Origin of the sequence: Meridianimaribacter flavus, assembly GCF_004366715.1 — a bacterium.
Lineage (GTDB): Bacteria > Bacteroidota > Bacteroidia > Flavobacteriales > Flavobacteriaceae > Gaetbulibacter_B > Gaetbulibacter_B jejuensis.
Genome location: NZ_SOQZ01000001.1, coordinates 461,371 through 519,041 on the forward strand (window position 1 = coordinate 461,371; position 57,671 = coordinate 519,041).

The window sequence follows — 57,671 nt, forward strand, 5'->3', positions numbered from 1 at the left end:
GATTAAATTTAAAATCACCAAAATCGTTATAGACGGTTTTTATTTTATCACATCTCCCTTTTGTGCTATAAGCTCCATATTTTTTAGCATTCTCGATAGCCTCTTCTGGTGATTTTCCAAATACAATGTATCGTTGGTACATTCTTGTAAGCCCTACAATTTCATCTAACTTATCTTTTTCGTTATTATAGAGCCAATCATAAAATTGGTCGCTCAAACGTCCTTTCATCACTTCATCACGATTAGGCATAAGGATAGGATTGGATACAAAGCTAACTTGTTTATGGGTGTTGCAATCAAAATTTTGAAGCATTGTGTTGGTAGACATGGTGAATATAGCATACCATTGTGTGTCCTGTGCTTTGGTAGTAATAGATAAAAATGCAAATAGTGTAAAAAGTAATATTTTGTTTTTCATTTTTTTTAATTTAATAAGATTAATAAAAGAATCAAGATTTAATTTTTAAATAGAGTAACAGCCCCTGCCTTTTCCCAAGAATAGCGTTCACCATTTTTTTCGGCAGCAAATTTAATCATGGGCGAATCCAAATGTATTTTAACTATAGGATTATCATTTTTTGTCACCCAATTTTTAGTGTAGTTTTCCATTGGATTAACAGCATCTGATAAACTTTCTTTGGATTCGCCAGGGCCAAGCATTCTTGAGAAAGTTTCACCAGGTTTTGAAACAATTTCACCATTACTAAGTGTATACGTTTTATTTGCTATACCAACATCATAAACAGGCATTTGTGTGTGATTGGTTATTCTCCATTTTATGCGCCCATTGTATCCAGTTGATAATATTCCATATTCTAACGTAAAAAAAGTTCCAGTTTTATTAGTTACTTCAGCATACTTGGTAAATGTCCAGTTTGATTGCGCTCTATTACTGGTTATAGTAAAGTAAGGATTGATTATAAAGGACATGGTTAACATTAAAATTAATTTGCTCATAACTTATATTTTTAATTTTTTATATAATAGTCAATTTCTTTTTTATGATTTCTAAGTATTTCTTCAATTTCATAATCAGAAAGATAAACATCTCCATCATATTTATAAATTTCACCCTTGCCTTTACAGGAGCTGCAATTAGCTCTTACTTTTTCATCCCTTTTTCCAGTCCCTTTACAATATTTACAAGTATATCTATTGTTTAAATATATTACATAACCTTTCCCATCGCAATAACATTTTACTTTTCCATTTACCCAAATTGTTCCAGCCAAACAATCATCATTATCACAATTAATTAGTTTAAAATGCTTAACCGCTTCTGCAATTTTAGATTCTTCTTCTTCTTTCCTCTTTTTTTCTTTTATTTGGTTGGCAACATTACTGTCTATTGGATCAATTAATTTTGTTAATTCCTTTGTCTCATCATATGTCAATTCCTCAACAGTTTTAGAAAACCCTTTAGGTTGTTCCTTTCTATCTAAAATATTAAAATAGCGATTCATTTCTATTTGAGCCTCTTTATATTTTCCTGCCTTGTATGCAGCCATTACATGCAAATATTGGAGTTGATAATTTGACCCACCAAGAAGTTCTTTAGATTCGTTAATAGCTTTGATAGCGTCGTCATAATTGCGAGATTCATAATTTTCTTTAGCTGTGTAATATTTACCTTGAGCTCGAAAATTTAAAGATTGGGAGTTTGAATTGAGACTAGTTAAAATAAAAAAAGTGAATAAAATTTTTTTCATATTGTAAATAACTTTAGGGTTAATAGCACTATAATTCAACGATATTGTTAAATTAATTAACATTGCTTTAGTGTGCAATACTCAATTTGAGTATATTATGATTTAAAATTATTGTTTATTTTTAGTTGAAGGTAAGTAGTACTATGGAAGTAGAAATAAACAATTTGAACATTGACGTAGATAAAGTTGGTTATAATGATGGACTTAATTTTGGTCGGTTTATAGAAAATAAGGAAGTTGTGAACTATACTCTAAAATTATCTAAAAATCAGTTCTTAACTGTCATTGAAGCGGACTACAACCAAATACGAGATGAGATAAAAGTAGATGATGAAGCCATGAATGATACTTCTGAATTTTCAGAAGTTGGCTATTGTTCACTGGAAGACTTGTTTACAAAAAACGCTGCTTTTTCAGACATTGTTAAGACGTATTTAGGTAGGTTATTATTGGAAAAAGTGGTGATACCACAAGAAAACCCAAAGTATATTATAAATAGTATTGGTGGAGCAAAAGTTGAGGGTAATGCTTTAATTATTTACGGTAAAGCCTTTGTAACCTAATCTTTTTCTTTTTCCAACTCAGCAGCCGTTTTAGCACCATAATCTTCTATAAGATATGTGCGGAGTTCTTTAATAACGGTTAATCTGTAGTCTTTATGTCTACTTGGGTCTGCAATAATTTTATCCAAGTAATCTATTAGAGTTTCACTTTTGTCATCAACTAGTTCCACTGCGTTAACATCTATTGGGAATTCTTCAGGGTCTTCCAATAAAAATTGATCAAATACTTGTGGTTCCATATTGAAATCCACCACACGCTTTAAAAAATGGGTGGGATATGGTAATTCAGGTTTTGTTACAGATTTAGATTTACAAACAAAACAATTTGAATAAGTGTTCCAAAGTTCTAAAATCTGTTGTTTGTAATTGGGTGTTTTCCTAGTAATTCCAAGATGAGCTAAAAAAATATTTTCAATTTTTTCGCCTGCATCATCATAACCAAAATTAATATCTATTGAAAGACATATTTTATTTCCCAGCATTTCCACTTCTGTTTCGCCATAGCCTGTATCTTCTCCACAATCGGTTTGTGCGGTAAGGGTTACTGTAAAACCTACAAAAACAAGCAGTAAGGTGTGTTTTAGTTTTTTCATGAGTAATAGCATTATGTTATGGCTTTCAATTTAATTTATTTAGAACTAAAAAAACGAATTACTACAATGATTTACAAATAATTATGTTGAATAGCTCTTGTAATGTGTTAAATTATTAAGGTGACTATACTATTTAAATCTTCAATTTCTATTTTGTTGCCGCAAAGGTGTATTGAGGATAGATAAAAAAGGAAAACGAACAAAGAAACCTTAATATGAGGATTGAACTAGGTTTTTGAAATACAATTGATAGCATCATTTTCTTTATGTTTGAAGTAGAGGGAAACATCCTGACAACTATTGAGTATGTAGTCTTTGCGATAGCTAAGATTAAATGGATTGAAATTACACAAAACTGACAATATTTCTTAACTTAAATTTGGCTTATTTTTTGCTACATTAGTATTAAATTTACACTATTAAACTTTAAAAAGATGATTGGATATTATATATTAATTGGAGCGATTGCTCTGGTAAGTTGGTTAGTTAGTAATCAATTAAAACAAAAGTTTGCCAAATACTCTAAAGTAAGATTACGCAACGGAATGACAGGACGTGAGATTGCGGAAAAAATGTTGGCAGACAACGGTATTTATGACGTTGAGGTTATTTCGGTAGCTGGTCAACTAACAGACCATTATAACCCAAAAAACAAAACAGTAAACCTTAGTGAGCCAGTGTACAACCAAGCTAACGCAGCTGCAGCAGCTGTTGCAGCACACGAGTGTGGGCACGCAGTACAGCATGCACAAGCCTATAGCGCTTTAGGGATGCGTTCGGCATTAGTACCTATTGTAAGTGTAACTTCTGGGATGTCACAATGGTTAGTAATAGGAGGTTTAATACTTGGTGCAGCTGCTGGTGTAGGATTAGGATATTGGGTAGCTGTTGCAGGATTAGTATTTATGGGTTTTGCAACCTTATTTAGCTTTATTACGCTACCTGTAGAGTATGATGCTAGTAATAGAGCATTAGCTTGGTTAAAAGCAAAAAACATGGTAACTCCTGAAGAATATAAAGGCTCTGAAGATGCACTTAAGTGGGCAGCTAGAACTTATCTGGTAGCAGCAATTGGTGCTTTAGCTTCATTGCTATATTGGGCACTTCAAGTATTTGGCGGAAGAGATTAACACTCACAATAATTATAACAAAAGCCTTTCAAAACTATTGAAAGGCTTTTTTGTTGGGTATTAGTAGCTTTTAAGTTAGTCATTCGTCAATTTATACCAACTATATGCCGACTTTATACCGACTATATGTTGAGTCAAATTGCAGTTAAATACCTGTTATAGTAAATACAACTATTACTTATAAGGTTATAAATAAGGCAAGGAGTTACACTTTTATCTGTCTGTCAATTTGCTGTTGAAGCGATATAAAGGTTTCAGTTCGTGATACACCAGAAATAGATTGTATTTCTTTATTAAGAACTTGCATTAGGTGCTCATTGTCTTTACAAAGTATCTTCACAAAAATACTCCAGTTACCAGTTGTGTAATGGCATTCTAATACTTCAGGTATCTTTTGTAATTGTCGTACAGCTTCTGGGTTACTAACAGCTTTATCTAAGTATATACCTATAAAAGCCATAGTGGTATATCCTAAAACCTTAGGATTGATTACAAACTTTGAACCCGAAATTAACTTAGACTTTTCAAGTTTTCGTAACCTTTGATGAATAGCAGCTCCTGAAATACCTACTTGTCTTGCTATTTCAAGAATGGGTGTTCTTGCATCTTCCATTAAGGCACGAAGAATTTTTTTGTCTATACCATCAATATGGATATTTTGATTTACAACTTTCATTAGGTTTTAAATAGAAATTATAAAACATAAAAGTAGTAAATACATTTAGATTTGTAATGCTTTAGACTATAAGTTTAAAGGATTGTAACCAAGATAAGGCACATCGTATTCTTTAAACTTAATATCATACGCTTCCAACTCTTTTAAAATAGGCTCATACACTTCTTTGTTAATTGGTATTTGAACACCAGGAGTTGTAATTTTTTTATTTAAAATCGCCAAGGTAGCAATAGCCACAGGTAAGCCAACAGTTTTAGACATTGCTGTAAACGTCTGGTCTTCACCAATTGTTACCATTGTAGAGTCTATTTGGTGTTTTTTACCGTTAAGCTCGTAACCAAACTTGTGATACATTACAATCATGTCTTTATCCTCTTCGGCAAGTGTCCAACTATCCATTAATATCTTTTGAAGTATTTGTGCTGGCGTTGCTTTTTTAAGTTCAACCATTTTACTAGCACTAAAGATATCTAGTTCAATAAGTTTGTCCCAAACAATATCGTCTTGGTCAATCTTTAAAGCATGTCTAAATTTTAATTCAACCGAATCTGTTGGGCTGTAAGGTAAAAAGGCGTTTACAAAATCGCGATAGCTCATGTTTTCACTATCATCTATAGTGTAGCTGTCGTCAGTCATCCCTAAAAGTACAAACATGTTCCACGCACGAGAAAACCCTACACGACGCATTGTACCTCTGTAAAGTGTTTTAATATCATCTAGTCCATACACGCTTTGGTATTTTAAAGAATCTCTATTAGCATATGCTTCAAAACGTCCATAGCCTTCAACGTCCAAAAATTCTGTTCTTCTAAATAACCGGTTATAAGGAATGTATTTATACGTGCCTTCCTGAAGAAATTTTGCTGCACCACCTTGTCCAGCAACAACTACGTTTCTTGGGTTCCAAGTAAACTTGTAATTCCATAGGTTATTATCGCTTTCAGGAGCAACCAAACCACCAGTAAACGATTCAAACAAAATCATTTTACCGCCTTTTTCACGTATGCTATCAATTACTTTCATAGCACTCATGTGGTCAATTCCTGGGTCAACACCTATTTCGTTCATAAACACCAAGCCTTTATCTCTAGCAGCTTTGTCTAAACTTTGCATTTCATCGCTTACATAAGATGCAGTAACCATATTTTTACCAAATGAAATACAATCTTTAGCAACTTCTATATGGTATCTTGCTGGAAGCATAGATACTACAATGTCGGCATTTTGAATAGCTGTTTCTCTAGAGTGTTTGTCAAACACATCTAGCACAATAGCTTGAGCATTTTTGTGGTCGCCAATTAACTTTTTGGCACTAGAATAGTTGATGTCTCCAACAATTATAAGTAGGTTTTCAGATTCTGATTTTTCAAGTAAATATTTTATAAGATAGGATGCAGATTTTCCTGAACCAATAACTAAAATCTTTCGCATAATGGGATTTGTTGAGTAATTTTGTGTTCACGAAAGTAGTAAATCGAACGTGCAATAAAAACCCAAAGATTAAATTTATATGAACAAGTCTATATTAATTACCGCTTCCATATTAGGAATTTTAAGCATTGTACTTGGTGCATTTGCAGCACATGGTTTAAAGTCGCTTATTTCTGCCGAAATGATTGATACTTTTGAAACAGGAGTAAAATACCAAATGTATCATGCTATTCTATTATTGTTTGTAGGAAGTACTACTCTTGTAACCCAAAAGGCTAAGAAAACCATCTTTTATTTGGTGCTTGTAGGAGTGTTGTTTTTTTCAGGTTCAATTTATGGTTTGGCAACTAATGTATTGTCTTCGTTTGATTTTAAAAGCATAGGGTTTATTACACCAATAGGAGGATTACTACTTATACTTTCATGGGTTGTTTTGTTGATAAACTTTTTAAAACTTAAAAAGGATTAAAAAGCTATTTTAGTGAGAGTTTTAAAATATTGTTTTAGCTTTGCACAATTAAAACAACACAAAAAATTATGGTAAACCATACTCAAACTACGAAATCGATTTCGTTAGAGCAATATGGCATTAAAAATGCAAAAGTAAATTATCAGTTGTCTCCTGACGAGCTTCAGGATGCGGCAATTTCTAAAAAGCAAGGTGTAGAAACATCTAATGGAACTTTAGCTGTAAACACAGGTGAGTTTACAGGACGATCGCCTCAAGACCGTTTTATTGTAAAAGATGCCATTACCGAAGACAAGGTATGGTGGGGAAATATCAATATTCCTTTTGAGTCGGACAAATTCCAAAAACTGTACGATAAGGTTACTGATTACCTTTCAGAAAAAGAAGTTTTTGTTAGAGATAGCTATGCTTGTGCTGATGACAATTACAAGTTGAATATTCGTGTAATTAATGAATATCCATGGAGCAATATGTTTGCTTACAACATGTTTTTGCGTCCTACTGAAGCTGAACTAGAAAACTTCTCACCAGAGTGGACTATAGTTAATGCACCTGGTTTTATGGCAAACCCAGAGGTTGATGGTACACGTCAACACAACTTTGCTATTTTAGACTTCACAAGAAAAATAGCCTTAATAGGAGGAACAGGATATACAGGAGAGATTAAAAAAGGAATTTTCTCTGCGTTGAATTTTATACTTCCTGTATTTAAAAATACTTTACCAATGCACTGTAGTGCTAATGTTGGAAAAGATGGAGATACAGCAATTTTCTTTGGACTGTCAGGTACTGGAAAAACTACACTTTCTACCGATCCTGATAGAAGTTTAATAGGTGATGACGAACATGGTTGGACAAGTGAAAACACTGTGTTTAACTTTGAAGGTGGTTGCTATGCAAAAGTTATAAACCTTTCTCAAGAGCAAGAACCTGAAATTTTTAATGCTATTAAAAAAGGAGCTATACTAGAAAATGTGATAATAGATGATAAAGGAGAAGTTGATTTTGCCGACACATCAATTACTCAAAACACACGTGTTAGCTACCCAATCTATCATATTGAAAATATTAAAAAGCCATCAATAGGAGAAAACCCAAAAAATATATTCTTCCTTACTGCTGATGCTTTTGGAGTTTTGCCTCCAATTTCTAAATTAACACCAAGTCAGGCAGCATACCATTTCATTTCAGGATATACTGCAAAAGTAGCAGGCACTGAAGCTGGAGTTGTTGAACCTGTACCAAGTTTTTCAGCTTGTTTTGGAGCGCCTTTTATGCCTTTGCATCCTACTAAATATGCTGAAATGTTAAGCAAAAAGATGAAAGAGTCTGGAGTTAATGTTTGGTTAGTAAACACAGGTTGGACAGGTGGACCTTATGGTGTTGGTACAAGAATGAAGTTAAAATACACTCGTGCTATGATTAATGCTGTTTTAAATGGTGATTTAGGACTGTATAATTATGACGATTACCATATTCACTCAGTATTTGGAGTGGCGCAACCAAGAAGTTGTCCAGGAGTTCCAACAGAGGTATTGAGCCCAAGATCAACTTGGAACAATGATGAAGCATACTACACTACAGCATTTAAGTTATCTAACGCTTTTAGGGAAAACTTTAAAAAGTTTGAATCTTATGCAAGTGAAGAAATAAGAAGAGGTGGGCCACAGCGTTATGCCTTTTAATTAATCAAGGCTAATTCATAAAAAAAGCGATTCAATTTTGAATCGCTTTTTTTTATGTTATGTGTAAGAAATTTATTTTCCTTTATTAGCCTGAGTAATATACTTTTCTAACGCCATCGTCATTGAAGGTGTTTCAGGAGTTGGAGCTGCAATATCAACTCTTAATCCATGAGACTCAACAGCTTTAATAGTAGTGTTTCCAAAAACAGCTATACGTGTATTGTTTTGTTTGAACTCTGGGAAATTGTGGAATAAAGATTCAATACCAGAAGGACTAAAAAATACTAAAATGTCATAGTAAACATCAGCTAAATCAGATAAATCACTAATTACTGTTTTGTAAAAAACAGCTTCTTTCCATTTTACCTTTAACCCATTTAAAGTTTCAGGAACTTCAGGTTTTAATTTGTCGGTAGTAGGTAGTAAAAAGCTTTCGTCCTTATACTTTTTGATAAGTGGAGATAAATCTTGGAAGGTACGTTTACCAACATATATTTTACGCTTTCTATACACTACGTATTTTTGAAGGTAAAATGCAACCGCTTCAGACTGACAAAAATATTTCATCGTATCTGGAACTTTAAAACGCATTTCTTCAGCTACTCTAAAAAAGTGGTCCACAGAATTTCTACTAGTAAGTATAATTGCTGTGTACTGGCTTAAGTCTACTTTTTGTTGTCTAATCTCTTTAGCAGGAACACCTTCTACATGTATAAAAGGTCTAAAGTCAATCTTAACTTTCTGCTTTTCTTGAAGATCAAAGTAAGGCGAATTTTCTATTTTAGGCTCGGGCTGTGACACTAAAATTGTTTTCACTTTCATAGGCTCTAGTTATAGTTTTTAAGCGTTATAATCTGTAATTAACTTATACAAAATTAGATAAGGTCCAATTTCGAGTGCGCAAAGATACAAAATAAAATAGAATAAGTTATCAAATATCAACTTTTGATGTTTTTTAAATGAAGTTATAAATCCAATTAAATTAATCAATAAAACAAGACCAATAACTGTGTAAATTAAAGGTTTTGAAGGTGTTATGCTATATATGAGTAAAATGTTTATTGGTAAGAGTACAAAGCCACTATAATTTAAATAGCTGGTTTTCTGAAATAAATATGCATCAATCAATTCGTCTATTTCAAACAAACTTGCTAATAGTCGTTCTAAGAGCACTTTTATAAGTATGAGAGCTCCAATTGCAAAAAGAACTTTAACAAATAGTGTAAGATCAAATTCTGAAGGTAAAACAAGTTCAGAGTAAGCTATAAACGAAAATATTGATACTGAAATGAGTAGGTTTAAAAACATTAAAGTGTCAAACCCATCAATAAATTTTTGGTCTCTAGAGTAGATTTTTAAATACTTGGAGTTACCTATAACTAAGAGAAAATCTTTAAATCTGTTTTCAAACAAAAACTTTGACAGGGTTACCAATACCAAACCCAATACAATGAATATTGTAAACCATTCATTTGAAACTACCTCTCTTAACATGATGCTAAATTATAAAGAAATTTTCACCTGTTTAACTTTTATTTAAGCTCATTTCAATAAACTTTATACTTCAAAAAAACTTACTTTTGCTAAAATTTGGTAAAATGAAGGATGCAATTGTCATCATACCTACTTACAATGAAATAGAGAACATTGAAGCTATAGTGAGAGCTGTTTTTGCTCAAGACAAAGCATTTGATGTTTTAGTGGTTGACGATAATTCACCAGATTTAACTGCACTTAAGGTTAAAGAGCTTCAAAAGGAATTTGATACCCAGCTTTTTTTACTTCAAAGAAAGGAAAAGACAGGGTTAGGAACAGCTTATATTGCTGGATTTAAATGGTGTTTAGAAAGAGAATATGAATATATTTTTGAAATGGATGCCGATTTTTCTCATAATCCTGATGATTTGATGAGGTTGTATACTACTTGCGCAATACAAGGTGCTGATATGGCAATAGGCTCAAGGTATATTAATAATACTGTTAATGTGGTTGATTGGGATATGAAGCGATTATTGTTATCTTACTTTGCATCTAAATATGTAAAGTTTATAACTCGAATGAAAATTGCAGATACAACAGCTGGTTTTGTATGCTACAAAAGACAAGTGTTAGAGACTATTAATCTAGATACAATTAAGTTTGTGGGTTATGCGTTTCAAATAGAAATGAAGTTTAAGGCTTATTTAAAGCAATTTAAAATTGTTGAAGTTCCTGTCATTTTTACCGATAGAGCTAAAGGAAAATCAAAAATGAGTGGAGGTATTATTTCCGAAGCTATTTTTGGAGTGTTGAATATGAAATTTAAAAGTCTATTTGCTAAGTAACATGAAAGCAAAAACTATTCTTATTAAAAATGCCAAAGTTATAAACGAAGGCAAAGTTAAAGAAGGTGATATCCTTATTGAAGGCGAGTATATTAAAGAAGTTGCCGACTCAATAAGTGCTAAATCATCTGATGTTGTGGTAATTGATGTTGAAGGAAACTATGTGTTACCTGGTGTTATTGACGATCAAGTGCATTTTAGAGAACCAGGACTTACCCATAAAGCCGATATAGGCACAGAATCTAAAGCTGCTATAGCTGGAGGTATTACCTCTTTTATAGAAATGCCAAATACAGTACCGCAAACCACTACTATTGAAAAACTAGAAGAAAAGTTTGAGATAGCTTCCAAAACATCATACGCTAATTATTCGTTTATGTTTGGTGGAACCAATGATAACTTGGAAGAAATTTTAAAGGTTGACGAAAAAAACGTAGCAGCACTTAAATTGTTTTTAGGATCTTCAACAGGAAATATGCTAGTTGATAATCCTGAGGTGCTCGAAAAAATATTCAGTAGTACCAATTTGTTGATTGCTGTTCACTGTGAAGATGAGGCAACTATTAGAGCTAACATGGAAGAATTCACCAGCAAGTATGGTGAGGATATCCCAATTGAAAACCATCCTATCATTCGTAGTGAAGAAGCCTGTTATTTATCCTCTTCAAAAGCTATAGAACTTGCTAAAAAAACAGGAGCTAGGTTGCATGTATTCCATTTGTCAACTGCTAAGGAAACTAAACTGTTTTCAAACAAAATTCCTTTAAAAGATAAAAAAATTACTGCCGAAGTTTGTATACATCACTTATGGTTTAGTGATGAAGATTATAGCAAAAAAGGAACGCTAATTAAATGGAATCCTGCTGTAAAAACTGCACACGATAGAGACGAACTTTGGAAAGCATTGTTAGACAACAGAATTGATGTTGTTGCTACTGACCATGCACCTCATACTCTAGAGGAGAAAAAGAATGTATATACAAAAGCACCATCTGGCGGACCATTAGTACAGCATGCACTTGTGGCAATGATGGAGTCTTACCATAGAGGAAGAATTTCCTTAGAAAAAATGGTGGAAAAGATGTGTCATAATCCTGCGATATTATTTCAAATAGAAAAACGAGGTTTTATAAGAGAAGGGTATTTTGCCGATTTAGTTGTAGTAGATGCCAATAGCCCTTGGACAGTAAACAAAGACAATATATTATATAAATGCGGATGGTCGCCTTTTGAGGGAACTACCTTTAAGTCTAGAGTAACACATACATTTTTAAATGGTACTTTAGTGTATAATAATTTTAAATTCCTTAACGGAAATGCTGCCAAACGACTAACATTCGATAGATGAAAAAAATAGTAACACTTGTTTGTATCATAGCGTTGTTTTTAGGTTGCGATAAAACGCAAAAACCTAAAAAACCAAGTAATCTTATACCAAAAGATAAGATGGAGCAAGTGTTATATGATACTTATTTAATGAATGCTGCTAAAGGCATTAAAAAGCAACAACTTGAAAATTATGGTATTAATCCTGAAGGATATATATTTAAAAAGTATAGCATAGACAGTCTTCAATTTGCATTAAGTAATGAGTATTATGCATACGATTCTAAAGACTATGCTGAAATGATAGAATCTGTTAAAGAACGTCTTAGCAGAGAAAAAGAAACTTACGAAAAACTAAAAGAAGAGGAAGAAGAGGATAGAAATAAAAAAAGAGATTCAATAAAAAAATTATCTGATTCTATTAAAAGAGAAACCAAAAGATTAAAGGATAAAAACTTTGGCGCTCGAGATTAATCTTTTTTAATATCTTCTAAAAAGAGTTTGCTCGTCTTTTCTATAACTTCATCAATTGGTGTAAACTGAAAGTCTAACGCGTTTTTTATTTTAGAATTATCATATAAAGTTCTTTGTCTTGCCGATTTTGCAGTATGTTTTGACAACTGTCTTCGTTTGCCTGTAAGTTTATGTCGAAGCCAATCCAATCGCCAACCTAGTTCCAATAAAAAAGTATTGGCTTTTTTCTTTGTAGGTTCAACCTTTAAAGCGTTGGCAACTTTATAAATAAAGTTCTTAAATGTAAGATTATCTGAAACAAGAATAAAACCCTCATTTTTTAAGTTACTTTCCATAAGTTGTTGCATAACACTTGCAACATCCCAAACACCAACATAACCAGTGCTTCCGTTAGTGTAGTAAGGAACACCTTTGTAAATCAAACGAATTAAACTGCTACTGCCAGCACCTTTCCAAAAGCCTGGACCAACTATTATTCCAGGATTAACAATTACTGCATCAACACCTTCTTGAGTGCCTCTCCATACTTCAATTTCGGCACCATATTTAGTAATAGCATAAACGCTGTTGTCGTCTTCAGTATTCCAATGGGTGTTTTCTGTAATTAATTTCTCAGAATTTGTATGATGTCCTATAGCAGCAATAGAGCTTATATAACACAGCTTTTTTATATTATGAGAAACACAAAGGTTAACAATGTTAGCGGTACCTTCAATATTTATTTTTCGGAGTTGATGGTATTTATCCGGTTCAAATGATACAAATGCAGCACAATGGTAAACATGTGTTACCTTCTCAAAGGCATTGGTTAAAGCAGTAATATCTGTAAGGTTGGCTTCAATCCATTCAATGGAGTTAAAAAGAGATTCAGAATGTTCAGTATAATAAGAAAACACTTTTTTTACAGTATCTAGTTTGTGTTCACGTCTATAAATTGCACGAACCTTCTTATTATTACTCGCAAGATTATAAAGTAAATGCGAACCAACTAAACCTGTACCTCCTGTAACTAAAATCATAAAACTAAAGTAAAGAATTATTCATAAAGGGATAAGAATTCTACATTGATTTTTATCTTTGCGGAACTAAAAATAAATTGAATATGTCTAAATCATTGGTAGAAGAATTACGCTGGAGAGGTATGGTACACGATATTATGCCTGGAACCGAAGAACAACTTGATAAGGAAATGACAACTGCTTATATAGGTTTTGATCCAACTTCAGATTCTTTACACATTGGGAGTTTGGTTCCAATTATTTTACTGGTACATCTTGAGCGATTTGGTCATAAGCCTATTGCTTTGGTTGGTGGAGCTACAGGAATGATTGGAGATCCATCAGGTAAGAGTGATGAACGAAACTTATTAGACGAAGCAACACTTAATCATAATGTACAAGGTATAAAAAATGTACTGTCAAGGTTTTTAGATTTTAATTCTAAAGCAGCTAATGCGCCTTTATTAGTTAATAATTATGATTGGATGAAAGACTTTTCTTTTATCGATTTCGCAAGAGATGTAGGTAAACGTATAACCGTTAACTACATGATGGCAAAAGACTCTGTAAAAAAGCGTTTTTCTGGAGAAGAAGGTAGTGTTGGTATGTCGTTTACTGAGTTTACTTATCAATTAATTCAAGGTTACGATTTTTACCATTTATATAAAACTCATAATTGCTTATTACAAATGGGAGGAAGCGATCAATGGGGAAATATTACCACAGGAACTGAATTAGTAAGACGTATGAATGTTGGCGAAGAGGCTAAAGCTTACGCAATGACCTGTCCGTTGATTACAAAAGCTGATGGTTCTAAATTTGGAAAAAGTGAAGGTGGTAACGTTTGGTTAGACGCCGATAAAACTTCGGTTTACAAGTTTTACCAGTTTTGGGTGAATACCACTGATGAAGATGCTGAAAAGTATATTAAAATCTTTACGTTTTTAGATAAAGAAACAATTGAGAGTATAGTTGCTTCTCATAAAGAAGCACCTCACCAAAGACTACTTCAAAAACGATTAGCAGAAGAAGTAACAACCTTTGTGCATAGCAAAGAAGACTTTTTAACTGCTGAAAAAGCGTCAAACATCTTGTTTAGTAAAACTTTTAAAGATGATATTAAAACACTAGACGAAAAAACATTTTTAGATGTGTTTGAAGGTGTTCCGCAAGCGGAAGTGTCTAAAGCAGATTTTGAAGGAGGTTTTGATATGATTGCTGCATTATCAGCCAAAACAAGCTTTTTGAATTCTAATGGTGAAGCCATTAGAGCATTAAAAGAAAATTCAGTGTCAGTTAACAAAGAAAAAGTAACAAAAGACTATCAGTTAACTGATGAAGACCTAATAAATGGTAGCTATATCATTATCAATAAAGGAAAGAAAAACACTTACATTATAAAAGTTGTATAAAAAAAACGCCTGATGAAAATCAGGCGTTTACAATAACCAACCAACTAAAAAAAATAATCTTGCTTTCTCTTAGCTAGATAATAGTCGTAGTTGATATTATTTCCTTACAAAGCCATCAAATTGCAGCCTCTAATATCGCTGTTGTCAAACCTACCAATAATTTCAAAAGAATTATCGTTGTAAACTTTACCAAGATCTTGAGTTGCTATAAAAGAGCAGCTGTAAATATTTGCTAAATCAATAATGTTAATTCCTCCAGTAGTAGACGTACTTGTTATAGTTAAAGGGTCTTCAGTATCTCGTGTTAAAACTTTCATCCAGTTAGGACATTTAAAAATACCGTTTCCTTTGGAATATGCTTGACTTAGAAGTTCTGTCATACCATATTCGCTATGAATTTCAGAAACACCAAAACCTTGTTTTAAAATAGTATGAAGTTCATCGCGAATCAATTCTTTTCGTCTTCCTTTCATACCACCAGTTTCCATTACAATAGTGTTTTTAAGCTGAAATTGGAACTGTTCCACTAAATCCAATAATGCAAACGACACACCAATAAGTAGCACTTTTTTTCCTTCGGAATCTAAAGTAATTAACTTGTTTTTTAATTCGGCCAGATTATGAAGGTAAAACCCACTTTCTTTATGGTTAGATTGCGCTATTAAGTGCTCAACCATATAAATTAATGACGAGCCATCACGCTCTAAATAACTAGGTAAAAGCGCTAATACCACATAATCTTCAATAGGTCCGTAAAAGTGATTAAAACCAGTGTTAAAACTGTTTTCGTAAACATCTAAATCACTTACATGATGTTTGCTTGTTATTTGACCTGTTGTTCCTGAACTTTCAAAAACTTTTTCTATTGCATTAGTTGTACTTAAAATAGGGTGTGTTTTAAAAAATTGAATAGGTAAAAACGGAATGTCTTCAACTTTTTTTATGTCGCTTGGGTTTTTGTACAACAAATCGCAATATGAACGATATACAGTGTTATTTTCAAATTGAAATTTGAAAATATCTAAAGCAAGAGTATTAAAATCTGCTTGTGTAGAACTGTTGAAAATGGAACGTGTATCAATCATTTTGGCAAAAGTATGCAAAATAAAAAAGCGTCACCAAGTTGATGACGCTTTTTAAATAGTATAAGGTAAGTTTTACTTAATTACAATCTTTTGAGTAGTTGTAGTATTACCTTGAGAAATTTTCATGATGTAAACTCCAGCATTAAGTGTTGAAACATTTAAGCGGTTGTTAGCAATAGTTTCATTAATTACTTGTTTACCTAACATATCATAAACATTAACTGAAATAGCTTCAGAATGTGCAGAAACAATATTTACAAATCCAGTTGATGTTGGGTTAGGGAAAATTGAAAATTCTCTTTGCTCTGAATCAACAATTGATAAAGTAGGGCAATCTGAAGTAGGTCTAGCGCCTAAAACAGGACAGTTGTTGTAAGTAGTTAACTCTACATTTGATAAATCCCAGTTCGAGTATCCGTCAACACCATCATCATAATACTGAATACCAATAAAAACAGCAGTGCCAGTTAAAGCAGATAAGTCAATTTCAACATCGCCTTCATCACTTTCAGTGATAGTTTGTAATGATGACCAAGAAGTTGTATCAGGACATCCTGAGTAAGCAGCTGTGTAATTGATAGCTAAAGGAGTGTCTCCAAAATTTTCTTGAGCGTTAAATTTTAAAGCTAAGTCAGAAACAGATGTTAAATCTAATGGTCCAAATAATAACCAAGTGTTTACCACTTCTTCGCAGCCACCACCACAATAGCCATTCATGTTGTATGTACCACTACTTTCAGTCCAAACATCATTGTCAGAGTTAGTAGCTACAGTAAACATTTCAAATTTTTCAGCACCATTGCTTATGTCAAAACAAGATGTAATTGCTGGCTCGCAAGTAGGAGATACTGTAGTTTGTGTAAGAGTACAATTTTCGTTAGTTAATGTTATAGTAACATCAGTACCTTCATTAATACCTGTAACTGTAATTAAACCATCAGCTGAAATAGTGCTTACACTAGCTGAGCCAGCTGAAACAGCAACAGTAAAAGCATCTGTTTCTGTACCGTTTAAAAAGTCAAAAGTAGTAGAGTATGTATCAGTTCCTACAGTAATATTATCACATACAGGAGTTTTAGCTGAAAGTGAAGCTGAGCAAGCAGAAGAGTTAGCTGAAACAGAAATATTATCTAAGTAAATACCTTCATCAGCTGAAGTAAAACCATTAAAAGACAACACAATATCAAGTGTAGAGTTTCCGCTTAATGTTATAGTACTAGATGAAAATGTAGCAAACGTATTTTCTGTTACAGTACATCCACTAGTTCCTGTAGTTAAAGCAGGCAATATTCCTGAACCACAATCACCAATTCCATCAAAATCAGTATCTAAAGAAGCGGCTTGATTAAAAGTGCCTCCAGCATTTCGAACCCAAAGTAAATTTTGGGTTGAACCACCATCTAATGAATAAGTTATTGAAAAGGTATCAGAATCATCCCAGTCATTATAATGACGAGTTAGCATATCTATAGAAAAAGTAAAATCAGAATAACCAGTAACATCAATTTGATTTAAAGTTATAGTTGCAGGAGTAACATTTGTATCCTCAACAGCCCATATATATGATGAGTTACCTCCAATGTTAGGATTTACTCGATTAAATACATCGGTTCCACCTGAACCTTCTGTACTAGAAGCAGTATATCCAGTATCTAATGTTTCAAAATCTTGAGTGTAAATAACTGTCTGACCAAAAGAATAAGCAGACATTAAAAGAGGCAGTAATAAAAAGTAAATGTTTTTCATGAATTAAGTTTTAAAGTTCAACGAGCTCCAAAAGTAATACTAGCAACAAAAAAAGCCAACTTAAATGTTGGCTTTTAATGATTTGTTAATATAGATGTGTTTTATCTATTTAATAACTAATTTTTTGGTAACTGAAGCATCGTTTTGAGAAATATTCATAATATAAACCCCAGTGTTTAGTGTTGAAACATCTAAACGGTTGTTGCTTACTGTAGCTTTATTGATAACTTGTTTCCCTAAAACATCATAAACAGAAACTGAAATCGTTTCAGAGCTAGATGAAGTTATATTTACAAACCCAGTTGAAGTTGGGTTAGGGTAAACAGAGAAAGAAGCAATTGCATTAGGGTTATTGATTGAAAGTACTTCATCAGGACTTCTTGGATATACTTGTGGAGTACCAAAGTATTCTCCAGCTATTACTGTAATTGTAGTAGCAGTTGAAGGAATTGTCTCTCCTGCCATGTTATCATTTGGATAATTTGTTCTAAACGCTAAAGGTCCTCCAGAAACATCTGAAATGTCATAGTTTTGACCTGAATCAAATGTAGCAGTACCATTTCCATCAGCAAATGTTACATCAGCAATTGATACTAATTCAGACTCATACATATCAAAGTTGTTGATGATGTCATTAACCGTTACAGTTTGAGGAGTTATTGAATTACCTGTAGAACTAGCAGCACCAGGATCAACAGAAGGAACAAATTGCATAACATTAGCAAACTCTCCCAACTGACCTTGAAGACCTGTTATACCATCACCATTATTAAAAACGGTTGTAATTGTACCAGAGTTGTCGTCAATTAACATACCTCCAGTTGCATCTTCAATAAAAATTTGATTTCTACTGTTACCAGTTACAAATGTTACAACTACTTCGCCAGTAATTTGATAAACATTACCAATAGTACCTGCTCTTAAACTAGCTATATCAGCAACAGCTTGTAAAGATGTTACAGTAAAAGTAACTGAAGCAGTTACAGCAGGATCTAGAGGCACATGACTGTTGTCAACTAAAGTAAGCTCAACAGTGTGCTCACCGTCAGCTAATCCTGTTAAGCTAATAGGATCTGTGTCATATTTCATAACATTACTACCTCCATCAACAGTATAGTGTATGTGACCATCTCCAGTACCACCATTAGCAGGTAATTGATCTACAACAAAATTTTGTACACTTAATTCAATGTCAACATCACTAGATGCAATTGTAGCTCCATTAGATGGAGAGGTTACCGCAATACTAGGTGTAGTTGCAGCTACTACTTGTAAATTGTCAATATAAAATAAAGACGATTGTGTACCAGCAGTCCAGTTTGAAGCGATATCATAAAAACGGATACCCATATCAAAATCTTCATTAGTAGCAGGTGTGTATTCAAATGAAATAGTTTGCCACTGATTTAATAGAGTTTCGTCTGAATATACAGAAGGCGAAAACCCATCACCATTAAAAATACGAGCTCTAGCTTCATTATTTGTTGCATAGACGTCTAAGCTCATAGTATATGTTACTCCTCCTACTAATGCAATAGTTTGTCTTATGTCAGTATCTCCTTGAGTTTGAGTTAAAACATTAACACTTGCAGAACTTGTTCCGTCAGAAACAAAAGTTGAATTCGTGTTTTCTGTAAGATCAGTAGTGCTAAAATCTACAGTAGTGTATCCATCAGGAACACCAGCTGTCCAGTTTTCAAAGCTACCATTAACAGCTAAATTTTGGGCAAACCCAGAAAAAGCCATTAAAGTAATAAGGAATAAAAAGTAAATTTTTTTCATAAATCTTAATTTTAATAAGTTTAAATTTTGTTTCAAATATAGTGAGATTTTGGTGTTTAAAACGTTAAAGCCACTATATTGTATGCTAATTTACAATAATATAACATTATTTTTTAACTATCTTAGGGACAGTTTTACATTTTTACTCTAAAAACCTGATTTAAGACGCTATAATAGAATAGATTTTTTATTGTGTTTTGAGAGTTTATAGAGTAGGTTATAAAACAGTAAGGACTAAGTTATTTTAACGTTATGATTATATTATGTAATATAAATTTTTGTTATTAATTCTATCTTTACATCGTTAGTTTCTCAAAAAAAATGAAGAACTAAACAACAAAACACATGTGATAACTAAAACAATAAAAACTACACATGAAAAAAAAGGATATTAAAATACTTTTAGTTGACGACGAACCAGACATTTTGGAAATTGTTGGCTACAACCTTTCATCTGAAGGTTACCAAGTTATAACTGCCGAAAACGGTCATGAAGCTGTTAAAAAAGCAAAAAAAGAAAGGCCTCAATTAATCATTTTAGACGTTATGATGCCTGAGATGGATGGTATTGAAGCTTGTGAGCAAATAAGAAAAAACCCAGATTTAAGCGAAACGATTATTACATTTTTAACTGCAAGAGGTGAAGATTATTCACAGGTAGCAGGTTTTGATGCTGGAGCAGATGATTACATTACTAAACCCATAAAACCAAAAGTTTTAGTAAGCAAAGTAAAAGCTTTACTAAGACGGCTTAAAGAAGAAGACGCCTCTGAAAGTATATTAAAAATAGGTAGTTTGGTAATCAATCGCGAAGAGTATAAAATATCTTTAAAAGGTGAAGAATTGGTCTTGCCAAGAAAAGAATTTGAATTGTTATCTTTGCTAGCAACAAAACCAGGAAAAGTTTTTAAGCGCGAAGAAATCTTAGATAAAGTTTGGGGTAATGAAGTTGTAGTAGGAGGAAGAACTATTGATGTGCATATTAGAAAACTTCGCGAAAAAATAGGAGATAAAAGCTTTAAAACCGTTAAAGGAGTTGGTTATAAGTTTGTAGACTAGATGCAGAAAAAATTAAAAAAAACGTACAGGTTCGCTATTAGAACCTCAATGTACATCACAATTTTTTTAACGCTCTTCATGAGTGTTTTTTTATATACAACAAAGTCTTTTGACTGGTTGTTAATACTCTCTTTTGCACTAATTTGTTATAGCTTTTGCTTTATTGTGATTCAATATAGAGTTGAACGTTTTATTTACCGTCGTGTAAAAAAAATATACGACGACCTCACCTTGTTAGAGTCTACATCATTGCGTAAACAGCCTATTACTACAGATATGGCAACACTTACTAAAGAAATTGACAAGTATGCAAAAGATAAAAAACTAGAAATTGAAACTCTAAAAGTAAGAGAAGAATATCGAAAAGAGTTTTTAGGAAACGTTTCTCACGAGCTAAAAACACCATTATTTACTGTTCAAGGTTATTTGTTAACCTTAATTGATGGTGCTCAAAATGACCCGAAAATTAGAGAAAAATATCTTAATAGAGCCAATAAAGGCGTGGAACGTCTAATCTATATTGTAAGAGATTTAGATATGATTACTAAACTTGAGGTTGGTGATTTGAGTCTAAATGTTGAAAGGTTTGATATTGTTGAGTTGGTAGAAAGCGTTTTTGACCTTTTAGAAATGAAAGCTACCAAGAAAAAAATTACACTTACGTTTGATATGGATTATAATGAACCTGTTTTTGTTAACGCAGATAAAGAGCGTATACAACAGGTGCTTACAAACCTTATCGTAAATTCCATAAAATACGGAAGAGAAAAAGGAACTACCGAAGTTAGTATTGAAAACCTTATAAAAAATAAGGTTATCGTTAGAGTGACCGATAATGGTGAGGGTATTGCTAAACCTAATGTTCCAAGACTTTTTGAACGCTTTTTTAGAGTAGATAAAAGTGGTTCTAGAAAAGAAGGCGGTTCAGGCTTAGGCTTATCAATAGTGAAACATATTATTGAAGCTCACGATGAAAAAATATATGTAGAAAGCGAATTTGGTGTAGGTAGTGAGTTTTCATTTACCCTTGAAAAGGCTGAATAGTTTTTTGTAATTCAGTTCATAATCCAATTCAGCTAAACCTTTATAATCATCAATTTTTTCAAGCATTTCCATAGTAAAAGCATCTTGCGTTGCTGTAGGAACTAACTTTTGTTCATCTAGTTTTTTAGCTAGATATTCTTGCTCAAATTGTCCAGGAGTAGGAATAAAAAAGCCTTTTTTATTCAGTTTTGCTAAATCCATTATAGTAGTATAGCCAGAACGCGAAATCACAAAATCACTTTGGTTTAATGCAAGTTCAAGCTGTTCGCTAGTCATATAATTGTAAATAGTCATACTGCCTTTGTGAACTGTAGTTTGTTGGTCTTCAACCAGTCCTTTTACAAACAATACGTTGCCATTATAATTCTCAAGTAGAGTGAGTAGTTTTTCTTCTAAGAGTGTGCGTTGAGGTTCAGGTCCAGATAGTAATGCCATGATATCATATTCTTTTTCAACCTCCAGTTTTTTAAATCTGCTAATAGGACCAATATATTTTAAAGGGATTTCTAAGAAATTAACATGACCTAGTTTGCCACTTAAGTTTGGCTCATTAACATTGTCAGGAACCCAACATTCATTGAATTTTTTAATAAATTTTTGATGAATTTTTGTGCTAATCCAAGTTGTACTTCCACTTAAAACCTGTAATTGATGTGTAATAAATACAGAAGGCACTGTTTTAGAACAAACTCCTAATCTATTATCAGAAATGATTCCATCAATATCATAAGTTTCAATAATTTGCTTTGTGGCTTGTTTTTCTCTTTTAATGGCTTTTACCACTTTAGGCGAGTTGCTAATAATTTTTAGCTTAAACCATTTTCCTTTTTTCGCGTAGGTAATTCCGTAAGAAGGCAATTCAACAGCAATTAAATCTGGAAACTCTTTTTTTAAAAGTTCAAGGGCAATACCATCACTTGCAATAACAGGTGTATAGTTATTTTTTAATAAGGCATTAATGATTGGAATACACCTTGTAGCATGACCTAAACCCCAATTTAGAGGCGCAACTAATATTCGTTTTTTCAAAATCATAAAAAAAGCAAATGTAAACCTAATATGTTTCCTTAATTTTGCCTAAATATTAAATTAACTGTGGGAAGTAAAAATAAGCTAAAAAGATTTAAGGAAAACGAGACCTTTTCAAACGTAATTCAGCCAACAAGAGATGAATTAGTTAATCAAGATTTTAAATGGAAAGGGAATTGGAACAGTCATTTTTTTAAGAATGATAACCCTTTGGTTTTAGAGTTAGGTTGTGGTAAAGGTGAATATTCGGTTGGATTAGCTAAACTGTATCCAAATAAAAACTTTATTGGAATTGATATTAAAGGAGCTCGCTTTTGGAGAGGTGCTAAAACTGCTATTGAAGACAATATGACCAATGTTGGGTTTTTAAGAACTCAAATAGAATTAATTGATTTTGCTTTCGCTGAAAACGAAGTTGATGAAATTTGGATAACCTTTCCTGATCCTCAAATTAAATACAAGCGTACCAAACATCGTATGACCAATACTGAGTTTTTACAACGCTATAAAAAAGTGCTAAAACCAGATGGTGTAGTTAATTTAAAAACCGATAGCGAGTTTATGCATGGTTACACGCTTGGGTTATTACATGGTGAAGGACATGAAGTGTTGTATGCTAACCATAATGTGTATAAGCAAGAAGGCAGCCCTGAAGAAGTTACTGGTATTCAAACATTTTATGAAAGCCAATATTTAGAGCAGAACAAACCAATTACGTATATTAGATTTAAAATCAAGTAATTTTGAATATAACAGTTGTATTTTTCTTGGGACTGATTTTTGCGCTTGTTGGTGTAATTCCTCCAGGATTATTAAATATGACTGCAGCAAAAATTAGCTTAAAGGAAGGGCACTCTAGAGGTATTATTTTTTCAGTTGGAGCTTGTGTTGTAGTTTTTTTACAAACTTATATAGCTGCAATGTTTGCACGTTATCTAAGCAATCATCAAGATGTGGTTGATATCTTACAACGTGTTGCCTTTGTTATTTTTGTGCTAATCTCCATTTACTTTTTACTCATTGCTAAAACCAATTCTAAACCAGATTTAGAAGAAAATAGCAAGAGCAAACACAGTCGTTTTTTTCAAGGTATGTTCATGTCTGCATTAAATGTGTTCCCAATACCTTATCAAGCCTATATGACAGTAACTTTGGCGTCTTTTGATTTGTTAACTTTTGAAAGAACAAGTATTATTTCGTACGTGTCTGGAGCAGCTATGGGAACCTTTGTGATGCTGTATGTGTACATTTTCTTTTTTGATAAAATCAAGAATAAGCAGTTTACGTCTCAAAAAAATATGAACTACATTATAGGGTCAATTACTGGTTTAATTGCTGGAGTAACATTGATTAATATTTTAATGGAAGCATGAAACCAGAAACCTTAAGTTTTTTTGATAAAGTTTATGAGGTAGCCAAATTAATACCCTATGGAAGAGTTACAAGTTATGGTGCAATTGCAAAGTATTTAGGAGCTCCTCGCAGTTCAAGAATGGTTGGTTATGCCATGAACGGTTCTTCAGGAAAAGATGTGCCTGCACACAGAGTGGTAAATAGAAATGGTTTGCTTACAGGTAAGCATCATTTTGATGGTACAAATTTAATGCAGCAACTATTGGAAAGTGAAGGTGTAAAAGTTAAAGATAATCAAGTGCAAGATTTTAAAAAACTGTTTTGGGATCCTGCTGAATTACTCTAGTTACTTTTCCATTTTTATGAAAATAGTTTACCATAGAAATCAATAATGGTACTATAATAAAACTTCAAGCTCCGTGCTTCTGTCTTCCATCTTTATTAATTATATTTGCATTTTAGAACTAATCTAAATTATTGATTTTGAAGCTTAATAAACAAGATATATTAAAAGCCTTAGAAACCATTACAGTTCCTGGTGAAGGACAAAATATGGTTGAGAGTGGAGCAGTTACCAATGTTGTTACTTTTGGTGACGAAGTAGTTGTTGATGTTACCATTAAAAACCCAAGTTTACAGGCAAAAAAGAAGACCGAAGTTGAAATAATGAAGGCTATTCATAATGAAGTCTACGAAAAAGCCAAAGTAAAAGTAAATGTTAAGGTAAATGCACCAGCTGCACCAAAAAACGAAATAAAGGGAAAACCAATTCCTGGTATTCAAAATATAGTTGCTGTTGCTTCTGGAAAAGGAGGCGTAGGAAAATCTACAGTAACAGCAAATCTAGGAGCTACTTTAGCAAAAATGGGCTTTAAGGTTGGTATTTTAGATGCTGATATTTATGGGCCTTCAATTCCTATAATGTATGATGTAGAGTTTGAAAGACCTATTTCGGTTAATGTAGGAGGAAAGTCTAAAATGAAACCAGTAGAAAGCTATGGTGTTAAAATTTTATCTATAGGCTTTTTTACTAAACCAGACCAAGCAGTAATTTGGCGAGGACCAATGGCAGCAAAGGCATTAAACCAAATGATTTTTGATGCAGATTGGGGAGAATTAGATTTCTTATTAATCGATTTGCCTCCAGGAACAGGAGACATTCACCTAAGTATTATGCAATCGCTTCCTATAACAGGAGCAGTAGTAGTAAGTACGCCTCAGCAAGTAGCTTTAGCCGATGCTAAAAAAGGAGTAGCTATGTTTCAGCAAGAGTCTATCAATGTACCAGTACTTGGTATAATTGAGAATATGGCTTATTTTACTCCAGAGGAATTACCAGATAATAAATATTTTATCTTTGGAAAAGAAGGTGCTAAAAACCTTTCAGAAGATTTAGAAGTACCTTTCTTAGGCGAAATTCCTTTAATACAAAGTATAAGAGAAGCAGGAGATGTTGGTCGTCCTGCTGCGCTTCAAACAGCAACACCATTAGAAGCTGCTTTTGAAAAGTTAACTCAAAATGTTGTGCAAGAAGTAGTAAGACGTAACGATGCCTTACCACCAACCGAAGCAATTAAAATAACAACAATGGCTGGTTGTTCAGCAGTAAAGAAATAACAGAAGATGAGTTCAGAAGAATTAAAACGTAATATTGAAAAAGCGCTAGACGAAATTCGTCCTTTCTTACAAAGTGATGGAGGCGATATTTCATTACTTTCAATAGAAGATGATAAGTTAGTGAAAGTTCAGTTGCAAGGTGCTTGTGTTGGCTGTAGCGTTAATCAAATGACCTTAAAGTCTGGTGTGGAAATGACTATTAAAAAGTACGCGCCTCAAATAGAAAAGGTTATTAATATTGAAGCTTAATATTTATTAAGCTGAAGGCTCATCAAGGTTTTTCAAAATGCTGGAACTAGCCTGTTTTTTAATGACATTTATCATAAATCTTTATAAAAACAGTATATAATTTTGATGTAGTACATTAAACAATTTCTAAATTAAAGAGACACCCACTTTTGTGGGCTTTATTATGATTAAAACAGATATACTTATTATTGGTGCAGGACCAACAGGGTTGTTTACTGTTTTTGAAGCAGGATTATTAAAATTAAAATGCCATTTAATTGATGCATTACCACAACCTGGTGGACAATGCTCTGAAATTTATCCTAAAAAACCAATCTACGATATACCAGCTTATCCTGAAATTTTAGCAGGAGATCTTACAGAAAAACTCTTAGAACAAGGTAAACAGTTTGAACCTGGTTTTACTTTAGGAGAACGTGCTGATACTATAGAAAAGCTAGAAGATGGAACCTTTATAGTTACGACTAATAAAGGTACAAAACATCACGCTCCTGTAGTTGCTATTGCAGGCGGATTGGGAAGTTTTGAACCAAGAAAACCAAAAATCCATAACATTCATTTGTTTGAAGATAAAGGTGTAGAGTATATGATAAAGGATCCTGAAGTCTACAGAAACAAAAAAGTTGTTATTGCTGGAGGAGGAGATTCTGCATTAGATTGGAGCATTTTTTTAACTAATATTGCTAAAGAAGTAACACTTATTCATAGAAGAAATGAGTTTAGAGGTGCTTTAGATTCAGTTGAAAAAGTACAAGAACTTAAAAATAAAGGTAAAATAAATTTAATTACTCCTGCTGAGGTAGTTGGTATTCTTGGAGAAGATCACGTTTCTGGTGTGGTTGTTGAACAAGCACAACATATCAAAAAAGAATTTGAAATTGAGTGTGATCATTTTGTGCCTTTGTTTGGATTATCTCCCAAACTTGGACCAATTGCAAATTGGGGATTAGAGATTGAAAAAAATGCAATCAAAGTTAATAATGCTTTAGACTACCAAACTAACGTTCCTGGTATTTTTGCTATTGGAGATGTAAATACTTATCCAGGAAAATTAAAGTTGATATTGTGTGGTTTTCACGAGGCAACGTTAATGTGTCAAGCAGCTTATAAAATTATAAATCCTAACAAAAAATATGTTTTAAAATATACTACTGTTAGTGGTATTGATGGTTTTGACGGAACACGTAAAGAAGCACCTAAAGCTGTAGTAAAAGCAATTGAATAATGGAACAGGACATTAAAATAACAATAATTGATCGTGATGGTGAAGCTCACGAAATTGATGCTCCAACTGATATGGCTATGAACCTTATGGAAGTAGTTCGTAGTTATGAACTAGCTCCCGAAGGAACCATAGGAGTTTGTGGCGGAATGGCTATGTGTGCATCATGCCAATGCTATGTGTTATCTGATCATGAACTTCCTGAAATGCAAGACGACGAAGAAGCTATGCTTAGCGAAGCGTTTGATGTACAAGAAAACAGCAGATTGGGTTGTCAAATTGCTATTACACCAGAATTAGAAGGTCTAAAAGTTGAATTAGCTCCTGAGAGTTAATTTTAAGACGAAGTTTTATAATCTGCTAATTTTTGAGGACCTTCCAATAACACTCTTACAATTTTTAAAGTGCCATCATCTGTAGTGGCTATTTGCCATTTGATGAGTGAGATTTCTCCGTTTTCAATTTCAATACCTGTAATGCTTCTTGGGTGTACACAACTACCATCATTAAAAAAAGCAATATCACCAGGTTCAGGAAAACGAGGTCTATGAGTATGACCAACAACAGTAATTAAATTGTTGTTTTCTATAATCCACTTTTTGGTTCTACGTTCAACTTTTATAAGTTCTTTGTAGTTTTTTGCTGGACTTGTAGGGTCTGCAATTCCCATTACGTTTAGTGGTTTCCATAAAATACGAACCATAAACCGACTCCATCTCCAAAACAAATAGTTCCACCAATCGGCTTGATGACCATGGGTTAAAAATAGTTTTTGTCCAGTTTGGGAATGTTCTAAAACAATACCTTCATGATACTCTATGTTACAGAACAACTCAACATCTTCACCTATTTTAGGGTCAAAATAAGTGGAAAGGTGTTTTTCTACATATTTTGGATCTCTGTAAACCATGTCGTGATTTCCCCAAATCATATGCAAACGCTCTTGCTCATGAAATAACTTCATAAGCAAATACACATTTTTATGAGCATTTAAAATAGAATCAAAAGAGAGGTTTTCCCAGAGTTCATCACCATCACCAAGTTCGCAATAGCTAAAGCCTTCAGCATAATAATGTTTTAAGGCATGAAAGTAAATGTTTCGGTTGTTTGCAAAATCATCAGCAAAACTATTATCGCCTCTGTGGCAATCACTAAAAAGGATAAACTTGGACGTATCGTCAAAATAAACTTTTTTGGCGTTTTTGTAAGCTCTATCTAAGCGTTTCTTTGAAGACATTTACTGACATTTTCAACTAAAATAAGCAGAAATAAAATATTGAAACTAAAATCAGTCAATTTTTTCAATAGCAAAAGGAAGTATACGTTCTACAAATTTAGCATACGCTAATTCTGAAGGATGCAAACCATCAGAAGCTACTAATTCAGGTTGTTCTAAACCATTTCTTGTAATATCTGTTATGTATACAAATGTAATGTCTTGTGATTGACAGTAGCTTTCAGCAAAATCATTATACATATCAATTTCTTGAGAAATTGTGTCAGAATTTCCCGTGTTTTGACCAAAAGGTGTATAGGCATAATCAGGAATCGAAACCACTATTACTTTGTCCTTATTACCATTAGCGGCAGTTATAGCAGTTTGAACCAATTCAGGAAATTCAGTTTCATAAACTGAAAATGGAATGTTTTGATATTGATTATTTACACCAATTAATAAGGTTACTAGGTCGTAGTTAGAAGAAATCCCTTGGTTATCAATTGCGTTTTTAAGATTAGCAGTTGTCCATCCAGTTTGAGCTATAACATTAAGGTCAATTGTATAAAAGGTATCAGCACTAAGCTTGGTTTTAAGTTGCTCAGGAAATTTGCAGGTCGCACAAACACTCTGTCCTATAGTGTAACTGTCTCCTAATGACAATAGGCTTCTAATTTCATCAACAGGAATGTTTTCGTTATTAGTGTTATTCTGATTTGCAATAAAATTATCATTTGCACCACAGGAAAGCAGTGTAAGGAAAACTATAAAAATAAAGTATTGTATCTTTTTCATATCTAATCAATATACGTAAAATAGAATACAATGGTTTTAATAGCAAAAAAGCTTCTCTAAATAATAAAGAAGCTTTTTTTATATTTATTAGAAGTTAGTTGTTTTTACTTAAAGGCATTTAATCCTGTAACATCTAATCCTGTAATTAATAAATGGATGTCATGAGTTCCTTCGTAAGTTATTACACTTTCAAGGTTCATAGAGTGACGCATGATGCTGTATTCGCCAGTAATTCCCATTCCTCCTAGCATTTGTCTTGCTTCTCTAGCAATATTGATAGCCATATCTACATTGTTACGTTTTGCCATAGAAATTTGAGCAGAAGTAGCTTTGCCTTCATTTCTTAGTACTCCTAAACGCCATGTTAATAATTGTGCTTTAGTGATTTCGGTAATCATTTCAGCTAATTTTTTCTGCTGTAATTGAAATTGGCCAATAGGTTTACCAAATTGTTTACGTTCTTTGCTGTAACGTAAAGCTGTATCATAACAGTCCATAGCTGCACCAATTGCTCCCCAAGCAATACCATATCTTGCAGAATCTAAGCAGCCAAGTGGAGCTCCCAATCCTGATTTGTTAGGTAACAAGTTTTCTTTAGGTACTTTTACATTGTCAAAAATTAGCTCTCCAGTAGCTGATGCTCTCAATGACCATTTGTTGTGGGTTTCAGGAGTTGAAAATCCTTCCATACCACGTTCAACAATTAAACCATGGATTCGTCCTTCTTCATTTTTAGCCCAAACTACTGCCACTTGCGCAAAAGGCGCATTGCTTATCCACATTTTAGCACCATTTAAAAGATAGTGGTCTCCCATATCTTTAAAATTAGTAACCATTCCTCCTGGGTTACTACCATGGTCAGGTTCGGTTAAACCAAAACAACCCATCCATTCGCCACTTGCAAGCTTTGGTAAGTATTTTTTACGTTGTTCTTCGTTTCCATATTTCCAAATAGGATACATTACTAAAGACGATTGTACTGATGCAGTACTACGAACACCAGAGTCTCCTCTTTCAATTTCTTGCATAATTAAACCATAAGAAATTTGGTCTAATCCAGCACCTCCATATTCTTCAGGAATGTATGGTCCAAAAGCACCAATTTCAGCTAGTCCACCAATAATTTGGCTAGGAAATTCTGCTTTTTGAGCATAGTCTTCAATAATTGGAGACACATCGCGCTTTACCCAATCACGAGCAGCATCTCTTACTAATTTATGTTCGTCGGTTAAAAGCTCGTCTAAGTTGTAATAATCTGGAGCTTGGAATAAATCTGGCTTCATTTGTATGTTTTAGTTGTTCAGTAGTCGAGATTTAGTTTTTAATCTAGACTCGAAACAAAAATAACGAAAACGTTTTCAGTGCACAATTATAAATTACATTTTCAAGTAAAAATCTTTGGTTAAATCAATGTACTCTTTTGTATAATTATGTCTTTCGGTTTCAATGATTAGATTTGAAGATGTAACTGCTTCTTCTATGAATGAAAACTGAATTAAACTTCGCTTTATAGGAGTATTTTCAGTTCCTTTTACATGCAATATTCTATTTGGAAACAAAGAAAAATCAGATGCTAATTGTATGAAGTTTTGCTCTTCTTTGTAAGGAATTATCACTGAAAACAAACCGTTTTCAGATAGTAGTTTTGAGGCGCATTGCAATAAATGCTGAAAAGGCATTGCATCTTGAAATCTTGCTAAATCGCGTTCTGGGATATTGGTTTTGGAATCTTCTGAGTAAAAAGGAGGATTGGAGATAATTAAATCATATTGGTCGTCAATTTCATCAGTAAATTCATCTAATGAAGCGTGGTAACAGAACAATCGGTCTCCCCAAGGCGATTGCTCAAAATTCTCTACGCATTGTTCATAAGCATCACTATCAATCTCCAAGGCATCAATTAATTCGGCATTGGAGCGTTGTGCCAGCATTAAAGAGAGTACACCTGTGCCTGCACCAATATCTAAAACAGAAAATGGGTTATGGTCAAGGCTTGCCCAAGCACCAAGCAAAACACTGTCAGTGCCTATTTTCATGGCACAACGGTCTTGATTTACTGTGAATTGCTTAAACTGAAAAGGCTTATTCATTTAAATATAAGTCTATAAGCCCTTCAGGAGTTTCAACAAAAATGGTTTTATTCGCTTTGTCTACTTTAGAAATAAACTCATCATTCATAGGTATTAAAATTTCTGTGCCTTCTCTGTCAATTTCAAAAAGTGCTTGTGCTGTAGAGTCGTTTACTGATGTTACAGTACCAACAAAACCAAAATTGGCATCTTCAACCTTGAAACCAACAATTTCATGAAAATAAAACTTGTTGCCTTCTAGTTTTGGTAGGAATTCTAGAGGAAGGTAAACACCGCTTTTTATAAGGCTGTCGGCATCTTCTTCAGTGTCGACGTCTTCAAATTTTACACGCAACAAATCAGATTTATGTAATTGTGAGGTTTCAATAAAAAAAGGGACAAGGTTATTGCGTAAATCAATAAACAGCGCGTCTAAATTTTCATACAGCTCAGGTTCGTCAGTATCTAATTTGATAAGAAGTTCTCCTTTGAAGCTATATTTTTTAACAATTTTACCTAGATAAAAACAGTCTTTTTTTTGCATGTTGTCTGTTCGAACGCAGTCGAGAACTATAAAAAAGTGTCAGTTTAATTACATCTCGACTGCGCTCGATGTGACACTTAAGAATAAAAAAAACCCAGACGATTACTGTCTGGGTTCAAAGGTATAAAATAAAAATTTTTTACTCTTCTTCGTTGTTAGCAGTAGCTTCTACTTCAGCATCAGCCTCTTCAGTAGCTTCTTCAACAACAGGTGCAGCCGCAGCAATTCTTGCTTCGTTTACTGCTTTTTCAGCTTCAAGAGCTTTAGCTTTAGCGTCAGCATCAGCTTTTGCTAAACCATCAGCCTTAGTTTGTACTTTAGAAGCTTTTTCTTCTAACCAAGCATTGAATTTAGCTTCTGCTTGCTCTTCAGTTAAAGCACCTTTTCTAACACCACCTGCAAGATGATTTTTTAATAAAGCACCTTTATAAGATAAAATTGCTTTAGCAGTATCAGTTGGTTGTGCACCATTCTGTAACCAAGTTACTGCTCCATCAACATCTAATTCAATAGTTGCTGGATTAGTGTTTGGGTTGTAAGATCCTATTTTTTCTAGGTATCTACCATCTCTTTTTGATCTAGCATCAGCTGCTACGATCCAGTAATAAGGTTTTCCTTTTTTACCGTGTCTCTGTAATCTAATTTTTACTGGCATATAAATTAATTAGTGAGGTTCTCGACCTCGATTATTAATAAGTGCGCAAAGATACTACATTTTTTTTATTTACAACATTTTATTATAAATTAAGCTAATTTGAAATTTTATTATACTTTTGGAAATCATTAAACGTTATTTTAATTGCGCAAACAATCATTAAAATAAGAAACCTATTATAAAATGAAGAGATTAGCCTTAATTCTATTTACTTTTCTGTCAGTACTAAGTTGTGGCGACGAAATCGAGTTTAATTCACCTGCAGTACAAGGAAATAAAGATGGTGAATTATGGAGAGCAGTATATTATTCGGCTGATATTGATTTTGGAGGATTTATAATAGAAGGAGGTAATAATTTTGAAACTATACAGCTTATCACAACAAATGATACTGCTGGTACATACAATTTAGGTGATGGAAGTGGTAATGAGGCTACTTTTACTAATTCTCAAGGAGTGGTTTATTCTACAAACAACGAACCAGACCCTAGTGTTTCTATTTATCCTAATGAAGGGCAAATAATAGTGGAGCACGTAGATAATGATGCTGATCCTAAAACTATTTCAGGAAAGTTTTGGTTTTATGCTTTTACAGCTGATGGAATGAATACTGTTAATTTTAACGAAGGTCATTTTTATAAAGTGCCATTAGTTGGAGGTTTAGTAACAGTTGGTTCAGGATGTTTGCAAGCAACAGAAGCTACAGCTAATGCGGCTCAAACTTATATAGCTACAGATACTACTGCTCCAGAATATACAGATGTTTGTAATGCTTATAAAGATGCTTTAACAGCTCAAATTGATGCTTGTGGAGATACCACAGGAGCTTTGCAAGCTCTTATAGATTCGTTAGGTGATTGTACACCTTAATTAATCAATAAAATAATACAAAAAACGCAACCTATTAGGTTGCGTTTTTTGTTTACAACTGTTTATAACTTTCGGTCAAAAAACTAATAATTATTCTTAATTTTAACCTTCTTATTTTTCAAGATAAAACCATTTTATGTACTTAATTTTTGATACCGAAACAACCGGATTACCAAAGCGTTGGGATGCGCCTATTAGCGATATCGATAACTGGCCAAGAGCTATTCAAATTGCTTGGCAGTTGCATGATGCGCTTGGTAATTGTATTGAGCATCAAGATTATTTAATAAAGCCTGAAGGGTTTAATATACCTTATGATGCCGAGAAAATTCACGGTATTTCTACCGAATTAGCAGAGGAACAAGGTGTCTCTTTATCTGAAGTTCTTGAGAAATTTAATGAAGCATTAAATAAAACCAGGTTTATAGTTGGTCAAAATGTTGGCTTTGATGTCAACATTATGGGTGCCGAATTTTACAGAGGCGATGTTGCAAATAAATTGCAAGAATTACCAGTGCTTGATACTTGTACCGAGCATACAGCGCAACTTTGCCAAATTCCTGGTGGTCGTGGTGGAAAATTTAAGTTACCAACCTTAACCGAGTTGCACGAATTTCTATTCAACAAACCTTTTGCTGAAGCACATAACGCAACAGCCGATGTTGAAGCAACAACACGTTGCTTTTTTGAATTAATTCGTCGTGAAGAATACACGGTTGAGCAATTAGACGTTCAGCCTGATTATTTTCAGAAATTTTCTGAAGCTAATCCGCAGGAAATTCAACTTATCGGATTAAAGCACATCAATCTAAAACGCGAAAGTGCTAAAATTCGTGAGCGTCTTCAAAAACAACAAACAAGTACCATTTCAACCGAGGAAATAAAACAAAATATTTCCGATTTAGCAGAAGTTGATTTTGTACACCTTCATAATCACTCGCAATTCTCAATATTGCAGTCTACAATGAGTATTCCTGATTTAGTTTCGGCTGCTGCAACACACAATATGCCTGCAGTTGCTCTAACAGATCATGGGAATATGATGGGTGCCTTTCATTTTATAAATGCGGTAAACAATCAAAATAAAAATATTGAGGCTGCTATAAAAGCTGCCGAAGAAAAAGGAGAAACAACAGATAAGAAACTTATTAAACCCATTGTAGGTTGTGAGTTTTTTGTTTGTGAAGATCATACTGATAAGTCCAGAAAAGACAATGGTTACCAGATTGTGCTTTTGGCAAAAAATAAAAATGGGTATCATAATTTAGCAAAACTGTCTTCGCATGCCTTTGTAGATGGGTTTTATTATGTGCCTCGTATTGACAAAAAACTTATTGAACAATACAAAGAAGACATCATTGTTTTAACTGGAAACTTGTATGGGGAAGTTCCAAGCAAGGTGTTGAACATTGGTGAAAACCAAGCTGAAGAAGCCCTGATTTGGTGGAAAGAACAGTTTGGAGACGATTTGTATGTTGAGATTATGCGTCATAATCAAGAAGACGAAAATCGTGTAAATGATACATTGGTGAAGTTAGCAAGAAAACATGATGTTAAGCTGGTTGCAACTAACAATACCTATTATCAAAATCAAGAAGATGCCAATGCACATGATATTTTATTGTGTGTAAAAGATGGTGAAAAACAAGCCACACCAATAGGTCGTGGACGTGGTTATCGCTATGGTTTACCAAATCAAGAATATTACTTTAAGTCTTCTGATGAAATGAAGACACTCTTCAAGGATTTACCTGATGCAATTTCTAATACGCAAGATATTCTTGATAAAATTGAAGCTTTTCAGTTAGCTCGTGATGTACTGTTACCTGCGTTTGATATTCCTGATGAATTTAAGCATGAAGAAGATTTAGTTGATGGTGGAAAACGTGGGGAAAATGCCTATTTACGACATCTGGTTTACGAAGGCGCAAAAAAGCGTTATGGCGACCCACTATCTGAAGAAGTTACAGAGCGTCTTGACTTTGAGTTAAGCGTTATTGAAAACACAGGTTATCCTGGGTATTTCTTGATTGTAGAAGATTTCATTCGCGAAGCCAGAAATATGGATGTATCGGTTGGTCCAGGACGTGGTTCGGCTGCTGGATCGGTAGCCGCGTACTGTTTATGGATTACCAATATAGATCCAATGAAGTACGACTTACTTTTTGAGCGTTTCTTAAATCCTGATCGTATTAGTATGCCTGATATTGATATTGATTTTGATGACGAAGGCCGAAGTCGTGTTATGGATTACGTAATTAAAAAATATGGTGCTAATCAAGTGGCGCAAATTATTACGTACGGAACCATGGCTGCAAAATCTTCTATTCGTGATACAGCTCGTGTATTAGATTTGCCTTTATTTGATGCTGATAGAATTGCTAAATTAATCCCAAACATGTCTAAACTAAATAAGATATTTGGTTTAGATGAAAAAGCGTTAGCAGGTAAGTTTAGATCGGAAGAATTAGAGAAAGTTAATCAGCTTTTAAATATTTCTGAAGGCTCTGATTTGGAAGCAGAAACCGTAAACACTGCGCGTGCACTTGAAGGTTCTGTTAGAAATACAGGTATACATGCTTGTGGTGTGATTATTACACCAGACGATATTACCAAATTCGTTCCGGTGTCTGTAGCCAAAGATTCCGATTTGTATGTTACCCAGTTTGATAACTCGGTTGTAGAATCGGCAGGACTTCTTAAAATGGATTTCTTGGGATTAAAAACCTTAACCCTAATTAAGGATACTGTTAAGATTGTAAAAGCAAAACACGGTATAGAACTTGACCCTGAAAGTTTTCCGTTAGATGATGAAGAAACCTATGCGTTATTCCAACGTGGTGAAACGGTTGGCGTGTTTCAGTACGAATCTCCTGGGATGCAAAAACACCTTCGCGATTTAAAGCCAACGGTGTTTGAAGATTTAATTGCGATGAACGCTTTGTATCGTCCAGGTCCAATGGAATATATTCCAAGTTTCGTTCGCAGAAAGCATGGTGATGAAGAGATTGAATATGATTTACCTGCCATGGAAGAATACCTTAAGGAAACCTATGGTATTACTGTTTATCAAGAGCAGGTAATGTTGTTATCGCAAAAACTTGCAGATTTTACCAAAGGTGAAGCCGATATGCTTCGTAAAGCCATGGGTAAAAAGCAAATTGCGGTACTAGATAAAATGAAACCGAAATTTATTGAGCAAGCTAGTGCAAATGGTCATGATGCCAAAGTACTTGAAAAAGTTTGGAAAGACTGGGAAGCTTTTGCAAGTTATGCCTTCAATAAATCGCATTCAACATGTTATGCGTGGATTGCTTATCAAACGGCTTATTTAAAAGCACATTATCCTGCCGAATATATGGCTGCGGTACTTTCAAATAACATGAATGATATTAAATCGGTTACCTTTTTTATGGAAGAATGTAAGCGAATGAAATTGAATGTACTTGGACCAGATATAAACGAAAGTTATTATAAGTTTTCGGTAAACCAAGACAACGCGGTACGTTTTGGTATGGGAGCCATCAAAGGTGTTGGTCATGGAGCGGTAATGACTATTGTTGAAAACCGAAAAAAAGATGGTCATTATAAATCTATTTTTGATTTTGCTAAACGTATAGATTTGCGTGCTGCCAATAAAAAAGCTTTTGAAAACCTAGCGCTTGCTGGTGGTTTTGATTGTTTTAACTCAACGCATCGTGCGCAATATTTTCATGATGAAGGAGATGGTATTACCTTTTTAGAAAAAGCTATAAAATATGGTGCAAAGCATCAAGAAAATGAAAACTCTGCACAAGTAAGTTTGTTTGGAGAAGCAAGTGATGTGCAAATAGCTGAACCACAAGTGCCGCCTTGTGAAGAATGGGGAACCATGGAAAAATTGGCAAGAGAGAAAGAGGTTGTTGGTATTTATATTTCAGGGCATCCTTTAGATGATTTTAAAATAGAAATGAAAACTTTTAGTAATGCCAATTTATCATTGCTTAGAGATTTAGAACCTTATATAAACAGGGAACTATCTTTTGGAGGTGTGGTGACTGATGTTCAACATCGTGTGAGCAAGCAAGGTAAAGGTTGGGCAGCTTTTACGGTTGAAGATTATGACGATAGTTTTGAATTTAGAATATTTGGTGAAGAATATTTAAAGTTTAGGCATTTCTTGGTCAAGAATTCATTTGTGTTTGTAAAGATATTTATTCGCGAAGGTTGGGTCAATAAAACTACAGGTATTAAAGGCGAACCTAGAATACAGTTTAATAATTTTCAGTTACTGCATGATGTTATGGATGCTTATGCAAAAAAACTATCTATTCAGTTGCATATAAATGACTTGCAGGAACAACGTATAGCTATTTTAAAAGACTTATTTCACACGCATCCTGGAGATCAAATGCTTAATTTTGTGGTGTATGATAATGATGAGCAGATAAAATTAACGATGCCAAGTCGAAAACAGAAAATAAAAATATCTCAAGACTTATTAGATAAACTAGAAAGCAATGATGTATTCTATAAATTGAATTGATAGTAGCATTTACGCAAAGGATTGAACGGTGTGTTTGAGCTCCTCAAAGAGAGCGAGTGGTTAATATTTATATTCGCGAATTCCGAAGAAATAGAAATACATGAATAAAGTATGGTTTATGCGCCTAAGAAAAAGTAGCTAATAACCTGAAACAATGCGTATATAAACAAAACAAATTGTTATGCTGTAAGTTTTGGCAAAATTTTTGACTAATATTGCATATAAAATTGAAGTAAAACACATTTAAATAAAAGATTATGGCATTAGAAATAACAGATGCAACGTTTGAAGAAACTGTATTAAAAAGTGATAAACCAGTAATGGTAGATTTTTGGGCTGCTTGGTGTGGACCATGTAGAATGGTTGGACCAATCATTGATGAAATTAGCAACGAATATGAAGGTAAAGCTGTTGTAGGTAAGGTAGATGTTGATGCTAACCAAGAGTTTGCTGCAAAATATGGAGTGCGTAATATACCAACTGTTTTAGTATTTCAAAATGGAGAGGTAGTAGGACGTCAAGTAGGTGTAGCTCAAAAAAGTGCATATACTGAAGCGATTGATTCGCTTTTATAAGATACTTTCTAAAAGAAAAGATAAAAGGTTTGCTATAACAGCAAACCTTTTTTTATTTTAGATGAAAATTAATATACACATGAGCAAAGTAATAAAAACCCAAGATTTAATAGATAATAAATTATTAGAAGACCGTAAAGTGTTTCTTTGGGGTCAAGTTGATGATAAGTCGGCAAAACATGTTATTGATAGATTACTGTATTTGGATGCATTAGAAACTAAAGACATTCAATTATACATAAATAGTCCTGGAGGTTATGTGACTTCTGGTTTTTCGATATACGATTGTATAAAATCTTTAAATAGCGATGTGTCGACAATTTGTACTGGTTTAGCAGCCTCTATGGGTTCTATATTATTATCTGTAGGAGCAAAAGGGAAACGTTTTATTCAACCACATGCAAGAGTAATGATTCATCAACCTAGTGGTGGAGCTAGAGGTCAAGCTAGTGATATTGAAATTACAGCTCAAGAAATTTTGAAAACAAAAGAGCTTAGTGCTCAAATTTTGGCTGATAACTGTGGGCATGATTTTGATAAGGTAATGAAAGACTTTAATAGAGATCATTGGATGGGAGCGGAAGAGTCTGTTGCTTATGGAATTGTAGATAGAATAATTTAGTAGTTGATGGATCTTCAACAGGAACTTAATAAAACAGGAGGATTTAAAAATCTAGAGCTACTCGCAAAGCAAGTAGTTGAAGGATTTATTGCAGGTATGCATAAGAGTCCGTTTCATGGGTTTTCTGCTGAATTTGCTGAACATAAAATTTACAACCAAGGAGAAAGTACTAAGCATATTGATTGGAAGTTGTATGCGAAAACAGATAAGCTTTTTACAAAGCGCTACGACGAGGAAACCAATTTAAGGTGTCATTTAATTGTTGATAATAGTAGCTCTATGCATTTTCCTAAACTATCTTCGTTTTCCATAGATAGTCTTAACAAAATTGCATTTTCTGCATTAGCATCAGCATCTTTAATGCATATTTTAAAAAAGCAACGAGATGCAGTAGGGTTAAGCATTTATAGTGATGCCTATGATTATTATGCTCCAGAAAAAGGAAGCGAACGTCACCATCAAATGTTATTGCATCAGTTGAGTGATATGGTCAACTCTAGACCGTTAAATAAACAAACAGAAACCTATACGTATTTGCATCAAATAGCAGAAAAGATTCATAGGCGTTCTTTGATTTTCTTTTTTACTGATATGTTTCAAGCTTCTACAGATGAGGTTAAGCTGTTTGAAGCTTTAAGACATTTAAAACATAACAAGCATGAAGTTGTGTTGTTTCATATATTTGATGGAGAAAAGGAGCTTAAGTTTGATTTTGACAACACACCTAAGCGATTTATAGATGTAGAAACAGGAGAATATATCAATTTATATCCTGATTCGATAAAAGACGAGTATGAAACTTCAGTAAAAAAATATTTTAATGATATTCGATTGAAATGTGGACAATATCAGATAAAATATGTTGAAGCAGACATAAATAAGGATTTTGATAAAATCCTAACAACGTACATGATAGAGCGACATAGATTTGCTTAATTGAAATTTTTTTAAAAATTTCACAAAAAATATTTGTGATATAAAAAATGGAGCGTATATTTGCAACCGCAATAAAGCAACGGTTTGGTAGTTCAGTTGGTTAGAATACCTGCCTGTCACGCAGGGGGTCGCGGGTTCGAGTCCCGTCCAGACCGCAAATATTGCTAAAGCTCCAAGAAGTTGGAGCTTTTTTTGGCAATAAGATTTAGTTGTGTTGTTTGACAGATGTTAGAGTCTGTCAATGGTAGAGATACCCAATTTAGTTGAGTATTAAACCGATGGAAAGCTTTCCTTTTTTCTTTACAGAAAATTGGGATGCTTTTTTGTTTTAAGACACTTTGTAAGTTATTTTTGAAATACAAAACGGAACTTCTTTGAATAAAATACTCGGCACAGATAAAATTGAATTTGGTAGAACACCAAATGGAGATTCTATAGAGAAATATATCCTTAAAAATACTAGTGGATTAGAAGTTGATATACTTACCTATGGCGGAATTATTTCTGCTTTGCGAATGAAAGATAAAGAAGGAAAGCAGCAAAACATAGTTTTAGGATTTAATACGTTAGAAAAGTATATTACTGATACGTTTTATCTAGGGGCTATAATTGGAAGGTACAGTAATAGAATAGCAAATGGAAAATTTTCTATTGGTGATAAAAAGTATAGTTTGGTAGTTAATAATGGTGAAAACCATTTACACGGTGGGGAAGTAGGTTTTAATAAAGTAGTATGGAGTGCTAATGTTGAAAAATTTAGTGATAGTGTTACTTTAAAACTGACTTATTTAAGTGTGGATATGGAGGAAGGTTTTCCAGGGAATTTAATGACCACAATTGATTACACGTTAACGAATAATAATGAGCTAAAGGTTGCTTATACATCAACTTCTGATAAGCCTACAATATTGAATTTAACTCAGCATTCTTATTTTAATTTATCAGGAGATTATAATACTTCAATTTTAAACCATGAAGTAGTTATAAATGCAGATTCTTTTTTGTCTGTTGATGAAAATTTAATTCCAACGGGTGATTATAAAAGTGTCCTTGATACTCCTTTTGATTTTAGGAAACCAAAACCAATTGGTAGTGAAATTAATTTAAACGAAGAGCAATTAAAAAGGGGAGGAGGTTATGATCATAATTGGGTTGTTAATAATCAAAATGAAGGCTTAAGATTTGTAGCTTCAGCATATGATGGTGAAAGTGGGAGATTTATGGAGGTTTTTTCTGATCAACCTGGATTGCAGTTTTATACTGCTAATTTTCTAGAAGGGGATTTTAAGCCAAGAACTGGATTTTGTTTTGAGACACAGCATTTTCCTGATTCACCTAATCAAAGCCATTTTCCTACGGTTATTTTAAATCCTGATGAGGTTTTTAGTTCGGAAACTGTATTTAAGTTTTCGATTAAATAATTATTCTTTAATAATACGAAAGAACAAAAATTTGGTATTTTTAATTTTTAAACAAAGAATTAGCTTTTCTTTTAAGATTAAGCGCTACAAAAACTGTTTTTGAACAAAAAAAAATATTAAATTTAACACATGGGCTCAAAAATTACGCTTAAAGATTTAGCAAGAATTTTAAATGTTTCAATATCTACGGTTTCTAAAGCACTCAATGATAACCCTGAAATTAGTATTGAGACTAGAGCTAAAATTAAAGAATTGGCTGAGTCTTATGGGTATGTCCCAAATAATATAGCTCAAAGTTTAAAGTCAAAATCAACAAAAACAATAGGTGTAATTATACCTGCAATTTTGCTTGAGTTTTTTAGTAAGGTGCTTTATGGTATTGAGATTGAAGCTACTAAAAGAGGCTATAAAATAATAATATGCCTATCTAATGAATTACAACAAAAAGAGAGTGAGAGTATAGACACTTTTATTAATGGTAGTGTAGATGGAATTATTTTATCAGTTGCTGAAGAAACCCAAAAAACAAAAAATCACACCCATTTTTTAAAGAGTGAAAAGTATAATTTACCAATGGTAATGTTTGATAGGGTTGCAAAGGACATTAGTTGTGATAAAGTAACTGTCGATGATTTTGAAGGAGCATATGAAGCTACTCAATTTCTTCATGAATTAGATTCAAAAAATATCATCTTCATAAATCCTATTTCTAATATAAGTGTTGGCGAGTCTAGAGAAGAAGGCTATGTAAAGGCTATTGAAGATTTGAGTTTAGAGCCCTTAGTTTTAAAGGTTGAACATTATAATCAAATAGAAAAAGAGCTTACTAAAATTTTAAATAATCAAAAAGTTGATGCAATTCTAGCTGCTGATGAATACTCAGCTATTTTAGCGATTAATGTAGCTAGACTTAATGGTTATAATGTTCCTGATGATATATCAGTTATTGGTTTTACAAATGGATTAATGGCAGAGCATTCAATCCCTTCTTTAACTGTCGTAAGCCAGCATGCTGAAAATATAGGTAGAACATCTGTTGAAATACTTTTAGATAGAATTCAAGGAAAGCTACCAGAGCAACCTGTACACAAAGTAGTGAAAACTAATATTATAGAACGTAATTCTACCAAAAAAAGATAAATTATCTTCTCTTTGATGTGTGAAAATGTGTATTTCATCGATATTTTTATGCATTTAATCTGATTTTTTGATTTTAATAATTATATTTGAGTTACATTTGAAGTCCTTTCTTAAGCCCTAAACACTTATTAAGGTAACATTTAATCCATTTTAGTAGAATACTCTGTATTGGTATTTTACATTTCCCTCAAAAAAATATACAGTCTTAGCGTTTTACGCTTTATAGTTAATAATCCATTCTTCCCTCCAATGGCATTAGGTTATGCCCTAAAATTTGTAATTAACTAAAATTAAATATTGTAAAACCCTAAAATTAATAGACATGAAGACCCTTAAAATTACTTTCTTATTATTAGCTGTATTATTATTAACTGTTTCAGGACAAAGCAGTGATTCTTTTAACAATGAAGAGAATAACTCTACCAAAAAATCAGAAACTAAATACGACTTATTGGTGCACAACAAAAAGAAGGTTTTAGTTCCTACTAACGGATAAAAAATACTTCTTCTTAAAATATACAGCTCTTATCTTTTTTAGATAAGGGCTTTTGTTGTTTTCTGTAAACTAGCTTTATAATTAAAAATAAGTCAAACACATTAAATAAATTATTCTAAATTTGGATTAACCATAATAATCCAAATACATTGTTGCGTTATCTCTCTCTTTTAATTTTTCTCTTTTTTAATACCAAAGCTGTTTTTTCTCAAAACGAAAAGAGTGTTAAAGGGCTTGATAGTATCCAAAAGTTAAGAAGTTTATCTTCTGATGCTGAATTCTCATTAGAAGAACGTTTAGCTTTTGCACTTAGCGCTGTAGAATTATCTTCTAAAACTAAAATAGATTCGGTTTTAATCAACTCGAACAGGACTTTGTCGAGTGTGTATTTGAATAGAGGTGAATATGAGAAGTATAGAAAACTCAATCATAACAATTTAAAACTGGCTAAGAAAATTAATGACTCATTGGTTATTGGTATCGCTAGTCTTAACTTGGGTTGGTATCATCATTTCAATATGGTTCAAAATGATAGCGCTTACTATTATTATTCAAGAGCAGCTAAAACTTTTGACGAAATAGGAGAGTTAGATAGACAGGTTACAACATTAGTAAACTTAGCAGATATTCAAGATACTGAAAGAGATTATATTGGTGCTGAAGCTAATTCAATTAAAGCTATTAAAATTTTAGAAAGACTACCTGAAACTGAAAATTATTTAAGCACAAAATGGATACTATATAATTTATTGGGAGTAATAAATTTAAAATTAGAACTCTATAATGCTTCATTAGAGTATCATAATATGGCTTACGATATTGGTAAGAAAATGGAGTTTGGCTTTATTGATCAAATGCTGTCATTAAATAATATGGCGTTTGTTTATAGAAAGTTAGGTAATCATGCTAAAGCGTTAGAACTCTATAATACAGTATTAGAAAATAAAGAAGTCTATAATGAAGAAGATCCTACCTTTTACCCTTTGGTTTTAGAAAACTTAGCGTTTACTAAGTATGAAGCAAAACATAGCGACATTGATAATATTGAGCAGATGCTTAAAACTGCATATAAAATTAGTGATAGTCTCGAGGATCCAATCACCAAACTAGCTGTTAGTATTGATTTGGCTAAGTTTTATTATGGACAAAAAAACAAAGATTCATCATTAGTATATGCTAAACAAGCTTACGATATTGGTGGAGAAACAAACTCTAATCAAATATGGTTAGAATCTATGCAACTACTGTCAAAAATTAATGATGGAGAAGCAGGTAAAGCATATCTAAATCAATACATAAAGCTAAGCGATAGCTTATTGTTGAACGAGCGAAAAAACAGAAACAAATTTGCAAGAATTGAATTTGAAACAGATAAACTAGAAGAGGAAAATAAGCGTATTTCTAGAGAGCGTTTGTGGCTTACAATACTGTCAATAGGTTTGTTATTTACTGCGCTTTTAATTTATATTATCATTACCCAAAGAGCAAGAAACAAAGAGTTAAAGTTTAAACAAGACCAGCAACAAGCCAATGAGGAAATTTACAACCTTATGTTATCGCAGCAAGATAAAGTTGATGAAGCTAGAGCTAGTGAAAAGAAACGTATTTCTGAAGAATTGCACGATGGTATTTTAGGGCGTTTGTTTGGAACAAGGTTGAGTTTAGATAGTTTAAATTTTAGTGAAGGTAAAGATGCCATTAAAAGTAGAGCAAATTATATAAGCGAACTAAAAACTATTGAAGAGGATATAAGAAAAGTATCACACGATTTAAATACCGATTTTGTTTCAGGGTCAGGGTTTATGGATATTATTTCTGAATTAATTGAGAAGCAAACCAAAGCGTATCAATTGCAATACGATTTTAAATATACTGATGATATTAATTGGGAATTCGTGCCTAATAAAACCAAAATTAACATCTATAGAATAATACAAGAAACACTTCAAAATATTTATAAACATGCCGAAGCTAATGAGGTAAAGATTAGTATTGAATTAAAAAATAACGTAATTTTATTAGCGATTATTGATGACGGAAAAGGGTTTGAAATCAATAAAAGTAAGAAAGGAATTGGTCTTAAAAATATCAATTCTAGAGTAAACGAGCTAGAAGGCTCAGTTAAGTTTTACTCAGAAATAAATAAAGGAACTTCGGTATTAATTGACATTCCTTATAAAAGTTAAATTATCATGCAACACATAAATATCTTAATGGTAGATGATCATCCAATAATTATTGAAGGTTATCAAAATACTTTGATGGCTACAAAAAACGATGATCAGGTACTAGTCATAGATACAGCTAATAATTGTGATACAGCTAACGAGTTACTTCAAAAAGCATCTAAAGAAAAGCCTTATGATGTCTGTTTTTTCGACATTAGTTTACCCAGTTCTTCAGATGGTTCAATAACATCAGGAGAAGATTTAGCAAAAATTGCTCGAGACATATTACCTAATGCAAAAATTATTATTTTAACAATGTTTAATGAGTCGTACAGGATTCATAATATTATTAAAGAGGTAAGTCCTGATGGATTTTTAATAAAAAGTGATTTAACATCAATGGAACTAGCTGAAGCATTTCAGCATATTTTATCCAACCCTCCATACTACAGTAGTACAGTAAACAACTATTTAAAGAAGTCTATTACTAGTGATATTTATATTGACGACATTAATAGAAAAATACTTCACTTATTATCTCAAGGTATAAAAACAAGAAGTTTAAAAGAGTACATAGACTTATCAATGAGTGCTATTGAAAAACGTAAAAAGCAGATGAAACTTTTATTTTCTGTTGAAGATGGTAAAGACGAAACATTGCTAGAAGAAGCCAGGAAAAAAGGCTTTTTGTAAATTTCACGTTAAATCTTCATTTTTTTTTAGCTTCTCCAAGCTTATGCAACACTAGGTTATTGCTAGAAAGTACGGTTTTTCCGCATCAAGTTTGCGGTTTTTCCGCACATTTAAAACCTTCTACTTATATACATTTGTAATAGTCAACGAAATTAATTAATCCCTCTAAGTAATTTGTTGAATTAATAGCAAATAAAGAATTACCCAATAACCCACTAGGTTATTGGGTTTTTTCATTTATACAAAACCGTCAGAATATTTTATTACTTTATAAATAAAGAATCCGGTAAAAATCATTGCTACAATAAACTTCATAAACGTTGAAGCAAGGAATCCTAAAAAAGATCCAAAAGCAGCTTTCACAGCTTTATCAAATTCACTTTTATTAATAAGCTCACCTATTAGAGCACCAAAAAACGGACCTATAATTATTCCGAAAGGTCCTAAAAATATTAAGCCTATTATAAGGCCAATAGTTGTACCTATCATTCCTGCTTTACTGCCTCCAAAACGTTTGGTTCCCATAGCTGGAATTACATAGTCTAACAACCAAATGGCAATAGCTACAATTAATGTTATGATTAAAAATGTCCAGTTCATTGGTAGTGCATCAGTAAGATGTAAAACTAAAAGCCCAACCCAACTGGTTAATGGACCTGGTAAAACAGGTAAAAAGCTACCAAGTATTCCAAGAAGCATTAATAAGCCACTAATTATCAATAAAAATATATCCATTAAATCTATTTAGAGTTTACACAATTATGTGACGATGAAAATAGTCATTTGTTACATTTGTAACTAAAAAATTAGTTTAAACTAAAAATTTAGTTATATTTGTTAAGCTCTTTTATTCAGAGTTTTAAATTAAAAATAAGCATCATGAAGCAACTTACCAAGGCAGAAGAAGAAATCATGCAAGTTTTATGGCAACTTAAAAAGGCCAATGTAAAACATATTATAGATGAGTTACCAGAGCCCAAACCAGCTTACAATACTGTATCAACTATTGTAAGAATTTTGGAAAGTAAGGGCTTTGTCGATTATGAAAAACAAGGTAAAGGTCATGTGTATTTTCCAGTGGTTAAAAAGCAAGATTATAGTAACCAGACCATAAATACATTGGTGGATAATTATTTTCAAGGCTCTTTTAAAAGCATGGTGTCTTTTTTTGTGAAGAAAAATGACATTAACCTAAAAGACTTGGAAGCTGTACTAAAAGAAATCAATAAAAAAGAATAGTATTATGTTGCATTATGTATTACAAACTATAGCGTTTCAATTATTCTTTTTGCTCATCTACGATGTGTTTTTAAAAAAGGAAACTTTCTTTAATTGGAACAGGTTTTACTTGTTATCGACTGCGATACTTTCAGTGGTATTACCATTTATTAAATTTAAAAGTATAAGAGACATCGTTCCAGAGCAGTTTGTTATTCAATTACCTGAAATTATTATAGGTAAGGTCGAAGAAAAACAATCTGTAATTGATGTTTTTATTGCTCAACCGCAACAAACGGTTGAATCCGTTTTTACTTGGTCTTGGAGTATGCTGCTATATGTAGGAATGTGTATTGCAGCTATACTGTTTATAGTTAAATTGATTAAACTTCTAGTTCTATTTTACAAAAACCCAAAACGTTGGAAAGGCAATTTGCTAATCGTTAATTTATTGAATAGTAATGCGGCATTTTCATTTTTTAATTATGTGTTTTTAGGTGAAAAAATACAGTCAAAAGAGCAAAAAACGATTCTACAACACGAGCTTGTTCATGTTCAGGAAAAGCATACTATCGATTTGTTGTTTTTTGAAGCACTGAGGATTGCGTTTTGGTTTAACCCATTAGTGTATATGTATCAAGCTAGAATAGTTGAGTTACACGAGTTCATTGCAGATTATAAAGCACTACAACATCACGATAAAAAGGAATACTATGAAAACTTATTGGCTCAGGTTTTCGAGACCAAAAACATTTCTTTCATAAACCCATTTTTTAAACAAGCATTAATCAAAAAACGAATAGTCATGTTAAGTAAATCAAAATCAAAACAAATCCATTTATTCAAGTACACATTATTACTGCCAATGGTATTTGGAATGCTTATGTATACATCGTCATATTCACAAGACCCAAAGTCAACAACTAAAACCACGCAAGAAGATAAGTCTACGAAAGATATGACTGATGATGAATTGCTTCAAAAGTATTATGATGAGTTGGAAGAGTTGGATGCTTCTAGTGGTAATTCTGCTGAAATATTTAAAGAATATATGCCTAAAACTGATAAATATATTCTTACTAGAGAAGAGTATGCAAAAAGAGCAGCATTCTTTAAGTTTTTGACCGATAAGGAAATTGAGGGTAAACAAAAAGACGGAAGTTTGACCCAAGAAGATATTGAAAGAAGTGAAAAAAGCTTTCCTAAACATAAAACTTATGAAGATTATTTAGAATATAAGAAGACTGATGAGGCTAAGTTAAGCTGGGAGAGTAACACCAAAGATGGCATTTTACGATTGGTAGTTGATGACTTTAAAAACATGACAGCTGCTGAGCAAAAACGTTATGATAAAAAAATGAAAATGATTCAAAATGACGATTACTTCAATACGCTGATGATTGTTACAAAAAACACAATATTAAAAATGCAAGTAAATGATATTGACGGCAAAAAAATACCAAACCCAGGTAATGAAAATGATGAGGTTATAGTTGAGCATGTTGAAGAAACCATTGAAGTACCATTTGCTGTTATTGATGAAGCGCCTACATTTACTTTTTGTGAGACTTTATCAACTCGAGAGGAGAAGAGAAAGTGCATGAGCGACAATATTGCTGAGCATGTCAATAAAAATTTCAACACAAATATTGCAAAGGAAAAAGGACTTACAGGAAGACAGCGTATCAATGTTATTTTTAAAATAGATAAAGATGGTACTGTAAAAGATGTTGCAGCAAGAGCACCACATCCAGCTTTAGAAGAAGAAGCAAAGCGTGTTATAAAAACATTGCCAACGTTTATACCAGGAAAGCAAAAAGGAAAAACTGTAGTAGTGCCTTATAGTTTGCCAATTTTATTTCAAGTGTCAGATAATGATAATCAAAATGAAGTAAATAGTACTCAAGACCAAAAAGAGTATATCAAGGAGTTAAAAGAACAATTTAAGAATGCTGATGAAGTGCCATTTGCAGTGGTTGATGAGATTCCTATGTTAGCGCCTTGTGAAAATTTAGCAACACAAGATGAAAAGAAAAAATGCATAAGTAATAATGTCGCTAAGCAAGTCAATGAAAACTTCAACATAAATGTTGCAAAGGAAAAAGGACTTAAAGGACAACAGCGTATCAATGTCATTTTTAAAATAGATAAAGATGGTACTGTAAAAGAGGTAAAAGCTAGAGCATCGCATCCTGCATTGGAAGAAGAAGCAATACGTGCTATAAAAACATTGCCAAAATTTATTCCTGGAAAGCAAAACGGAAAAGTTGTAAAAGTTGCCTATAGCTTACCAATACTATTTCAAGTCAATGAATAAAGCACTTTTAATCCTAATAGTATTAATAACATTAAAAACCGAAGCTCAAACTTCGGTTTTACAGCATGCTGATAGTTTGTACTTAAACGGTAACTATAGTAAAGCTATTGAGCAATACAAAACGCTGAGTAAAACTGAAGAAGTGTTTGATAAAATTGCAAAAGCCTACATTGCAATAGGAAATTATGACGCTGCTTTAGAGTATTACCAAAAGAGTTTAGAAGCAAATCCTGATGATGCACTTGTAAAATACGAATACGCCAAATTACTTTCAAAGACCAAGAAGTTTAAAGAAGCTTCAACTCAATTTAATGAGTTGGTGTATATAGATTATAAAAATCCAAATTACCATTATGAATTAGGTTTAGCACTCGAAGCTTTAAACGATTCAACTGCAATGAATAGGTTTCGTTCTGCTTATGATTTGGATCAAACCCATCAAAAAGCCATTTATAAAATTGCACGATCCTATGTGAAAAAACGTGCTTATGAACAAGCAGAATATTTTATAAACAAAGGCTTGGAAAGTTATGAGAACAATGTAAGTCTTATTAGCTTAAAAGCGCAAAACTATTATAACAAAGACGATTACAAAAACTCAAAAATCTGGTTTCACAAGTTAGTGCAGCTTGGAGAATCTTCAGAATTTATTCATGTGAAATTAAGTGTTATTCATGCTGAACTTTCAGAATATGAAGAAGCCATTGAGCAACGAAAACGTGCATTAAACTTTAATCCTTACGATTCTAACGGATTGTTTCTTATAGGAACATATTATGAGCGTTTAAACGATTATGAAAATGCTGAAAAGTATATTGTACAATGCTTAAAGTTAAAAGATGTGCCATTGGATTATGAATATCAAAAATTGGGTACAATCTATAACCGTCAACAAAAGTATAAAGAAGCCATTGCAAGCTTTCAAACTGCTTTAAAAGAAAACCCAGACAATATCAATTCAGCGTTTTATATGGTTGTTTCAAAAGATAAATATTATGCTGATACTGATGCTAAAATTAAACTCTACGAAGATTTTAAAACCCAATATCCTGAGAGTTTTTATGTAAAGCTAGCCAATATGCGGTTACAAGAGCTCAAAGAAGAAAAGTTTATGAATGAAGATTAAATACCAAAAAAATTGTACTTTTCGGCTTCAGTAGTATATTAATGAAGCACTTATTCTTTATTTTTTGTGTTTTTACGTTGGTGTCTTGCGACTATTTTGATAAACAGAAGATTTCTACAGAAGAAATTCTTCAGGAAGAGTTGCAAACCTTCAACTGGAATGATGTTGATGAGTATCCTACATTTGCATCATGCGACACCACTTCTGGAAAGGCAAACAAAAAAAACTGCTTTGAAACCACACTGCGAAACATACTAAACGAAAACCTTTCAAAACATAACATTGTAGTTTCTGAAGACGTTAATGATACTGTTATTTTAAAAATTAAAATAGATAGCAAAGGTCAATTCACTATTGAAGACATTAAAAGTTCTGATGTTACCCGTCAACAAATTCCTGAGTTGGATAGTTTGTTAACTCATAGTTTTGATTCGTTGCCAAAAATATATCCAGCAATAAAACGTAGTCAACAGGTAACGACTCAATTTAATCTTCCTGTAATAGTTAGTATCAATTAAAACCGAATTGCTAGCTTTCGCATTAAGCGTAAAATTTCAACATACAACCAAATTAGAGTTACTAGAAGTCCCCAAGTAGCAAGCCATTCTTTATATTTTGGTGCTTTGTTTTTATGACGTTCTATAAAATCAAAATCCAACAATAATGAAAACGAAGCTACAATTGCTGCAACAACATTAAAAATAATGGCAACCCAAGAAGTTCCCCAAATAAACGATTTGATACCAAAAAAGCCTAAAATAAACGAAATGATATACACCAAAAATATACTTGCAGCAGCTGTGATAATTACACTTCTAAGTTGTTTGGTAACTACAATAATTCGTGTTTGGTATAAGATGAGCATTACAAAAAAAGTTACAATGGTAACTCCAATAGCTTGATAAGGCATTTCAGGAAATTTAACTCTTACATAAGCCGAAAAACCACCTAAAAAACAACCTTTGGTTATGGAGTAAATAGGTACTAAAATATGTGCCCAATTGTTCTTGTAAGAAATCATTACACTTACAATTATTGAAGCAATCATACCACCAAGTGTAAACCAACTTACATCCATTCCATCTTCATGAAGTTTCCAAACTCCAGCAGTAACTGCAGCGATAACCAATATGGACAACATGGATTTTACAAAAATCCCTGAAACAGTCATTTTTGCTTCAGGCTTTTTGTTGTCGTCCCAAAAATAAGGTGTAAAGGCTGGGTTAGAGGTTTTAAAATTTGATAATTTCATTTACAGCGTAAACTTGTAACCCAATGTAAAATCAGTTGGGAAATTGTCGTTAGTGTCTAAATCTAAAGCAAATAATTGATTAACCCCAAATGTAATATAACCGTTGCCTACTTTGTAATCGGCACCTAGTCCAAAAATAAAAGGCGCATTAAAAGAAGTGTCACTTTCTTCAATAACGTCATCTTCGGTTGCTACAGTTACTTTACTAAAGTTGAGTGTTGCAAATTTCACATTGCCATAAATACTTAAGTTTGAAATATTAATAGCTCTCAACCTATAACCTAAAGAAAACTCGGTTGAGGTGTATTCTAAATCATCGTTTTTAAGAACTTGTCTAAGTTGTAAAAATCCTGAGTGTATAGGTTTTTCAGCATTAGTAATCACTTCTAGTTCGGTTCCAAAAACAGGAGATTTTAAATTGTCAGGGTTTGGAACAAATGGATTGTTGGTAATACCACCATAAACACCTAAACGTAGTTCGAGTTTGTTCTTTTTAAGTTGCGTTTGGTAAGACACGTCAGACGTACTGTTGTACATGTCAATAAAGTCTTTAAGGCTGCCAAGTGTGAGTTTTACCTTGTCTGTAGATAAACCATAATCTTCCATGACATTGTTTAGCGTGGTTTTATACTCTTCTTGGTATTTGTTATTGTCACCTTTGGTGTTTTTTAATTCTAAGATGGTGTTGTTTTGAGTCCTTACAAAATAACGGTATTTACCATCAACAGTTGTCCAAAGTAAATCCAGGTTTCCATCAATTTCGGTCTTTAACTCTAGGGTTTCACCATTTACAGTGTAGGTGTCTTGAGCACTCATTGAAGCATAACTTAACAAGATGCAGAGAATAGCGACTATTTTTTTCATCAGGATTTAGGATTATAGTTTAGTAAATCTAACAAAAATAAATGATAAAACATCATTTTCGGTATGCTCTTCCTTTCCACTTATATCCTTTAAAAACAGATGTGAAGGCCACGAAAACACTAAAAAAAGGATATAAAAAACAGCCAAAAATATATGAGAACAAAGTATGTTCTTGGTTAAAAAATCGAGCGCTTTTAAAAATGAGAAGAAAGTCAATACAAAATTTTATAATAAACACATAAATCAACACTTTATATGAAACAACTCCTGAAATTGCAAATAGTAAATAACAAAGCAATGCAGCATTCATTGTAAAAATGATTAATCCAGAAAGCTTCCCAAAAATATTACGATAGTTACTTGTTTTTGCTGCCCAACGAACGCGTTGTGCAAATAAGCTTTTTATACTGTTTTCAGGTATTGTAGTTACAACAGCTTTATCGCATTTTAAATACTTTACTTGCGTTTGAGGATGGTTAATAGCTTTTTCTAAAAGAAAAATATCATCACCACTAGCAATGGTGTTGTTGCCTTGATAACCGTTAACAGTATTGAAAAAATCTGTTTTAAAACCTAAGTTAGCACCATTACTCAAAAATGGTTTGTTGATGCCAAAACCACCAATAGTTGCTCCTTGCAGACTTAAAATTTCAAGTAATTGAAAGCGTTTAAAAAATGTATTGTAATGGCTAAGCGTTACTGGAGCTACAATAAAATCGGGTTGACGCTCTTGTATAAAACAATCAAAACTATCTAACCAATATGTAGGTAAAACGCAATCAGCATCTGTGGTGATAATCCAAGGGTGTTTTGCTTGTGAAATGGCTAATGTAATAGCATCTTTTTTTGGAGAGTTTGAACTGCGAATGTTTTTTATTAAGCTTATGTTTAGCTTCGATTTTTTTTGAAACGCATTAATGAGTGCAACTGAATTGTCTTCAGAATCGTCATCAATAAAAATAATTTCAAAATATGTTTTTGGGTAATTTAGTGTTGAAATAGCTTGTAGTAAAGCAGGTAAATTTTCAGCTTCATTTCTAAAAGGAATAAGTATTGAAAACCTATTTTCTGGTGTAACATCTTTTAAGGTAAATTCATTCACTTTGTCAAAGCCTAAAATCAGGCTTCCAATTAAAGCTAGATATAGGATCACAATAATAAGTGCTATTAAACTCATCTGTTTGAGGTGTTTTTAGGTAGGTTAAAATTTAGGACATAATAGCTTCCAAATACACTCGGAATGACAAAATTCAACAACCACATTAACGTTACAATACATAAAACAGTAAGCTCATTTACGCCAACAATAGAAAACAAATACACAGCAACACTACCTTTTATCACTACATCAAAAATAAAAATGGAAGGAATAATAGAGGCTAATAGGTACATGCTTGTAATTACAATCATAGCATTACTGTAGTGTACATTTACTCCAAAAATAGTGAGCAGAAAATAGAACTGAAATGAGAAAATCGCGTACCTAATTACAGAAAGTAAAAACCCTTTAGCTAAAACAGTTTTTGGTAAATAGATGATAAAATGAATGATTTTTTGTAGCGTATTTCCTTTTATTTGGAATGTTTTATGCTTAGCTCCAAAAAGGGTTAACACTATTACTAAAAGTATAATAAACAAGAACCTTGATACTTTAAGGTAATTGATGTCTAGGTTGTAGTTTAATTTAAAAAAGATAAGACCAGCAATACCAAAAAGTACTGTAACTGTCATTTGCATCATATTGCCAACAAGGTTTAATAGTGCAATTCGATTTCTAAATGCTTTAGTATAGTAAGCTGCTTTAGCTCCATATTCACCAATTCGGTTAGGTGTAATTAATGATGCTGTTAATGAACCTAAGGTTTGTTCAAGTGCATTTTTAAAGGTTATTTTTTTTATGGAATCGACTAAAGTTTGCCATTTTAAAATTTCAAAAAACCAGTTAAAAACACTTAAAATGATTAAAAAAATAATGTTTTTTGCTGAAAACAACTCGTTTTCGAATAAAAATCGTGTAAAATCGTTAAAATCTAAGTATTCATTATCAGTCAGTTTTTTATAAATAAAATAAAATGCGCCAACAACTATGCTTAATTTAATAAGCACAACAAAGAATTGCTTAGTTTTGTAAGAAAGCGTTCCTAGAAGCATATTACAAATAAAACCAATTAGACTATGACCTCAAATTTTAAACATATAAAATCACTCTTAGTATGTGTGTTTATGGTGTTTGTTACAGCAACACTTACAGCGCAACGAGATACTAACAAATGGAAAGCACAATTGGCACTTGGGTTTAACAATCCGTCGCAGTCAGGTTTTGTGGCTGATTTTGAGAGTAAGCCTATAAATTTTCCGACAGTGAATTTAGGAATTCAACACATGTTTAAATCGCAGTTGGGAGCAAAGGTTGATTTTGGATTTAACCGATTTTCAAGTGAAGATAATTCGCCAGAATTTAAAACCAATTACACAAGACTTAATTTACAAGTGGTCTACGATCCATCTGAAACCCTTACGTTTCTTCCAGAGCGAATGGGACTTGTAGCACACGCAGGACCTGGATATTCGTTTGTGAAACCGCTTGGTAATTATTCAGGAAACGATGTGTCGTTTTTAAATGCAATGGCAGGCTTGGAAGTGCATTATGCTTTTAACAGACGTATGTCATTTTACACAGATGTGTCATACATTTTAGGTTTTGGAAAGGATTTTGACCCAATTACTGAAGGTTATGGTGCTTTTAACGGAAATTTACTAACGGTAACTTTTGGTATAACCTTTTCATTAAGTGGTTGTCAATATTGTTAATGCATGAGTAAAGAAAAAATTATATTAGGTATTGATCCTGGAACAACAATTATGGGTTTTGGGCTTATAAAAGTTGTTGGAAAGACCATGCAGTTTTTGCAGTTGAACGAATTGGATTTAAAAAAATACGACGACCATTATTTAAAACTGAAGCTCATTTTTGAACGGACCATTGAACTAATTGAAACCCATCATCCTGATGAAATTGCAATTGAAGCACCTTTTTTTGGGAAGAACGTACAAAGTATGTTAAAATTGGGTAGAGCTCAAGGTGTTGCTATGGCTGCAGGTTTATCGAGAGAAGTACCAATTACTGAGTATTCACCAAAGAAAATTAAAATGGCAATTACAGGAAATGGTAATGCCAGTAAAGAACAAGTTGCTAAAATGTTACAAAGTACTTTAGGTTTAAAAACGTTACCTAAAAACCTAGATGCAACCGATGGTTTAGCAGCTGCAGTTTGCCATTTTTACAACGAAGGTAGAGTAGAGGTTGGTAAAAGCTATTCTGGTTGGGCAAGCTTTGTGAAGCAGAATAGCCTCCCAACCTCCAAAGGAGGAGCAAAAAATAACCCTATTGTAGACTTGAGAAAAAATAAATGATGAAGTCAGTATAGTGAAAGATGTCATTAATAAAAATTTGAGTAATAGTTCTTCCCCTTTGGGGAAGTTAGAAGGGGCTGGAGGAATCTACATTCATATACCATTTTGCAAGCAAGCTTGTCACTATTGCGACTTTCATTTTTCTACATCGTTAAAGCAAGAAGATAAAATGTTGTCTGCTCTTAAAGTGGAACTCATTTTGCGTAAAAACGAAATGAAAAATACCACAATAGAAACCATTTATTTTGGTGGAGGAACTCCAAGCATTTTAAAAGTTGAAGATATTGAATGGCTTATTGGCTTGATAAAGATAGATTATCAGGTTTCTGAATCTGCCGAAATTACTCTTGAAGCAAATCCTGATGATTTAAATTCGGAGTATTTAAAAGCATTGTCAAAAAGTTCTGTAAATAGATTGAGTATAGGTGTTCAGTCTTTTTTTGAAGATGATTTAAAGCTAATGAATCGCGCTCATAATGCCAATGAAGCTAAAGCCTGTTTAGAGCAAGCAACACAATATTTCAGTAATATTTCTATCGATTTAATTTATGGAATTCCAGGGTCAACCAATGAACGTTGGATTGAAAATATTGACACTGCATTAGAGTTTAATATTCCTCATATTTCAAGCTACGCTTTAACCGTAGAACCTAAAACAGCTTTGGAACATTTCATAAAAAAAGGTATTATAGCCAATGTTGACGATGATTTGGCTAATGAGCAGTTTCATATATTAATTGAAAAACTAAACCAAAATGGGTTTGTGCATTACGAACTTTCAAACTTTGGAAAAGAAGGTTTCTTTAGTAGAAATAATTCTGCTTATTGGCAAGGAAAACCTTATTTAGGCATAGGTCCTTCAGCACATTCGTTTGATGGAGCTACTAGAGGCTGGAACATAAATAACAATTCAAAATACATTAAATCAATATTAAATCACGAACTACCAATAGAAATCGAAACCCTAACAGTAACTGATGCATACAACGAGTATGTTATGACTGGTTTGCGTACTATTTGGGGAGTGTCTTTAGATAAGGTTGAACGTGATTTTGGTAAAGACTACAAAAGCTATCTTTTGAGTCAAGCAGATAACCATTTAAAAAATGAATTGTTGTATATTGAAGAAAACAAATTGTTAGTCACCAAAAAAGGAAAATTTTTAAGCGATGGCATCGCTTCAGACTTATTTAAAATAAACACATAAATGATTGCAAGCATACAATACAACTCAAACAAATATAAAATAGATTTTTCACAACCAATTGACATATCCATACCGTTGATAGCCTCAAAACAAAATGTAAATGCGTGGTATATTGACGAACCAAAAATTGAACCTGTTCAAATAGAAGATTGGATTGCTAGTGTAGCTGAAGGTTCACCAGTAAACTTCAATGACATTCAGTTTAATCCGCATGCTCATGGTACACATACTGAGTGTGTAGGGCACATTACAAAAAAAGTACACTCTATAAACCAAAACCTTAATCAATTCTTTTTTTTAGCTGAAGTTATAACAGTCGCGCCAGAAAAATTGAATGATGATTTTGTGATTTCTAAAAAGCAAGTGCAATTTGCATTAGGAAACAAAAAAAGAGATGCAGTAGTCATAAGAACCATACCAAATACCAAAGAAAAGCTGTCAATGCAGTATTCTAATACAAACCCAACGTATTTGCTTGAGGAGACTGCTAATTATTTAAAAAAGAAAGGCGTTAAGCACTTACTTATCGATTTGCCTAGTGTAGATAAAGAAAAGGATGAAGGTAAGCTGTT

General features: G+C 32.8%; 59 protein-coding genes and 1 tRNA gene (2 of these 60 only partly in view). 36 read left to right on the plus strand and 24 right to left on the minus strand.

Annotation, left to right across the window (positions count from 1 at the left end):
- The 3 genes in view from A8975_RS02085 to A8975_RS02095 are tightly spaced (at most 38 nt apart) and all read right to left on the minus strand, a layout consistent with a single transcriptional unit that may run on beyond the window.
- Positions 1 to 418, minus strand: partial view of a hypothetical protein gene (locus A8975_RS02085; RefSeq protein WP_134198504.1) — the 5' portion only. It extends 65 nt beyond the left edge of the window; 418 of the gene's 483 nt are visible here — the first part of the coding sequence; the start codon lies at positions 416 to 418; the stop codon falls past the left edge of the window.
- Between the two features lie 38 nt (positions 419 to 456).
- Positions 457 to 957: a hypothetical protein gene (locus A8975_RS02090; RefSeq protein WP_134198505.1), complete on the minus strand. Its 501-nt coding sequence runs from the start codon at positions 955 to 957 to the stop codon at positions 457 to 459.
- Positions 958 to 968: 11 nt separating this feature from the next.
- Positions 969 to 1,709 (minus strand): hypothetical protein, encoded by a 741-nt coding sequence (locus A8975_RS02095; RefSeq protein ID WP_134198506.1) that lies wholly within the window; start codon positions 1,707 to 1,709, stop codon positions 969 to 971.
- 143 nt (positions 1,710 to 1,852) lie between these two features.
- Here A8975_RS02095 and A8975_RS02100 point away from each other — a divergent pair, with 143 nt between their 5' ends.
- Positions 1,853 to 2,272, plus strand: coding sequence for a hypothetical protein (locus A8975_RS02100; protein ID WP_134198507.1), 420 nt, complete (start codon positions 1,853 to 1,855; stop codon positions 2,270 to 2,272).
- On the opposite strand, the gene A8975_RS02105 is transcribed toward A8975_RS02100, so the two are convergent.
- Positions 2,269 to 2,865 (minus strand): hypothetical protein, encoded by a 597-nt coding sequence (locus tag A8975_RS02105; protein ID WP_134198508.1) that lies wholly within the window; start codon positions 2,863 to 2,865, stop codon positions 2,269 to 2,271. The genes A8975_RS02100 and A8975_RS02105 overlap by 4 nt on opposite strands.
- A 434-nt stretch (positions 2,866 to 3,299) precedes the next feature.
- Here A8975_RS02105 and A8975_RS02110 point away from each other — a divergent pair, with 434 nt between their 5' ends.
- The gene (locus A8975_RS02110) at positions 3,300 to 3,995 is read left to right on the plus strand and encodes a zinc metallopeptidase (RefSeq protein ID WP_131506179.1); all 696 of its coding nucleotides are present in this window, start codon (positions 3,300 to 3,302) and stop codon (positions 3,993 to 3,995) included.
- A gap of 205 nt (positions 3,996 to 4,200) precedes the next feature.
- On the opposite strand, the gene A8975_RS02115 is transcribed toward A8975_RS02110, so the two are convergent.
- Positions 4,201 to 4,671 (minus strand): Lrp/AsnC ligand binding domain-containing protein, encoded by a 471-nt coding sequence (locus A8975_RS02115; RefSeq protein WP_129759525.1) that lies wholly within the window; start codon positions 4,669 to 4,671, stop codon positions 4,201 to 4,203.
- Positions 4,672 to 4,737: 66 nt separating this feature from the next.
- Positions 4,738 to 6,102 carry a saccharopine dehydrogenase family protein gene (locus A8975_RS02120; RefSeq protein WP_134198509.1) on the minus strand — a complete coding sequence of 455 codons (1,365 nt, stop codon included), beginning with the start codon at positions 6,100 to 6,102 and terminating at the stop codon, positions 4,738 to 4,740.
- 79 nt (positions 6,103 to 6,181) lie between these two features.
- Between A8975_RS02120 and A8975_RS02125 the strand changes: the two genes are divergently transcribed.
- Together A8975_RS02125 and pckA are read left to right on the plus strand one after the other, a co-directional pair.
- The gene (locus tag A8975_RS02125; RefSeq protein ID WP_134198510.1) at positions 6,182 to 6,571 is read left to right on the plus strand and encodes a DUF423 domain-containing protein; all 390 of its coding nucleotides are present in this window, start codon (positions 6,182 to 6,184) and stop codon (positions 6,569 to 6,571) included.
- 68 nt (positions 6,572 to 6,639) lie between these two features.
- The gene (gene pckA / locus A8975_RS02130; RefSeq protein ID WP_131506176.1) at positions 6,640 to 8,256 is read left to right on the plus strand and encodes a phosphoenolpyruvate carboxykinase (ATP); all 1,617 of its coding nucleotides are present in this window, start codon (positions 6,640 to 6,642) and stop codon (positions 8,254 to 8,256) included.
- Positions 8,257 to 8,328: 72 nt separating this feature from the next.
- Here the strand turns inward: pckA and A8975_RS02135 are convergent, their stop codons facing one another.
- Together A8975_RS02135 and A8975_RS02140 are read right to left on the minus strand one after the other, a co-directional pair.
- Complete coding sequence (locus tag A8975_RS02135) at positions 8,329 to 9,078, minus strand: uroporphyrinogen-III synthase (RefSeq protein ID WP_131506175.1); 750 nt, start codon at positions 9,076 to 9,078, stop codon at positions 8,329 to 8,331.
- An 18-nt stretch (positions 9,079 to 9,096) separates the two neighbouring features.
- A complete protein-coding gene (locus A8975_RS02140; protein ID WP_131506174.1) occupies positions 9,097 to 9,750 on the minus strand; it encodes a DUF4271 domain-containing protein in 654 nt (217 codons plus the stop codon).
- A 104-nt stretch (positions 9,751 to 9,854) separates the two neighbouring features.
- Here A8975_RS02140 and A8975_RS02145 point away from each other — a divergent pair, with 104 nt between their 5' ends.
- The 3 genes from A8975_RS02145 to A8975_RS02155 are packed head-to-tail and all read left to right on the plus strand — an operon-like array spanning position 9,855 to position 12,380.
- Complete coding sequence (locus tag A8975_RS02145) at positions 9,855 to 10,580, plus strand: polyprenol monophosphomannose synthase (protein ID WP_134198511.1); 726 nt, start codon at positions 9,855 to 9,857, stop codon at positions 10,578 to 10,580.
- 1 nt (position 10,581) lies between these two features.
- On the plus strand, positions 10,582 to 11,928 hold the full coding sequence (locus A8975_RS02150) for a dihydroorotase (protein ID WP_134198512.1): 1,347 nt from the start codon (positions 10,582 to 10,584) through the stop codon (positions 11,926 to 11,928).
- Positions 11,925 to 12,380 (plus strand): DUF4296 domain-containing protein, encoded by a 456-nt coding sequence (locus A8975_RS02155; protein ID WP_129759517.1) that lies wholly within the window; start codon positions 11,925 to 11,927, stop codon positions 12,378 to 12,380. Before A8975_RS02150 ends, A8975_RS02155 begins: the two co-directional genes overlap by 4 nt.
- Here the strand turns inward: A8975_RS02155 and A8975_RS02160 are convergent.
- The gene (locus A8975_RS02160; RefSeq protein ID WP_134198513.1) at positions 12,377 to 13,399 is read right to left on the minus strand and encodes an NAD-dependent epimerase/dehydratase family protein; all 1,023 of its coding nucleotides are present in this window, start codon (positions 13,397 to 13,399) and stop codon (positions 12,377 to 12,379) included. The genes A8975_RS02155 and A8975_RS02160 overlap by 4 nt on opposite strands.
- Before the next feature lie 83 nt (positions 13,400 to 13,482).
- Here A8975_RS02160 and tyrS point away from each other — a divergent pair, with 83 nt between their 5' ends.
- Positions 13,483 to 14,790 (plus strand): tyrosine--tRNA ligase, encoded by a 1,308-nt coding sequence (gene tyrS, locus A8975_RS02165; protein WP_134198514.1) that lies wholly within the window; start codon positions 13,483 to 13,485, stop codon positions 14,788 to 14,790.
- A gap of 104 nt (positions 14,791 to 14,894) precedes the next feature.
- On the opposite strand, the gene A8975_RS02170 is transcribed toward tyrS, so the two are convergent.
- From A8975_RS02170 to A8975_RS02180, 3 genes are all read right to left on the minus strand, one after another.
- Positions 14,895 to 15,875, minus strand: a complete 981-nt coding sequence (locus A8975_RS02170) for an acyl transferase (RefSeq protein ID WP_131506169.1) — start codon at positions 15,873 to 15,875, stop codon at positions 14,895 to 14,897.
- Between the two features lie 72 nt (positions 15,876 to 15,947).
- Positions 15,948 to 17,621 carry a T9SS type A sorting domain-containing protein gene (locus tag A8975_RS02175; protein ID WP_134198515.1) on the minus strand — a complete coding sequence of 558 codons (1,674 nt, stop codon included), beginning with the start codon at positions 17,619 to 17,621 and terminating at the stop codon, positions 15,948 to 15,950.
- 105 nt (positions 17,622 to 17,726) lie between these two features.
- A complete protein-coding gene (locus A8975_RS02180) occupies positions 17,727 to 19,403 on the minus strand; it encodes a T9SS type A sorting domain-containing protein (protein ID WP_134198516.1) in 1,677 nt (558 codons plus the stop codon).
- A gap of 375 nt (positions 19,404 to 19,778) precedes the next feature.
- Here A8975_RS02180 and A8975_RS02185 point away from each other — a divergent pair, with 375 nt between their 5' ends.
- Both A8975_RS02185 and A8975_RS02190 read left to right on the plus strand, forming a co-directional pair.
- The gene (locus tag A8975_RS02185; protein ID WP_129759511.1) at positions 19,779 to 20,462 is read left to right on the plus strand and encodes a response regulator transcription factor; all 684 of its coding nucleotides are present in this window, start codon (positions 19,779 to 19,781) and stop codon (positions 20,460 to 20,462) included.
- Positions 20,463 to 21,506, plus strand: coding sequence for a sensor histidine kinase (locus tag A8975_RS02190; protein WP_131506166.1), 1,044 nt, complete (start codon positions 20,463 to 20,465; stop codon positions 21,504 to 21,506).
- On the opposite strand, the gene A8975_RS02195 is transcribed toward A8975_RS02190, so the two are convergent.
- Positions 21,480 to 22,541 carry a glycosyltransferase gene (locus tag A8975_RS02195; RefSeq protein ID WP_131506165.1) on the minus strand — a complete coding sequence of 354 codons (1,062 nt, stop codon included), beginning with the start codon at positions 22,539 to 22,541 and terminating at the stop codon, positions 21,480 to 21,482. The genes A8975_RS02190 and A8975_RS02195 overlap by 27 nt on opposite strands.
- Positions 22,542 to 22,601: 60 nt before the next feature.
- Between A8975_RS02195 and trmB the strand changes: the two genes are divergently transcribed.
- The 7 genes from trmB to A8975_RS02230 all read left to right on the plus strand — a co-directional run bounded on the left by trmB (position 22,602) and on the right by A8975_RS02230 (position 27,311).
- On the plus strand, positions 22,602 to 23,276 hold the full coding sequence (trmB, locus tag A8975_RS02200) for a tRNA (guanosine(46)-N7)-methyltransferase TrmB (protein WP_131506164.1): 675 nt from the start codon (positions 22,602 to 22,604) through the stop codon (positions 23,274 to 23,276).
- A 2-nt stretch (positions 23,277 to 23,278) separates the two neighbouring features.
- A complete protein-coding gene (locus A8975_RS02205) occupies positions 23,279 to 23,908 on the plus strand; it encodes a LysE family transporter (protein WP_134198517.1) in 630 nt (209 codons plus the stop codon).
- The gene (locus tag A8975_RS02210; protein WP_134198518.1) at positions 23,905 to 24,234 is read left to right on the plus strand and encodes an MGMT family protein; all 330 of its coding nucleotides are present in this window, start codon (positions 23,905 to 23,907) and stop codon (positions 24,232 to 24,234) included. The genes A8975_RS02205 and A8975_RS02210 overlap by 4 nt, the downstream gene beginning before the upstream one ends.
- 137 nt (positions 24,235 to 24,371) lie before the next feature.
- Positions 24,372 to 25,505 carry an Mrp/NBP35 family ATP-binding protein gene (locus A8975_RS02215; protein ID WP_129759505.1) on the plus strand — a complete coding sequence of 378 codons (1,134 nt, stop codon included), beginning with the start codon at positions 24,372 to 24,374 and terminating at the stop codon, positions 25,503 to 25,505.
- Positions 25,506 to 25,511: 6 nt separating this feature from the next.
- Positions 25,512 to 25,754, plus strand: coding sequence for a NifU family protein (locus A8975_RS02220; protein WP_129759504.1), 243 nt, complete (start codon positions 25,512 to 25,514; stop codon positions 25,752 to 25,754).
- A gap of 163 nt (positions 25,755 to 25,917) precedes the next feature.
- Entirely contained in the window at positions 25,918 to 26,979 is a 1,062-nt protein-coding gene (locus tag A8975_RS02225; RefSeq protein WP_134198519.1) for an NAD(P)/FAD-dependent oxidoreductase, read from the plus strand.
- Entirely contained in the window at positions 26,979 to 27,311 is a 333-nt protein-coding gene (locus A8975_RS02230; protein ID WP_131506161.1) for a 2Fe-2S iron-sulfur cluster-binding protein, read from the plus strand. The genes A8975_RS02225 and A8975_RS02230 overlap by 1 nt, the downstream gene beginning before the upstream one ends.
- Positions 27,312 to 27,313: 2 nt before the next feature.
- On the opposite strand, the gene A8975_RS02235 is transcribed toward A8975_RS02230, so the two are convergent.
- The 6 genes from A8975_RS02235 to A8975_RS02260 form a co-directional block, all read right to left on the minus strand.
- Positions 27,314 to 28,213, minus strand: coding sequence for a metallophosphoesterase family protein (locus tag A8975_RS02235; RefSeq protein ID WP_129759501.1), 900 nt, complete (start codon positions 28,211 to 28,213; stop codon positions 27,314 to 27,316).
- Positions 28,214 to 28,264: 51 nt separating this feature from the next.
- Positions 28,265 to 28,987 (minus strand): SGNH/GDSL hydrolase family protein, encoded by a 723-nt coding sequence (locus A8975_RS02240; protein ID WP_134198520.1) that lies wholly within the window; start codon positions 28,985 to 28,987, stop codon positions 28,265 to 28,267.
- A gap of 104 nt (positions 28,988 to 29,091) precedes the next feature.
- The gene (locus A8975_RS02245) at positions 29,092 to 30,270 is read right to left on the minus strand and encodes an acyl-CoA dehydrogenase family protein (protein WP_134198521.1); all 1,179 of its coding nucleotides are present in this window, start codon (positions 30,268 to 30,270) and stop codon (positions 29,092 to 29,094) included.
- Between the two features lie 93 nt (positions 30,271 to 30,363).
- On the minus strand, positions 30,364 to 31,077 hold the full coding sequence (locus tag A8975_RS02250) for a tRNA1(Val) (adenine(37)-N6)-methyltransferase (RefSeq protein WP_134198522.1): 714 nt from the start codon (positions 31,075 to 31,077) through the stop codon (positions 30,364 to 30,366).
- On the minus strand, positions 31,070 to 31,600 hold the full coding sequence (gene rimM / locus A8975_RS02255; protein ID WP_131506158.1) for a ribosome maturation factor RimM: 531 nt from the start codon (positions 31,598 to 31,600) through the stop codon (positions 31,070 to 31,072). The genes A8975_RS02250 and rimM overlap by 8 nt, the downstream gene beginning before the upstream one ends.
- A gap of 139 nt (positions 31,601 to 31,739) precedes the next feature.
- Complete coding sequence (locus A8975_RS02260) at positions 31,740 to 32,255, minus strand: 30S ribosomal protein S16 (protein WP_134198523.1); 516 nt, start codon at positions 32,253 to 32,255, stop codon at positions 31,740 to 31,742.
- Between the two features lie 183 nt (positions 32,256 to 32,438).
- Here A8975_RS02260 and A8975_RS02265 point away from each other — a divergent pair, with 183 nt between their 5' ends.
- The 11 genes from A8975_RS02265 (at position 32,439) to A8975_RS02310 (ending at position 45,701) form a co-directional block, all read left to right on the plus strand.
- A complete protein-coding gene (locus tag A8975_RS02265) occupies positions 32,439 to 33,125 on the plus strand; it encodes a DUF6252 family protein (protein WP_131506157.1) in 687 nt (228 codons plus the stop codon).
- Between the two features lie 136 nt (positions 33,126 to 33,261).
- On the plus strand, positions 33,262 to 37,650 hold the full coding sequence (dnaE, locus tag A8975_RS02270; protein ID WP_134198524.1) for a DNA polymerase III subunit alpha: 4,389 nt from the start codon (positions 33,262 to 33,264) through the stop codon (positions 37,648 to 37,650).
- A gap of 257 nt (positions 37,651 to 37,907) precedes the next feature.
- A complete protein-coding gene (trxA, locus tag A8975_RS02275) occupies positions 37,908 to 38,225 on the plus strand; it encodes a thioredoxin (protein ID WP_103050957.1) in 318 nt (105 codons plus the stop codon).
- Between the two features lie 79 nt (positions 38,226 to 38,304).
- Positions 38,305 to 38,847: a ClpP family protease gene (locus A8975_RS02280; protein WP_134198525.1), complete on the plus strand. Its 543-nt coding sequence runs from the start codon at positions 38,305 to 38,307 to the stop codon at positions 38,845 to 38,847.
- Positions 38,848 to 38,853: 6 nt separating this feature from the next.
- Entirely contained in the window at positions 38,854 to 39,783 is a 930-nt protein-coding gene (locus A8975_RS02285) for a DUF58 domain-containing protein (RefSeq protein WP_134198526.1), read from the plus strand.
- Between the two features lie 81 nt (positions 39,784 to 39,864).
- Positions 39,865 to 39,938, plus strand: a tRNA-Asp gene (locus tag A8975_RS02290).
- Positions 39,939 to 40,157: 219 nt separating this feature from the next.
- Positions 40,158 to 41,204: an aldose epimerase family protein gene (locus A8975_RS02295; protein WP_166667433.1), complete on the plus strand. Its 1,047-nt coding sequence runs from the start codon at positions 40,158 to 40,160 to the stop codon at positions 41,202 to 41,204.
- A 129-nt stretch (positions 41,205 to 41,333) separates the two neighbouring features.
- Complete coding sequence (locus tag A8975_RS02300) at positions 41,334 to 42,344, plus strand: LacI family DNA-binding transcriptional regulator (protein ID WP_134198528.1); 1,011 nt, start codon at positions 41,334 to 41,336, stop codon at positions 42,342 to 42,344.
- Between the two features lie 322 nt (positions 42,345 to 42,666).
- Positions 42,667 to 42,840, plus strand: coding sequence for a hypothetical protein (locus tag A8975_RS14495; protein WP_161566725.1), 174 nt, complete (start codon positions 42,667 to 42,669; stop codon positions 42,838 to 42,840).
- Between the two features lie 149 nt (positions 42,841 to 42,989).
- Entirely contained in the window at positions 42,990 to 45,026 is a 2,037-nt protein-coding gene (locus tag A8975_RS02305; RefSeq protein WP_134198529.1) for a tetratricopeptide repeat-containing sensor histidine kinase, read from the plus strand.
- 6 nt (positions 45,027 to 45,032) lie between these two features.
- Positions 45,033 to 45,701, plus strand: a complete 669-nt coding sequence (locus A8975_RS02310; RefSeq protein WP_129759489.1) for a response regulator — start codon at positions 45,033 to 45,035, stop codon at positions 45,699 to 45,701.
- Positions 45,702 to 45,938: 237 nt separating this feature from the next.
- Here the strand turns inward: A8975_RS02310 and A8975_RS02315 are convergent, their stop codons facing one another.
- Positions 45,939 to 46,436 carry a DUF456 domain-containing protein gene (locus A8975_RS02315; RefSeq protein WP_129759488.1) on the minus strand — a complete coding sequence of 166 codons (498 nt, stop codon included), beginning with the start codon at positions 46,434 to 46,436 and terminating at the stop codon, positions 45,939 to 45,941.
- 144 nt (positions 46,437 to 46,580) lie between these two features.
- Here A8975_RS02315 and A8975_RS02320 point away from each other — a divergent pair, with 144 nt between their 5' ends.
- From A8975_RS02320 to A8975_RS02335, 4 genes are read left to right on the plus strand one after another with little or no spacing between them, the layout of a single operon-like run.
- The gene (locus tag A8975_RS02320) at positions 46,581 to 46,940 is read left to right on the plus strand and encodes a BlaI/MecI/CopY family transcriptional regulator (RefSeq protein WP_129759487.1); all 360 of its coding nucleotides are present in this window, start codon (positions 46,581 to 46,583) and stop codon (positions 46,938 to 46,940) included.
- A gap of 4 nt (positions 46,941 to 46,944) precedes the next feature.
- Positions 46,945 to 49,236 (plus strand): M56 family metallopeptidase, encoded by a 2,292-nt coding sequence (locus tag A8975_RS02325; RefSeq protein ID WP_134198530.1) that lies wholly within the window; start codon positions 46,945 to 46,947, stop codon positions 49,234 to 49,236.
- Complete coding sequence (locus A8975_RS02330; protein WP_134198531.1) at positions 49,229 to 50,362, plus strand: tetratricopeptide repeat protein; 1,134 nt, start codon at positions 49,229 to 49,231, stop codon at positions 50,360 to 50,362. Before A8975_RS02325 ends, A8975_RS02330 begins: the two co-directional genes overlap by 8 nt.
- Positions 50,363 to 50,403: 41 nt before the next feature.
- Positions 50,404 to 50,880, plus strand: coding sequence for a hypothetical protein (locus A8975_RS02335; RefSeq protein ID WP_134198532.1), 477 nt, complete (start codon positions 50,404 to 50,406; stop codon positions 50,878 to 50,880).
- On the opposite strand, the gene A8975_RS02340 is transcribed toward A8975_RS02335, so the two are convergent.
- The 4 genes from A8975_RS02340 to A8975_RS02355 are packed head-to-tail and all read right to left on the minus strand — an operon-like array spanning position 50,877 to position 54,629.
- The gene (locus tag A8975_RS02340) at positions 50,877 to 51,614 is read right to left on the minus strand and encodes a Bax inhibitor-1/YccA family protein (protein WP_131506146.1); all 738 of its coding nucleotides are present in this window, start codon (positions 51,612 to 51,614) and stop codon (positions 50,877 to 50,879) included. The genes A8975_RS02335 and A8975_RS02340 overlap by 4 nt on opposite strands.
- Positions 51,615 to 52,478, minus strand: a complete 864-nt coding sequence (locus A8975_RS02345) for a hypothetical protein (RefSeq protein ID WP_134198533.1) — start codon at positions 52,476 to 52,478, stop codon at positions 51,615 to 51,617. It abuts the gene before it with no gap.
- A gap of 52 nt (positions 52,479 to 52,530) precedes the next feature.
- Positions 52,531 to 53,655 carry a glycosyltransferase gene (locus A8975_RS02350; RefSeq protein ID WP_134198534.1) on the minus strand — a complete coding sequence of 375 codons (1,125 nt, stop codon included), beginning with the start codon at positions 53,653 to 53,655 and terminating at the stop codon, positions 52,531 to 52,533.
- A complete protein-coding gene (locus A8975_RS02355) occupies positions 53,652 to 54,629 on the minus strand; it encodes a lysylphosphatidylglycerol synthase domain-containing protein (RefSeq protein WP_134198535.1) in 978 nt (325 codons plus the stop codon). The genes A8975_RS02350 and A8975_RS02355 overlap by 4 nt, the downstream gene beginning before the upstream one ends.
- A gap of 24 nt (positions 54,630 to 54,653) precedes the next feature.
- Between A8975_RS02355 and A8975_RS02360 the strand changes: the two genes are divergently transcribed.
- The 4 genes in view from A8975_RS02360 to A8975_RS02375 are tightly spaced (at most 37 nt apart) and all read left to right on the plus strand, a layout consistent with a single transcriptional unit that may run on beyond the window.
- The gene (locus A8975_RS02360; protein ID WP_134198536.1) at positions 54,654 to 55,289 is read left to right on the plus strand and encodes an outer membrane beta-barrel protein; all 636 of its coding nucleotides are present in this window, start codon (positions 54,654 to 54,656) and stop codon (positions 55,287 to 55,289) included.
- 3 nt (positions 55,290 to 55,292) lie between these two features.
- Positions 55,293 to 55,892: a crossover junction endodeoxyribonuclease RuvC gene (gene ruvC, locus A8975_RS02365; RefSeq protein WP_243832934.1), complete on the plus strand. Its 600-nt coding sequence runs from the start codon at positions 55,293 to 55,295 to the stop codon at positions 55,890 to 55,892.
- 37 nt (positions 55,893 to 55,929) lie between these two features.
- Positions 55,930 to 57,099, plus strand: a complete 1,170-nt coding sequence (hemW, locus tag A8975_RS02370; RefSeq protein WP_243832935.1) for a radical SAM family heme chaperone HemW — start codon at positions 55,930 to 55,932, stop codon at positions 57,097 to 57,099.
- Positions 57,100 to 57,671: the 5' portion of a cyclase family protein gene (locus A8975_RS02375; RefSeq protein WP_134198538.1), read on the plus strand. 178 nt of this gene lie beyond the right edge of the window; only the first 572 of its 750 coding nucleotides appear in the window; its start codon is at positions 57,100 to 57,102; its stop codon lies beyond the right edge, outside the window.

Bases quoted from the DNA above. Each gene is read 5' to 3' on its own strand.
- A8975_RS02155 (WP_129759517.1), top strand. From the start codon at position 11,925: ATGAAAAAAATAGTAACACTTGTTTGTATCATAGCGTTGTTTTTAGGT.
- A8975_RS02140 (WP_131506174.1), bottom strand. From the start codon at position 9,750: ATGTTAAGAGAGGTAGTTTCAAATGAATGGTTTACAATATTCATTGTA.
- A8975_RS02185 (WP_129759511.1), top strand. From the start codon at position 19,779: ATGAAAAAAAAGGATATTAAAATACTTTTAGTTGACGACGAACCAGAC.
- A8975_RS02265 (WP_131506157.1), top strand. From the start codon at position 32,439: ATGAAGAGATTAGCCTTAATTCTATTTACTTTTCTGTCAGTACTAAGT.
- A8975_RS02125 (WP_134198510.1), top strand. From the start codon at position 6,182: ATGAACAAGTCTATATTAATTACCGCTTCCATATTAGGAATTTTAAGC.
- A8975_RS02120 (WP_134198509.1), bottom strand. From the start codon at position 6,102: ATGCGAAAGATTTTAGTTATTGGTTCAGGAAAATCTGCATCCTATCTT.
- A8975_RS02180 (WP_134198516.1), bottom strand. From the start codon at position 19,403: ATGAAAAAAATTTACTTTTTATTCCTTATTACTTTAATGGCTTTTTCT.
- A8975_RS02115 (WP_129759525.1), bottom strand. From the start codon at position 4,671: ATGAAAGTTGTAAATCAAAATATCCATATTGATGGTATAGACAAAAAA.
- A8975_RS02225 (WP_134198519.1), top strand. From the start codon at position 25,918: ATGATTAAAACAGATATACTTATTATTGGTGCAGGACCAACAGGGTTG.
- A8975_RS02220 (WP_129759504.1), top strand. From the start codon at position 25,512: ATGAGTTCAGAAGAATTAAAACGTAATATTGAAAAAGCGCTAGACGAA.
- A8975_RS02135 (WP_131506175.1), bottom strand. From the start codon at position 9,078: ATGAAAGTGAAAACAATTTTAGTGTCACAGCCCGAGCCTAAAATAGAA.
- A8975_RS02095 (WP_134198506.1), bottom strand. From the start codon at position 1,709: ATGAAAAAAATTTTATTCACTTTTTTTATTTTAACTAGTCTCAATTCA.
- A8975_RS02245 (WP_134198521.1), bottom strand. From the start codon at position 30,270: ATGAAGCCAGATTTATTCCAAGCTCCAGATTATTACAACTTAGACGAG.
- pckA (WP_131506176.1), top strand. From the start codon at position 6,640: ATGGTAAACCATACTCAAACTACGAAATCGATTTCGTTAGAGCAATAT.
- A8975_RS02250 (WP_134198522.1), bottom strand. From the start codon at position 31,077: ATGAATAAGCCTTTTCAGTTTAAGCAATTCACAGTAAATCAAGACCGT.
- A8975_RS02235 (WP_129759501.1), bottom strand. From the start codon at position 28,213: ATGTCTTCAAAGAAACGCTTAGATAGAGCTTACAAAAACGCCAAAAAA.
- A8975_RS02150 (WP_134198512.1), top strand. From the start codon at position 10,582: ATGAAAGCAAAAACTATTCTTATTAAAAATGCCAAAGTTATAAACGAA.
- tyrS (WP_134198514.1), top strand. From the start codon at position 13,483: ATGTCTAAATCATTGGTAGAAGAATTACGCTGGAGAGGTATGGTACAC.
- dnaE (WP_134198524.1), top strand. From the start codon at position 33,262: ATGTACTTAATTTTTGATACCGAAACAACCGGATTACCAAAGCGTTGG.
- A8975_RS02320 (WP_129759487.1), top strand. From the start codon at position 46,581: ATGAAGCAACTTACCAAGGCAGAAGAAGAAATCATGCAAGTTTTATGG.
- A8975_RS02230 (WP_131506161.1), top strand. From the start codon at position 26,979: ATGGAACAGGACATTAAAATAACAATAATTGATCGTGATGGTGAAGCT.
- A8975_RS02335 (WP_134198532.1), top strand. From the start codon at position 50,404: ATGAAGCACTTATTCTTTATTTTTTGTGTTTTTACGTTGGTGTCTTGC.
- ruvC (WP_243832934.1), top strand. From the start codon at position 55,293: ATGAGTAAAGAAAAAATTATATTAGGTATTGATCCTGGAACAACAATT.
- A8975_RS02240 (WP_134198520.1), bottom strand. From the start codon at position 28,987: ATGAAAAAGATACAATACTTTATTTTTATAGTTTTCCTTACACTGCTT.
- A8975_RS02190 (WP_131506166.1), top strand. From the start codon at position 20,463: ATGCAGAAAAAATTAAAAAAAACGTACAGGTTCGCTATTAGAACCTCA.
- A8975_RS02175 (WP_134198515.1), bottom strand. From the start codon at position 17,621: ATGAAAAACATTTACTTTTTATTACTGCCTCTTTTAATGTCTGCTTAT.
- A8975_RS02355 (WP_134198535.1), bottom strand. From the start codon at position 54,629: ATGCTTCTAGGAACGCTTTCTTACAAAACTAAGCAATTCTTTGTTGTG.
- A8975_RS02300 (WP_134198528.1), top strand. From the start codon at position 41,334: ATGGGCTCAAAAATTACGCTTAAAGATTTAGCAAGAATTTTAAATGTT.
- trxA (WP_103050957.1), top strand. From the start codon at position 37,908: ATGGCATTAGAAATAACAGATGCAACGTTTGAAGAAACTGTATTAAAA.
- A8975_RS02345 (WP_134198533.1), bottom strand. From the start codon at position 52,478: ATGAAAAAAATAGTCGCTATTCTCTGCATCTTGTTAAGTTATGCTTCA.
- A8975_RS02340 (WP_131506146.1), bottom strand. From the start codon at position 51,614: ATGAAATTATCAAATTTTAAAACCTCTAACCCAGCCTTTACACCTTAT.
- A8975_RS02285 (WP_134198526.1), top strand. From the start codon at position 38,854: ATGGATCTTCAACAGGAACTTAATAAAACAGGAGGATTTAAAAATCTA.
- A8975_RS02110 (WP_131506179.1), top strand. From the start codon at position 3,300: ATGATTGGATATTATATATTAATTGGAGCGATTGCTCTGGTAAGTTGG.
- A8975_RS02090 (WP_134198505.1), bottom strand. From the start codon at position 957: ATGAGCAAATTAATTTTAATGTTAACCATGTCCTTTATAATCAATCCT.
- A8975_RS02195 (WP_131506165.1), bottom strand. From the start codon at position 22,541: ATGATTTTGAAAAAACGAATATTAGTTGCGCCTCTAAATTGGGGTTTA.
- A8975_RS02360 (WP_134198536.1), top strand. From the start codon at position 54,654: ATGACCTCAAATTTTAAACATATAAAATCACTCTTAGTATGTGTGTTT.
- A8975_RS14495 (WP_161566725.1), top strand. From the start codon at position 42,667: ATGAAGACCCTTAAAATTACTTTCTTATTATTAGCTGTATTATTATTA.
- rimM (WP_131506158.1), bottom strand. From the start codon at position 31,600: ATGCAAAAAAAAGACTGTTTTTATCTAGGTAAAATTGTTAAAAAATAT.
- A8975_RS02210 (WP_134198518.1), top strand. From the start codon at position 23,905: ATGAAACCAGAAACCTTAAGTTTTTTTGATAAAGTTTATGAGGTAGCC.
- A8975_RS02100 (WP_134198507.1), top strand. From the start codon at position 1,853: ATGGAAGTAGAAATAAACAATTTGAACATTGACGTAGATAAAGTTGGT.
- A8975_RS02315 (WP_129759488.1), bottom strand. From the start codon at position 46,436: ATGGATATATTTTTATTGATAATTAGTGGCTTATTAATGCTTCTTGGA.
- A8975_RS02280 (WP_134198525.1), top strand. From the start codon at position 38,305: ATGAGCAAAGTAATAAAAACCCAAGATTTAATAGATAATAAATTATTA.
- A8975_RS02145 (WP_134198511.1), top strand. From the start codon at position 9,855: ATGAAGGATGCAATTGTCATCATACCTACTTACAATGAAATAGAGAAC.
- A8975_RS02325 (WP_134198530.1), top strand. From the start codon at position 46,945: ATGTTGCATTATGTATTACAAACTATAGCGTTTCAATTATTCTTTTTG.
- A8975_RS02330 (WP_134198531.1), top strand. From the start codon at position 49,229: ATGAATAAAGCACTTTTAATCCTAATAGTATTAATAACATTAAAAACC.
- A8975_RS02310 (WP_129759489.1), top strand. From the start codon at position 45,033: ATGCAACACATAAATATCTTAATGGTAGATGATCATCCAATAATTATT.
- A8975_RS02105 (WP_134198508.1), bottom strand. From the start codon at position 2,865: ATGAAAAAACTAAAACACACCTTACTGCTTGTTTTTGTAGGTTTTACA.
- A8975_RS02350 (WP_134198534.1), bottom strand. From the start codon at position 53,655: ATGAGTTTAATAGCACTTATTATTGTGATCCTATATCTAGCTTTAATT.
- A8975_RS02170 (WP_131506169.1), bottom strand. From the start codon at position 15,875: ATGATTGATACACGTTCCATTTTCAACAGTTCTACACAAGCAGATTTT.
- A8975_RS02160 (WP_134198513.1), bottom strand. From the start codon at position 13,399: ATGATTTTAGTTACAGGAGGTACAGGTTTAGTTGGTTCGCATTTACTT.
- A8975_RS02260 (WP_134198523.1), bottom strand. From the start codon at position 32,255: ATGCCAGTAAAAATTAGATTACAGAGACACGGTAAAAAAGGAAAACCT.